The organism is Sphingomonas ginsenosidimutans (genome assembly GCF_002374835.1).
In the GTDB taxonomy this organism is placed as follows: domain Bacteria; phylum Pseudomonadota; class Alphaproteobacteria; order Sphingomonadales; family Sphingomonadaceae; genus Sphingomonas; species Sphingomonas ginsenosidimutans.
Genome location: NZ_NWVD01000007.1, coordinates 55276 through 111557, shown reverse-complemented (window position 1 = coordinate 111557; position 56282 = coordinate 55276). Strand labels below are relative to the sequence as shown.

At 69.0% G+C, this 56282-nt stretch carries 56 protein-coding genes (2 of these 56 only partly in view); 33 read left to right on the top strand and 23 right to left on the bottom strand.

Translation table 11 applies throughout. From position 1 onward, the window contains the following. From COA17_RS14360 to COA17_RS14345, 4 genes are all read left to right on the top strand, one after another. Positions 1 to 367, top strand: the end of a protein-coding gene (locus COA17_RS14360) for an AAA family ATPase (RefSeq protein WP_066488276.1). Its footprint begins 488 nt before the window's first position; only the last 367 of its 855 coding nucleotides appear in the window; its start codon lies beyond the left edge, outside the window; its stop codon occupies positions 365 to 367. 88 nt (positions 368 to 455) lie between these two features. Further along, on the top strand, positions 456 to 1433 hold the full coding sequence (locus COA17_RS14355; protein ID WP_096613373.1) for an AraC family transcriptional regulator: 978 nt from the start codon (positions 456 to 458) through the stop codon (positions 1431 to 1433). A 38-nt stretch (positions 1434 to 1471) separates the two neighbouring features. Next, positions 1472 to 2035, top strand: a complete 564-nt coding sequence (locus COA17_RS14350; protein WP_066488280.1) for a CHAP domain-containing protein — start codon at positions 1472 to 1474, stop codon at positions 2033 to 2035. Positions 2036 to 2097: 62 nt separating this feature from the next. Beyond that, complete coding sequence (locus COA17_RS14345; protein ID WP_096613371.1) at positions 2098 to 3276, top strand: vWA domain-containing protein; 1179 nt, start codon at positions 2098 to 2100, stop codon at positions 3274 to 3276. 980 nt (positions 3277 to 4256) lie between these two features. Here COA17_RS14345 and COA17_RS14340 read toward each other — a convergent pair. The 4 genes from COA17_RS14340 to COA17_RS14325 form a co-directional block, all read right to left on the bottom strand. Continuing rightward, positions 4257 to 4967: a ribonuclease T2 family protein gene (locus tag COA17_RS14340; RefSeq protein ID WP_096613369.1), complete on the bottom strand. Its 711-nt coding sequence runs from the start codon at positions 4965 to 4967 to the stop codon at positions 4257 to 4259. Beyond that, positions 4964 to 5389 (bottom strand): hypothetical protein, encoded by a 426-nt coding sequence (locus COA17_RS14335; RefSeq protein ID WP_096613367.1) that lies wholly within the window; start codon positions 5387 to 5389, stop codon positions 4964 to 4966. Before COA17_RS14335 ends, COA17_RS14340 begins: the two co-directional genes overlap by 4 nt. Before the next feature lie 72 nt (positions 5390 to 5461). After that, the gene (gene nadC, locus COA17_RS14330; RefSeq protein ID WP_096613365.1) at positions 5462 to 6307 is read right to left on the bottom strand and encodes a carboxylating nicotinate-nucleotide diphosphorylase; all 846 of its coding nucleotides are present in this window, start codon (positions 6305 to 6307) and stop codon (positions 5462 to 5464) included. Continuing rightward, positions 6304 to 6783, bottom strand: coding sequence for an SH3 domain-containing protein (locus COA17_RS14325; RefSeq protein ID WP_096613363.1), 480 nt, complete (start codon positions 6781 to 6783; stop codon positions 6304 to 6306). The genes nadC and COA17_RS14325 overlap by 4 nt, the downstream gene beginning before the upstream one ends. Before the next feature lie 94 nt (positions 6784 to 6877). Here COA17_RS14325 and COA17_RS14320 point away from each other — a divergent pair, with 94 nt between their 5' ends. The 3 genes from COA17_RS14320 to COA17_RS14310 all read left to right on the top strand — a co-directional run bounded on the left by COA17_RS14320 (position 6878) and on the right by COA17_RS14310 (position 8566). After that, positions 6878 to 7876: a 2-hydroxyacid dehydrogenase gene (locus COA17_RS14320; RefSeq protein ID WP_096613361.1), complete on the top strand. Its 999-nt coding sequence runs from the start codon at positions 6878 to 6880 to the stop codon at positions 7874 to 7876. A 104-nt stretch (positions 7877 to 7980) separates the two neighbouring features. Continuing rightward, positions 7981 to 8172 (top strand): hypothetical protein, encoded by a 192-nt coding sequence (locus COA17_RS14315; RefSeq protein WP_066488375.1) that lies wholly within the window; start codon positions 7981 to 7983, stop codon positions 8170 to 8172. Between the two features lie 76 nt (positions 8173 to 8248). Next, on the top strand, positions 8249 to 8566 hold the full coding sequence (locus COA17_RS14310; protein ID WP_096613359.1) for an STY0301 family protein: 318 nt from the start codon (positions 8249 to 8251) through the stop codon (positions 8564 to 8566). A gap of 181 nt (positions 8567 to 8747) precedes the next feature. On the opposite strand, the gene COA17_RS14305 is transcribed toward COA17_RS14310, so the two are convergent. The 5 genes from COA17_RS14305 to COA17_RS14285 form a co-directional block, all read right to left on the bottom strand. After that, positions 8748 to 9179 carry a hypothetical protein gene (locus tag COA17_RS14305; protein ID WP_096613357.1) on the bottom strand — a complete coding sequence of 144 codons (432 nt, stop codon included), beginning with the start codon at positions 9177 to 9179 and terminating at the stop codon, positions 8748 to 8750. Then, the gene (locus COA17_RS14300; RefSeq protein WP_096613456.1) at positions 9179 to 10582 is read right to left on the bottom strand and encodes an NAD(P)H-dependent flavin oxidoreductase; all 1404 of its coding nucleotides are present in this window, start codon (positions 10580 to 10582) and stop codon (positions 9179 to 9181) included. Before COA17_RS14300 ends, COA17_RS14305 begins: the two co-directional genes overlap by 1 nt. A 76-nt stretch (positions 10583 to 10658) precedes the next feature. Beyond that, positions 10659 to 11795: a glycosyltransferase gene (locus tag COA17_RS14295; protein WP_096613454.1), complete on the bottom strand. Its 1137-nt coding sequence runs from the start codon at positions 11793 to 11795 to the stop codon at positions 10659 to 10661. Positions 11796 to 11842: 47 nt separating this feature from the next. Beyond that, entirely contained in the window at positions 11843 to 12979 is a 1137-nt protein-coding gene (locus COA17_RS14290; RefSeq protein WP_096613355.1) for a glycoside hydrolase family 130 protein, read from the bottom strand. 39 nt (positions 12980 to 13018) lie between these two features. Continuing rightward, positions 13019 to 13897, bottom strand: coding sequence for an alpha/beta fold hydrolase (locus COA17_RS14285; RefSeq protein WP_066490493.1), 879 nt, complete (start codon positions 13895 to 13897; stop codon positions 13019 to 13021). A gap of 71 nt (positions 13898 to 13968) precedes the next feature. Here COA17_RS14285 and COA17_RS14280 point away from each other — a divergent pair, with 71 nt between their 5' ends. From COA17_RS14280 to COA17_RS14265, 4 genes are all read left to right on the top strand, one after another. Continuing rightward, positions 13969 to 15360 (top strand): protein adenylyltransferase SelO family protein, encoded by a 1392-nt coding sequence (locus COA17_RS14280; RefSeq protein ID WP_096613353.1) that lies wholly within the window; start codon positions 13969 to 13971, stop codon positions 15358 to 15360. Between the two features lie 9 nt (positions 15361 to 15369). Beyond that, positions 15370 to 16779, top strand: coding sequence for a succinylglutamate-semialdehyde dehydrogenase (astD, locus tag COA17_RS14275; RefSeq protein WP_096613351.1), 1410 nt, complete (start codon positions 15370 to 15372; stop codon positions 16777 to 16779). A 36-nt stretch (positions 16780 to 16815) separates the two neighbouring features. Then, positions 16816 to 17751, top strand: coding sequence for a DUF808 domain-containing protein (locus tag COA17_RS14270; RefSeq protein WP_096613349.1), 936 nt, complete (start codon positions 16816 to 16818; stop codon positions 17749 to 17751). Between the two features lie 84 nt (positions 17752 to 17835). Next, complete coding sequence (locus COA17_RS14265) at positions 17836 to 19287, top strand: DUF4403 family protein (protein ID WP_245857820.1); 1452 nt, start codon at positions 17836 to 17838, stop codon at positions 19285 to 19287. A 62-nt stretch (positions 19288 to 19349) separates the two neighbouring features. Here the strand turns inward: COA17_RS14265 and COA17_RS14260 are convergent, their stop codons facing one another. Further along, the gene (locus tag COA17_RS14260) at positions 19350 to 20837 is read right to left on the bottom strand and encodes a replicative DNA helicase (RefSeq protein WP_066490475.1); all 1488 of its coding nucleotides are present in this window, start codon (positions 20835 to 20837) and stop codon (positions 19350 to 19352) included. 107 nt (positions 20838 to 20944) lie between these two features. Here COA17_RS14260 and COA17_RS14255 point away from each other — a divergent pair, with 107 nt between their 5' ends. From COA17_RS14255 to COA17_RS14245, 3 genes are read left to right on the top strand one after another with little or no spacing between them, the layout of a single operon-like run. Further along, a complete protein-coding gene (locus COA17_RS14255) occupies positions 20945 to 21427 on the top strand; it encodes a UPF0262 family protein (protein WP_096613345.1) in 483 nt (160 codons plus the stop codon). A gap of 15 nt (positions 21428 to 21442) precedes the next feature. Next, entirely contained in the window at positions 21443 to 22120 is a 678-nt protein-coding gene (locus COA17_RS14250) for a glycoside hydrolase family 25 protein (protein ID WP_096613343.1), read from the top strand. Continuing rightward, the gene (locus COA17_RS14245) at positions 22117 to 22572 is read left to right on the top strand and encodes a cytidine deaminase (RefSeq protein ID WP_096613341.1); all 456 of its coding nucleotides are present in this window, start codon (positions 22117 to 22119) and stop codon (positions 22570 to 22572) included. Before COA17_RS14250 ends, COA17_RS14245 begins: the two co-directional genes overlap by 4 nt. An 85-nt stretch (positions 22573 to 22657) precedes the next feature. Here the strand turns inward: COA17_RS14245 and COA17_RS14240 are convergent, their stop codons facing one another. Further along, on the bottom strand, positions 22658 to 23653 hold the full coding sequence (locus tag COA17_RS14240; RefSeq protein WP_096613339.1) for an NAD(P)H-dependent flavin oxidoreductase: 996 nt from the start codon (positions 23651 to 23653) through the stop codon (positions 22658 to 22660). 66 nt (positions 23654 to 23719) lie between these two features. After that, a complete protein-coding gene (locus tag COA17_RS14235; RefSeq protein ID WP_096613337.1) occupies positions 23720 to 25081 on the bottom strand; it encodes an acyl-CoA dehydrogenase family protein in 1362 nt (453 codons plus the stop codon). A 68-nt stretch (positions 25082 to 25149) separates the two neighbouring features. Here COA17_RS14235 and COA17_RS14230 point away from each other — a divergent pair, with 68 nt between their 5' ends. The 4 genes from COA17_RS14230 (at position 25150) to COA17_RS14215 (ending at position 28155) form a co-directional block, all read left to right on the top strand. Continuing rightward, on the top strand, positions 25150 to 26160 hold the full coding sequence (locus tag COA17_RS14230; protein ID WP_096613335.1) for a phosphotransferase family protein: 1011 nt from the start codon (positions 25150 to 25152) through the stop codon (positions 26158 to 26160). Next, positions 26154 to 26519 carry a DUF6285 domain-containing protein gene (locus tag COA17_RS14225; RefSeq protein WP_096613333.1) on the top strand — a complete coding sequence of 122 codons (366 nt, stop codon included), beginning with the start codon at positions 26154 to 26156 and terminating at the stop codon, positions 26517 to 26519. The genes COA17_RS14230 and COA17_RS14225 overlap by 7 nt, the downstream gene beginning before the upstream one ends. A gap of 25 nt (positions 26520 to 26544) precedes the next feature. Beyond that, positions 26545 to 26958, top strand: a complete 414-nt coding sequence (locus COA17_RS14220; protein WP_096613331.1) for a PilZ domain-containing protein — start codon at positions 26545 to 26547, stop codon at positions 26956 to 26958. Between the two features lie 75 nt (positions 26959 to 27033). Further along, on the top strand, positions 27034 to 28155 hold the full coding sequence (locus COA17_RS14215) for a CaiB/BaiF CoA transferase family protein (RefSeq protein WP_096613329.1): 1122 nt from the start codon (positions 27034 to 27036) through the stop codon (positions 28153 to 28155). Between the two features lie 33 nt (positions 28156 to 28188). Here the strand turns inward: COA17_RS14215 and COA17_RS14210 are convergent, their stop codons facing one another. Next, positions 28189 to 29478: a sugar MFS transporter gene (locus COA17_RS14210; protein ID WP_176484928.1), complete on the bottom strand. Its 1290-nt coding sequence runs from the start codon at positions 29476 to 29478 to the stop codon at positions 28189 to 28191. Positions 29479 to 29585: 107 nt separating this feature from the next. On the opposite strand from COA17_RS14210, the gene COA17_RS14205 reads away from it, so the two are divergent. Further along, positions 29586 to 30131 (top strand): (2Fe-2S)-binding protein, encoded by a 546-nt coding sequence (locus COA17_RS14205; protein WP_066491863.1) that lies wholly within the window; start codon positions 29586 to 29588, stop codon positions 30129 to 30131. Positions 30132 to 30179: 48 nt separating this feature from the next. Here COA17_RS14205 and putA read toward each other — a convergent pair whose 3' ends face one another. Then, on the bottom strand, positions 30180 to 33803 hold the full coding sequence (gene putA / locus COA17_RS14200; protein WP_096613325.1) for a trifunctional transcriptional regulator/proline dehydrogenase/L-glutamate gamma-semialdehyde dehydrogenase: 3624 nt from the start codon (positions 33801 to 33803) through the stop codon (positions 30180 to 30182). A 94-nt stretch (positions 33804 to 33897) separates the two neighbouring features. On the opposite strand from putA, the gene COA17_RS14195 reads away from it, so the two are divergent. Both COA17_RS14195 and COA17_RS14190 read left to right on the top strand, forming a co-directional pair. Then, positions 33898 to 34362, top strand: coding sequence for an Lrp/AsnC family transcriptional regulator (locus tag COA17_RS14195; RefSeq protein WP_066490938.1), 465 nt, complete (start codon positions 33898 to 33900; stop codon positions 34360 to 34362). 239 nt (positions 34363 to 34601) lie between these two features. Next, positions 34602 to 37076: a TonB-dependent receptor gene (locus COA17_RS14190; RefSeq protein WP_096613323.1), complete on the top strand. Its 2475-nt coding sequence runs from the start codon at positions 34602 to 34604 to the stop codon at positions 37074 to 37076. 50 nt (positions 37077 to 37126) lie between these two features. Here COA17_RS14190 and COA17_RS14185 read toward each other — a convergent pair whose 3' ends face one another. Genes COA17_RS14185 through glmU form a run of 4 tightly spaced genes read right to left on the bottom strand, consistent with a single transcriptional unit; the run spans position 37127 to position 42348 of the window. Next, positions 37127 to 38458, bottom strand: coding sequence for a HAMP domain-containing sensor histidine kinase (locus COA17_RS14185; protein ID WP_096613321.1), 1332 nt, complete (start codon positions 38456 to 38458; stop codon positions 37127 to 37129). Positions 38459 to 38468: 10 nt separating this feature from the next. Beyond that, on the bottom strand, positions 38469 to 39143 hold the full coding sequence (locus COA17_RS14180) for a response regulator transcription factor (protein ID WP_066487234.1): 675 nt from the start codon (positions 39141 to 39143) through the stop codon (positions 38469 to 38471). 6 nt (positions 39144 to 39149) lie between these two features. Continuing rightward, positions 39150 to 40973: a glutamine--fructose-6-phosphate transaminase (isomerizing) gene (gene glmS / locus COA17_RS14175; RefSeq protein WP_096613319.1), complete on the bottom strand. Its 1824-nt coding sequence runs from the start codon at positions 40971 to 40973 to the stop codon at positions 39150 to 39152. Position 40974: 1 nt separating this feature from the next. Continuing rightward, positions 40975 to 42348, bottom strand: coding sequence for a bifunctional UDP-N-acetylglucosamine diphosphorylase/glucosamine-1-phosphate N-acetyltransferase GlmU (gene glmU, locus COA17_RS14170; protein WP_096613452.1), 1374 nt, complete (start codon positions 42346 to 42348; stop codon positions 40975 to 40977). 63 nt (positions 42349 to 42411) lie between these two features. On the opposite strand from glmU, the gene COA17_RS14165 reads away from it, so the two are divergent. Further along, positions 42412 to 43080: an HAD-IA family hydrolase gene (locus tag COA17_RS14165; protein WP_096613317.1), complete on the top strand. Its 669-nt coding sequence runs from the start codon at positions 42412 to 42414 to the stop codon at positions 43078 to 43080. Further along, a complete protein-coding gene (locus COA17_RS14160; RefSeq protein WP_096613315.1) occupies positions 43077 to 43433 on the top strand; it encodes a VanZ family protein in 357 nt (118 codons plus the stop codon). Before COA17_RS14165 ends, COA17_RS14160 begins: the two co-directional genes overlap by 4 nt. Here COA17_RS14160 and COA17_RS14155 read toward each other — a convergent pair. From COA17_RS14155 to COA17_RS14140, 4 genes are read right to left on the bottom strand one after another with little or no spacing between them, the layout of a single operon-like run. Beyond that, positions 43396 to 44427, bottom strand: a complete 1032-nt coding sequence (locus COA17_RS14155; RefSeq protein ID WP_096613313.1) for a nucleotidyltransferase domain-containing protein — start codon at positions 44425 to 44427, stop codon at positions 43396 to 43398. The genes COA17_RS14160 and COA17_RS14155 overlap by 38 nt on opposite strands. Next, positions 44412 to 45266: an HprK-related kinase A gene (locus COA17_RS14150; RefSeq protein ID WP_096613311.1), complete on the bottom strand. Its 855-nt coding sequence runs from the start codon at positions 45264 to 45266 to the stop codon at positions 44412 to 44414. The genes COA17_RS14155 and COA17_RS14150 overlap by 16 nt, the downstream gene beginning before the upstream one ends. Then, positions 45263 to 45544 carry an HPr-rel-A system PqqD family peptide chaperone gene (locus tag COA17_RS14145; protein ID WP_096613309.1) on the bottom strand — a complete coding sequence of 94 codons (282 nt, stop codon included), beginning with the start codon at positions 45542 to 45544 and terminating at the stop codon, positions 45263 to 45265. The genes COA17_RS14150 and COA17_RS14145 overlap by 4 nt, the downstream gene beginning before the upstream one ends. 4 nt (positions 45545 to 45548) lie before the next feature. Next, a complete protein-coding gene (locus COA17_RS14140) occupies positions 45549 to 45962 on the bottom strand; it encodes a hypothetical protein (protein WP_096613307.1) in 414 nt (137 codons plus the stop codon). A 123-nt stretch (positions 45963 to 46085) separates the two neighbouring features. Here COA17_RS14140 and COA17_RS14135 point away from each other — a divergent pair, with 123 nt between their 5' ends. From COA17_RS14135 to COA17_RS14090, 10 genes are all read left to right on the top strand, one after another. Then, on the top strand, positions 46086 to 47315 hold the full coding sequence (locus COA17_RS14135; protein ID WP_245857818.1) for a sensor histidine kinase: 1230 nt from the start codon (positions 46086 to 46088) through the stop codon (positions 47313 to 47315). A 73-nt stretch (positions 47316 to 47388) separates the two neighbouring features. Next, the gene (locus COA17_RS14130; RefSeq protein WP_096613305.1) at positions 47389 to 48441 is read left to right on the top strand and encodes a substrate-binding domain-containing protein; all 1053 of its coding nucleotides are present in this window, start codon (positions 47389 to 47391) and stop codon (positions 48439 to 48441) included. After that, complete coding sequence (pstC, locus tag COA17_RS14125; RefSeq protein ID WP_096613303.1) at positions 48441 to 49817, top strand: phosphate ABC transporter permease subunit PstC; 1377 nt, start codon at positions 48441 to 48443, stop codon at positions 49815 to 49817. The genes COA17_RS14130 and pstC overlap by 1 nt, the downstream gene beginning before the upstream one ends. Then, positions 49810 to 51087 carry a phosphate ABC transporter permease PstA gene (gene pstA / locus COA17_RS14120; protein ID WP_066489388.1) on the top strand — a complete coding sequence of 426 codons (1278 nt, stop codon included), beginning with the start codon at positions 49810 to 49812 and terminating at the stop codon, positions 51085 to 51087. Before pstC ends, pstA begins: the two co-directional genes overlap by 8 nt. A gap of 20 nt (positions 51088 to 51107) precedes the next feature. Beyond that, a complete protein-coding gene (pstB, locus tag COA17_RS14115) occupies positions 51108 to 51854 on the top strand; it encodes a phosphate ABC transporter ATP-binding protein PstB (protein WP_070321903.1) in 747 nt (248 codons plus the stop codon). A 22-nt stretch (positions 51855 to 51876) separates the two neighbouring features. Then, positions 51877 to 52563 (top strand): phosphate signaling complex protein PhoU, encoded by a 687-nt coding sequence (gene phoU, locus COA17_RS14110; RefSeq protein WP_066489383.1) that lies wholly within the window; start codon positions 51877 to 51879, stop codon positions 52561 to 52563. Continuing rightward, positions 52563 to 53255, top strand: a complete 693-nt coding sequence (gene phoB, locus COA17_RS14105) for a phosphate regulon transcriptional regulator PhoB (RefSeq protein WP_066489380.1) — start codon at positions 52563 to 52565, stop codon at positions 53253 to 53255. Before phoU ends, phoB begins: the two co-directional genes overlap by 1 nt. A 137-nt stretch (positions 53256 to 53392) precedes the next feature. Then, complete coding sequence (locus COA17_RS14100; protein ID WP_096613301.1) at positions 53393 to 53827, top strand: hypothetical protein; 435 nt, start codon at positions 53393 to 53395, stop codon at positions 53825 to 53827. 87 nt (positions 53828 to 53914) lie between these two features. Beyond that, positions 53915 to 54814, top strand: coding sequence for an SDR family NAD(P)-dependent oxidoreductase (locus tag COA17_RS14095; protein ID WP_096613299.1), 900 nt, complete (start codon positions 53915 to 53917; stop codon positions 54812 to 54814). Continuing rightward, complete coding sequence (locus COA17_RS14090; protein WP_096613297.1) at positions 54814 to 56034, top strand: serine hydrolase domain-containing protein; 1221 nt, start codon at positions 54814 to 54816, stop codon at positions 56032 to 56034. The genes COA17_RS14095 and COA17_RS14090 overlap by 1 nt, the downstream gene beginning before the upstream one ends. On the opposite strand, the gene COA17_RS14085 is transcribed toward COA17_RS14090, so the two are convergent. Continuing rightward, positions 56035 to 56282, bottom strand: the 3' portion of a protein-coding gene (locus tag COA17_RS14085) for a DUF2794 domain-containing protein (protein ID WP_096613295.1). 97 nt of this gene lie beyond the right edge of the window; 248 of the gene's 345 nt are visible here — the last part of the coding sequence; its start codon lies beyond the right edge, outside the window; its stop codon occupies positions 56035 to 56037. It abuts the gene before it with no gap.

The following is a 56282-nucleotide window of genomic DNA, read 5'->3' as shown; positions in this document are numbered from 1 at the left end:
GGAGTTGCCGGACGCCTTCCTGCGCCGCTGCTTCTTCCACTATATCAAGTTCCCCGACCGCGACACGATGCAGGCGATCGTCGACGTCCACTTCCCCGGCATCCAGAAGATGCTGGTCAGCCGCGCGATGGACATCTTCTACGACGTGCGCGACGTGCCGGGGCTGAAGAAGAAGCCGTCGACCAGCGAGTTGCTCGACTGGCTGAAACTGCTGCTCCACGAAGACATGCCGCTCGACGTCCTGCAGAACCGCGATCCGACGAAGGCGATCCCGCCGCTGCACGGCGCGCTGCTGAAGAACGAACAGGATGTGATGTTGTTCGAACGGCTGGCGTTCATGGCCAAGCGTCAGGCGAACAAGGGCTGACGCTGCCGCCTACCCCGCCTTCACTATTGTTTCCCGCATCTTCACCGCGCTACATCCGATCATTGGGGTGGCGTAGGCGGTGTCGGGAATGATCGAAAGCGGGTCGCTGGTCCCAGGAGTTCGGGTGGAGCGGTTCGGCCTGCCCGATCACACCGCCGCCCGGTTCGAAATGCCCGCCCCCGCGCTGCGCGGTTTGGTCGGCAGCTATCACGTCTTCGATTCGAAAAAGGAGTGGCGCGACGGGGTGAAGCCCTGGCTGCTGCCATCCTGGCCGGCGATCCGCTTCATCCTGGCGCCGGATGCGATCGCGCTGACGATCGGGTCGCGCCGTTACGATCCAATGCCGGTCGCCGCGCTGTACGGCAACGCCAGCCGCGCGATGCAGATGACGACGCATGGCGGCGTGACGATCGGCGTCGATCTGACCCCGCTCGGTTGGTCGCGGCTGTTCGATGCGCGCGCGAACGACTATCGCGACCGCGTGGTGCCGCTCGACACGCTGCTCCCCGCCGGCTGGGTCGCCTGCGCGCTCGACCGGCTGCGCGCGTCGGACCGCTCGACGCAGGTGAAGGCGATCCTCGACGATCTGCTGCTCGCGATCGTACGTCCGCCAGGCCGCGACGACGATCAGATCGTCGCGCTCCAGCGGCTGATCGCCAGTGAAGAGACGCGCGACCTGACCAGCGCCGCCGCGTCGCTCGGCATGTCGCCGGCGGCGCTGCGGCGGCTGTCGACGCGCTATTTCGGGTTCCCGCCCAAGACGCTGCTGATCCGTACCCGCTTCGTCCGCTCGCTGGTGCGGATGATGCTGGCGGGCGGCGGCGCGAACTATGCCGCGATGGCGCCGACCTATTTCGATGCCTCGCACTTCCTGCGCGATGCCGATCGCTTCCTGGGGATGACCCCGCGACGGTTCCTGCAACAGGATCATCGCTATCTCATCGCCTGCCTCAACGGCTTGGCCGAGGTGCGCCGCGCCGCCGCGGAACAGCGTGACGCCGCGATCGCCCGACCACGGCTGGTCGCATCGCAAAGCCGCTCCGTCGAAAAGCTGGTGCGCCCTTAACCCCTTGGGATCGCGCCACGACGTAGCGTGGCCGCGTCGTGATCCTCGTCCGATTCTCGCTTGCGTTGGCCGCCTCGCTCCTCGCCCTGCCCGGTACGGCGGCGGCGGGTCCGTCGTTGCTCGACTATGTCGGCCAATGCGTGCCGTTTGCGCGGTCGGCGTCGGGAATCCAGATCTACGGCGATGCCTGGACATGGTGGGACCAGGCGGACGGCCGCTATCGCCGCGGGCACCGGCCGCGCGTCGGCGCGGTGATCGTCTTCAAGCAGAGCGGACAGTTGCGGCTCGGCCATGTCGCGGTGGTCAGCCGCGTCGTCGAACGCCGCGTCGTCATGCTCACCCACGCTAACTGGTCGCGCCGCGACGGCCGGCGCGGCCATGCGGAACGCGACGTAACACTCTACGACGTGTCACCGGCGAACGACTGGAGTCAGGTGAAGGTCTGGTATCGCGATTCGAATGGACTCGGCAGCAGCATCTACCCCGTCGCCGGCTTCATCTATGGCGATGCGCCGCCGTCCGCCGAACTCAGCGGCGAGCATCCCGACGATGTCGGCGCGCTGATCGACGCCTATGTCCCCGGAGCGATCGCATCGCGCTGACCGCCGAACCGCGTCTTCGATAGCAACTCGACACGGGCGCACGCCGCGGGCATCATGCGCGCATGTTCCTGGCCTTTCTCGACGAGCTGCGCTCCGCCGGCATCCCCGCCAGTCTCAAGGAGCATCTGATCCTGCTGGAGGCGTTGCAGGCGGACGTCATCGATCGCTCGCCCGAGCAATTCTATTACCTCAGCCGCTCGGTCTACGTGAAGGACGAAGGGTTGCTGGACCGCTTCGACCAAGTCTTTGCCAAGGTGTTCAAGGGGCTGGAGACCAGCTTCGCGCAGGAAGGCGCCGAGGTTCCCGAGGACTGGCTGAAGGCGATCGCCGAAAAATATCTGACGCCCGAGGAAATGGCCGCGATCAAGTCGCTGGGGTCCTGGGACGAGATCATGGAGACGCTCAAGAAGCGTCTTGAGGAACAGCAGAAGCGCCATCAGGGCGGCAACAAATGGGTCGGCACCGGCGGCACCAGTCCCTATGGCAATTCGGGCTACAACCCCGAAGGCGTGCGGATCGGCGGGGAATCGCGGCATAAGCGCGCGATCAAGGTGTGGGATCAGCGCGAGTTCAAGAACCTAGACAGCACGCGCGAGCTGGGCACGCGCAACATCAAGATCGCGCTGCGCCGGCTGCGCAAGTTCGCGCGTGAGGGCGCGGCGGACGAACTGGACGTCGATGCCACGATTGACGGCACCGCGCGGCAGGGCTGGCTCGACGTCCACATGCGCCCGGAACGTCGCAATGCGGTGAAGCTGCTGCTGTTCCTCGACGTCGGCGGATCGATGGATCCGTTCATCAAGCTGTGCGAGGAACTGTTCTCCGCCGCAACCAGCGAGTTCAAGAACCTCGAATTTTTCTACTTCCACAATTGCCCGTATGAGGGCGTGTGGAAGGATAACAAGCGCCGGTTCCAGGAACGCACTCCGACCTGGGACGTACTTCACAAATACGGCCATGATTACAAGCTGGTGTTCGTCGGCGATGCGGCGATGAGCCCCTATGAGATCACCCACCCCGGCGGCTCGGTCGAACATTTCAACGAGGAAGCCGGCGCAGTGTGGATGCAGCGGCTGACCAACACCTATCCCGCCGCGGTGTGGCTGAACCCCGTAGCGGAATCGCAATGGGGCTATTCGCAATCGGCGAAGATCATCCGCGAGTTGATGACCGACCGCATGTATCCGCTGACGCTGGCGGGGCTGGATGCGGGGATGCGGGAGCTGACGCGCAAGCGCTAGCGTCGGATCCGCCCGTCATATCGGACCCGTTGCGGCATCCCCCCCCCGCCGCGCGTACGCACGTTGTTGATGTAGCAGCCGGCGCGCCATCAGCCGGCGTTGCAGAACCTGCGCGTTCACCGAAAACGATGGTAAAACGGGAATAGGGGGCTGCAGCGATGGCATCCTTGCGGCCACTCGCAGGGTGGCTATACCATGCATATGCTCGACGTCCCGTCCGATTGGCCATTATGGTTGGCCGGATATACTGGCATTTTCTTAAGCGGAGGCACAGCGCGCGTGCTAATACGCCGCATGAGCAGGCTGGGTAGCAGAACGGTAAACTATCTAAGCTGGCTTGCACTTCCCTCTGTTATTTTACTTGGCATCCTCGCATCTATCGCCTTAGATACATCTAATCTAAATTATGATATCACTCTAGGACTTGCCATCTTCATTCTGCCAATTTTCTTTGCGCCTGCGTTCGTTGTAAGTTGGGCTGGAAGTGCATTGGCAGGGCAATGGTGGCCTGCCTCTCGTTTTATCGATACAAGCAACGTCGGCCAGTAACGAAAGTGGCCGCTGTGCTTATTCCCGGAAACGAACGAGTGACGAGGATTCCGCTCGCCCGATCGCGCTGACGTCCGCCTGCGCGGACCGCGGTCCCAAAACCTGTTCCCGAATGCACTTTCCGGAAACCTCCCACGGGTACGGAGAAACGGCAACGATCGCGCCTGACAACCGACCGTTATCGGAAACCGGATTGTCAGCCCCAACGTCTAGGGCAGATCGACAATCAGGAGTATTTTCCGTTCGTGCTGAGGAGAGGCGGAGCGAAGTCGAAGCCTCGTCTCGAAGCACCTGCCCTTCGAGACGCCGTTTCGACGTTGCTCAACGGCTCCTCAGGGCGAACGGAGGCGATTGTCGATCCGCCCTAGACGTCCACGGGAGGCGCACCGCGGATTGCCCCCTTACGCCCCCCGCCCGCAAACCCGCCGGCCCTACCGCCGCCCGCGCCAGATCTTCACCGCCGCATCCGGTGACAGCCCGCCCTGGTGCGCCGGGCAGCGCGCGTAGCGGAAGCGGCGGTCGGTGCACAGCCACACCTCGTCCAGCCACCCCTGCCGCGTCGCAGTGATCCGCATCATGTCGGGGGTCATCCCGGGATTGGCGCGCGCGATCGCCTCCGCCAGCGCGCCGGCGGTCAGCGTCTGGCGCGACAGCGCGTCCATGTCGGGGAAGCGCAGCCGGCCATACATTGCGGTCGATCGCGCGAAATAGCGGTCGGGTGTGTATCCGGCCATGCACGTCCCGTGCTTGGCCCATTCGTGCTGCATCAGCTGCGCGGAGGGGGTGGAGCACAGGTGCCGACGGATCACCTGTCGCGACAGGATCGGCGTCGCGCGGCAATATTGCGGCCAGTCCCTTCCGATGCCGTCGGGCCACAGACCGTGCAGCGTAAAGCCGAAGCGGTTGGTGCCGCCGCACTGGAAACGGTTGGCCGCGTCATCGCCGCGGTTGCGGCAGAATTCCGGGTTCCAGGTGATCGCCAGCGTATAGCTGCCGATCGGCAGCCGGCGCGCCGGCTGGCTTTCGGTTGGCAGATCCGGATGCGGGCGCGGGATGGTGCCGGGGATCGCGCACGACAGCGTCTGCGCCTCCGCCACACCCGGCAACATCAGGGCCATCGCGGCGAGCGAGCGGGCGATCATGCGGCGTCTCCTTCGAAATCTTCCCCGAACCAGCTGCGCGCGTCGGGACGGTACAGGGCCATCACCGCCATCACGCCCAGCGCGACCGTGGCGATGGACAGGATCGCGGCCAGCGGCGGCATCGCCCCGTTCAGCATCGCGGGCAGGTTCAACAGCAGCCGCAGCACCGACAGCGCGGTCAGCACGACCGCGATCGTGCGGGCGATGCGACTGGCGCGGCGCGCGACGAAGAACCACAACGCCAGCGAGATCGCGACCGACAGCGCCAGCCCGGCGGGCAGCAGCCAGCCGAACCCGGCGGTCCGCGGATCGGCCGCCATCCGTGCCGACAGCACCGGCCAGCTGATCGCCCAGCCGATCACCGACAGCCCCAGCGAGGCGAGGTACAGACGCTCGAAAGACAGGATGGCAGGGGGACGCACGCGCGGTTCACTTCCCGTTGACGTTACGGAACGCCAGTGCGCCCGGATCGCGCGCGGCGCAAGCGGGGGCGATCATGCCGCGGCGAAATCCAGCCCGATGTCCGCCGCCGGCGCCGACTGAGTGATCCGCCCGACGCTGACATAGGTGACGCCGGTTTCGGCGATCGCGCGGATCGTCTCCAGCGTGACGCCGCCCGACGCCTCGGTCGGCACGCGCCCGGCGACGATCCCCACCGCCTCGCGCAGCATCGCCGGCGGCATGTTGTCGAGCAACAGGTGAGTTGCCCCGGCGTCCAGCGCGGGCGCGATCTGGTCGATACGGTCGACCTCCACGATGATGTCGGCGATCCCCGCCGCCTTGGCCAGTGCCGCCGCGGGGCCGACCCCGCCGGCGACCGCGACGTGATTGTCCTTGATCATCGCCGCATCCCACAGGCCCATGCGGTGGTTCTTCGCGCCGCCGGTGCGGGTGGCGTATTTCTCCAGCCGGCGCAGGCCGGGGATGGTCTTGCGCGTGTCGAGCAGCGTCGCGCCGGTGCCCGCGATGCGATCGACATAGGCACGGGTCAGCGTCGCGATCCCCGACAGATGCTGCACGGTGTTGAGCGCCGATCGCTCCGCGGTCAGCAGCGCGCGCGCGCCGCCGGTGATGCGCATCAGCGCGGTTCCCGGCGGCACCTGCGCGCCGTCGGCGACGAGCAATTCGATCGCCGCATCCGGGTCCATCCGGCGGAAGAAGGCGGCGGCGATCTCCAGTCCGCACACGATGATCGCGTCGCGGCTGTCCATCACGGCGGTGAAGCGCGCACCGGCGGGAATCACCGCGGCGGAGGTGACGTCGCCGCCCTCCCCCATATCCTCCGCCAGCGTCGCGGTGACGAACGCGTCGGTGTCGAACCCGTCGAGAACGAAGGTCATGGCAACACCTCTTCCGGTTCGACGCCCCACAGGCGGTCGACCTGGATGAACCCGGCCTGCCCCTTCACGTCGAAGCGGCACCAGCCGTTGCCGCACTGGCTGACGCGCCCGACGACGCCGGGCTGCGCGCGGAACAGGATGTGCGGGCCGCCGGGCCTGTCGCGCATTTCCGCCGGGTCCCCGCCCTGGACGATCGCGGCGCGGTTGTTGCTGATCATCGTGCCCAGCATCCACCCCTGGGTGCCGCCGGGATCCTCGATCTTGCGCCATTCCTTGAACGTGTCGACCACCCGCACGGGCAGGCCTGCGCGCACGTACAGCCAACTGGAGGGGAAGGTGCGGCCAGGCCCCGTGCGCATCCGCGCGCGCGCCGGGGCGATCGACGCGTAATAAGGCGGCTTGCGGTCGGCCGGCGCGGCCTCGACCGGTGTCGTCGCCGCCACGGCCGCCGCGACCATCCACATGCCCGCACGCATTACCCGATACCCCTGGTCATCCCCCGCCTGTAGCGCCCGGACCGCGCCCGCATCAACCGTTGACGCGCCCCGCCGGCTGGGCCAATCCGCTGGCATGGCCGACACGCGACGCTCCGCCCATCCCACGGTGATCGTCACGCGCGAACTGCCCGACGTCGTCATGCGGCGGCTGGAGGAATTGTTCGACACCACCAACAACCGCGGCGATCGCCCGATGACGCGCGACGAACTGGCGCGCGCGATGGCGACCTGCGACGTGCTGGTCCCCGCGGTCACCGACACGATCGACGCTGCGCTGATCGCGGGTGCGGGCGAACGGCTGCGGCTGATTGCCAATTTCGGCGCGGGCGTGAACCATATTGATCTGAACGCGGCGCGCGCGCGCGGGATCATCGTCACCAACACCCCCGGCGTCCTGACCGAGGATACCGCCGACCTGACGATGGCGCTGATCGTGTCCGTCCCGCGCCGGCTGGCGGAGGGGGAAAAGCTGGTCCGCTCCGGCCAGTGGAGCGGGTGGAGCCCTGGCGGGATGCTGGGCTATCGCATCGGCGGCAAGGCGCTGGGGATCGTCGGCATGGGCCGCATCGGTCAGGCGGTGGCGCGCCGCGCGCGCGCCTTCGGCCTGTCGATCCACTATCACAACCGCCACCGCCTGCCCAAGGTGGTGGAGGCCGAGCTGGGGGCGCAATGGCACCCCAACCTGGACGAGATGCTGGGCGCGATCGACGTATTGACGCTGCACACCCCGCTCAACGCCGACAGTCGCGACCTGATCGACGCGCGCCGCATCGCGCTGCTGCGCCCGCACGTCTTCGTCATCAACGCCAGCCGCGGCGGCATTCTGGACGAGGATGCGCTGGTCGCGGCGCTGGAGGGCGGGCGGCTGGCGGGTGCGGGGCTGGACGTGTGGCATCACGAACCGCGCATCGACCCACGACTGCTGGCGCTGCCCAACGTGGTGATGACCCCGCACATGGGATCGGCCACCTACGAAGGCCGCGTCGCCAGCGGCGAGCGCGTCGTCGCCAACATCCGCATGTGGGCCGATGGCCACCGCCCGCCCGACCAGGTGCTGGAAGGCTGGGTCTAGGGCGAGGCCCTAACACGCGGACATGTGACGAAAAGTTTCCCGCCGGAACCCATCGCCGCGCCGTCCTTTTGACCGGGGTCACCCACGCCGAAAGGAACCCCGCCATGAAGAAGATTGCCATCTCCGCTTTGCTGGTCGCGTCGGCCGCGTCGATGTCGGCCTGTTCGACGCTGCGCGGCGCCGCGATCGGCGGCGCCGGCGGTGCGGGTGTCGCGGCAGCGACCGGCGGCAGCGTGGAGAAGGGCGCGGCCGTCGGCGGCGCTGCGGGTGCCGTAGCCGGCACCGTCATCGACTGACCACCGCTACCCCGCTAACGTGACGGCGCGTCGCCCGCGATGGCGGCGCGCCGTTTGCATTTGTTGGGAAAGAGCCATGATCGCCATGCTGTTGATGGCCTCCGCCGCAGCCGCCGCCTGCCCTTCCGCTCACGCCGGCACCTCGCTGAGCGGCTTTGCCCTCTTCGACGGCCCGGTCACCGACAATGCGGTTCTCGCCCCCGACACGTCACGACGCAGGAACGGGAAGCTGGTGCAGACGTGGCGGGTCGATGGCGTCTATCGCGCCGGTCGGTCGCTCACCCTGCGCTGCGATTATCGGCGCCGCCCCCCGCTGTTCGTCCCGGTCACGCGCCGGATGACCACGTGCCGGGCAACATGGCACGCCGCCCGCCCGTCGCTGTCCTGTCGCTAGCGTGCACGCGACGCCGCCAAGACGCAAAGAGCGATCACTCCTGGCCGCCGAAGCGGTCAAAACTACCCATGCGTGAAAGCGAGCGGACGCTCCGGGGCGCAACCCGACACCTCCCCGTCTCCGGGCCTCCGCGCCTCCGCGCCTCCGCGTGAACCCACTTCTTCGCGTCTTCGCGTCAACCCTAACGGACCAACGCCGCCGCGCGCCGCAGGTCCTTTTCACGCCCGAACATCTGCAGGATATCCACCATCTCCGCACGCCCCGGCACGAACACCTCGCCCCGCGCCGCGCGCGTCACCGGGCGGACCGCCTGCCACATACCGTCGACGCACACCTCCAACCCGGCCATGATCTCCACCGGCAACGGCGCACCGTCGAGCCGTGCATAAGGGTGGGACCGGAACCGCTCGCTCGCCGTACCGGTCGCCACCGCGCCCGGCCACACCGCCAGCAACCGTTCGGCATCGGCCGGCGACAGCAGCAGGTCGACATCCGCCACCGACGTATCGACGCCATGCAGCACGACCGCCGCGCTGCCGATGATCCACCAATGGTCGCGCGCACCAGCCTGCGCCATCGCTGCCGCGACGCGCGCCAGCGTGGCGTCCAGCATCAGTCGCCGGTCAGGATACGATCGACCAGCTGCTTCACCGTCGGCACGAAGCCGTTGGAATAGAAGGGATCGCGCTTGAAGTTATACGCCGCATGGCCCGCGAACATCAGGTTCTGGTCGGTATCGGCGCCGTGCGCGATCTCCTGCAACGTCTTCTGGATGCAGAAGCTGCGCGGATCGGCCAGCCGCCCGGTCGAATTGGTCTCGGTATCCGCCCAGCTGGAGAACAGGCACTGGCTGAGGCAGCCCATGCAATCGGCCTGATCCTTGCGGATTTCCGCCTTCTCGCCCGGCGACACGAACACCAGCGTATTGTCGGGGGTCTTCAGCGCGTCGGTGAAGCCCTCGCCGAACCACTGGCGCGCGCGCAGCAGGTCGTTGCGCGTCACCCAGAAATTCTTACCCTTCACGCCCACGTCCAGCTGGAAGACATGATCCCCCGCCTCCTGCGTGGAAAAGGCGATCTGCCGCTCCGACCGCGCCTCCAGCGCGCGCAGGAACGGGTTGCGCACCGCCGACGAATAGAAACCGGTCGGGGAGAAACGATGGAGCGACACCTCGCCCTCCTCGATGTCCATCAGCTTGGCCTTCCACCCCTCGGGGATCGGGCTTTCCTGCGTCAGCAGCGGGCGCGTGCCGTACTGGAAGGCGATCTGGCCCAGTTCCGGGTTGTCGATCCACTCGTTCCAGTCGCGCAGGTACCAGACGCCGCCCGCCATCACGATCGGCACGCTGTCGGGGAGGCCGCCTTCGCGCATCGTGTCGCGCAGCGCCTTGACGCGGGGATAGGGATCCTCCGGCTTCAGCGGGTCTTCGGCATTGGACAGGCCGTTGTGCCCGCCCGCCAGCCACGGATCCTCGTACACCACCGCGCCCAGCAGGTCCGAAACCTTGGAATAGGCGCGCTTCCACAGCGCGCGGAACGCGCGGCCGGAACTGACGATCGGCAGATAGTTGACGTTGTACGACGCGGCGATCTCGCTCAGCTTGTACGGCATTCCCGCGCCGCAGGTGACGCCCGATACCAGCCCGCGGGTGCGTTCCAGCACGCCCTGCAACACGCGCTGCGCGCCGCCCATTTCCCACAGGACGTTGATGTTGATCGCGCCCTTTCCGCCGGCGATCTCCCAGGCGCGCTGCACCTGCTGCACCGCGCCCTCGATCGCATAGGCGATCAGTTCCTCATGCCGTTCGCGGCGGGTCAGCGCGTGATAGACCTGCGGGATGATCTTGCCGTCGGGATCGTAGCTGTCGGCATTGACCGCCGATACCGTCCCGATCCCGCCCGCCGCGGCCCATGCGCCGGCGGAAGCGTGGTTGGTGGCGGCAACGCCCTTTCCACCTTCCACCAGCGGCCACACCTCGCGGCCGGCATAGACGATCGGCTTCAGCCCCTTGAACACGCGATTTCCCATATCAGCAGAATGACGACGCGCGCCCGTATAAACCAATCGGGCCGCAACGCGACAAAATTGCGACTCATCCCAGGCACCCCGGTCGCCCCGCGGCCCCCGCGTACAGCGCGGCATAGCGGGCGATCATCACGCCCTCGTCGAACTCGGCCACCGCCTTTGCGCGGTTGGCCGAGCCGACACGCTCGCGCAGCGCCTTGTCGCCCGCCAGCGCCTGCATCGCGTCGCGCAGCCGCACCTCGCCGCGATGTTCGGTGATGAACGGGCGGTTTTCCGCCGACACCATCTGCGCCACGTCGCCGACCGGCGGGCTGACCACCGGCAGGCCCGCGGCCATCGCCTCGATCACGCTGATCGGCGCCTGTTCGGATCGCGACGACAGCGCCAGCATGTCGAACAATCCCATGAAGCGATACGGGCGGTCGAGGAAACCGGGCAAGACGACGCGGTCGTCGATCCCCATCGCCAGCGCCGCCTGCTCGATCGCGGCGCGTTCCGGCCCCTCGCCGACGATCACCAGCCGGAACCGCGCCGACAGGCCGCCGGCCGCGCGCACCAGCGCGGGCAGGTCCTTCACCGCGCGCAGCCCGGCGACGCTGCCGATCACCGTTTCGCGCTCGTTGCGGACGAAGCCGGGGATCGCCTTCGGATCGGGACGCTGCGCGTAGAGCGCCGTGGCGATGCCGTTGCCGATGCGATGGACACGCGCGCGCGGCTGCTTCCACGTGTCCAGCGCGATCCGCTCCAGCACGTCGCTCGGCACCACCAGCGCGCTGGCGGCGCTCAGCGCGAAGCGGCGGTACAGGTTGCGCTCGCGCTTCAGCCCGCCGGCCTCGTCCTCGTTGAAGCCATCTTCGTGGTGGATCACCGGCGGCATGCCGCGCCCGAACACGCGCCGCGCCATCACCCCGTCGATCGCCCCCCAATTGTACGTCAGCACCAGGTCGAACCCGCGCATGAACCGCGCGATCGCCTCGTATCGCGCTACCGACGGCCGCCCGGTCAGCGGCGGCGGGTCCTGTGCGATTTCATAGCGGATGCCTTTGGCGATCCGCTCGCGCGCGCCGTAATGCCCCGGCATCCCCGATACGATGACATGGCGGGCACGATCGCCGAAGGCGTTCATCAGCCGGACGGCCCGCGCCTCCTTGCCGCCCAGGTCGAACGTGGAATGAAGGTGCAGGATCGACAGCGGTTGCGACATGCCCGCGCCATAGCCGCGGAGGTGCACGCCCCGCAACGCGGGCTCTGTCACGCGCCGGCAGTCAGCGCATCCTTTGGCACGTGCGTGATCCGGCACGCCAGGTCCGCCTCGCCGCTCGCCACGATCCAGTGCGCGCCGCCGTCCACCACGCCGGTCGTGAAGACGACGTCGGTGATGTACATCAGGTCGTCCAGCGGTGCGGTCAGCGCCGCCGCCGGCTCCAGCAACGGCGCATGGCTGGTCGCGATCGTGCGCGACGGGTCGCGTTCGTCCAGCAGCGACCAATAGGTCCGGTAGATGCCCACGATGCCGGACGGCTCGACGCCGTGCCATAGCGTCAGCCACCCGCGCTGCCCGTCCACCTCGGCCAGCACCGGCGGCGCCCCCCCGCCCATCCGCGCGGTGGCGGTGGTGGCGGCGTGCGGGCGGATGCCGGGGCGGTCGTGCGGTTTCCAGTGAAGCGCATCGGGCGATGTCGCCAGGTTGATCGACGGCCCCGCGCGCCACGGGCTGTCCGGGGGATAGGCGAAATACAGGTCGCCCAGCGGCCGCGTCTGCGCCCAGAATGCCCCGCCCACCTTCCCCTCGAACAGCAGCATGTCCTTGTTCTGATGGTCCAGCACGATGCCCCGCAGCGTCCAGTCGAGCGCATCGTCGCTGGTGTAGAGCGTCGTGGAGTGCCGCTCCGGGCTGACCGAGCAGGTGGTCATGTAATAGTGCCCGTCGACGCGGCTGATCCGCGCATCCTCGACGCCATAGCATTGATAGGGTGCGCGCGGCGCGATCGCACGGTCGTAGTGCACCGCCACCACGCGGCGCCCGTCGGCGTCCAGCTCGACCGGCAGCAGCCACGACAGCGACGTCAGCGCCATCACCCGCCACCCGCCGCCGCGCATCATGAACTTGCGCGGGTCCGACGTGTCGACCAGCGCAAGCGGCCAGGCGTCGAGCACGTAGCGCCCGTCGTCCCAGCGGATCGCATGGATATGCGAATCGCGGATCGGGTGGCGCAGCGCCTCGGCGACGCGCACCATCAGCAGGAGGTTGCCGTTGGGCAGGCGCGTCACGCCGGGGTTGAACGCGCCCAGCACATAGGTATCGGCATCGACCTTCCCGGCCAGCGGCGATCGCGACAGGTCGACGTCGCGCGGGTCGAACACGATCGCGTCATGGGGATAGGCCATTGTCACTCCACCGTCCGCCGAACCGCGGAGACGAACGAGCTAGACGCGCGGTTCCGACGCGCGCGCCAGCCAACGGCCGATCGCGTCATCGACGCCCGGCTCGTCCAGCGTCGGGGCGTGGCCGACATCGGGCAGCGTAAGCAGTTCCGCATCCGGCAGCGCGGCGACCATCCGCCCGGCGGTCGCGGCGGACAGGATGTCGGACCGCCCGCCGCGCACCACCAGCACCGGCACCTCGCCCAGCGCCGCCAGCGCGCGCCACATGTCCGGCCCCGCCTCCCCGCCCGGCAGGCGGAACGGTTCGGCGATCTTCATGTCATAGTCGAGGACGATGCGACCCGCGGAATTGAGCCGGTACAGCCGCTTGGCCATCCCCAGCCATTGTTCGATCGTCCAGCCGGGATAGACGTCCTCGTTCGCCTCCTGCACCCCGCGCGCGGCATGCATCCACGTCGGATAGGTGCTCGACCGGCCGACATAGCCGCGGATCCGCGACAGGCCGCCCGGCTCGATCTCCGGCCCGATATCGTTGAGCAGCGCACCCGCGATCCGCCCCGGCAGCATCCCCGCCAGCAACATCGTCACGATCCCGCCCAGCGATGTGCCGATCGCCGCGAACCGGTCGATCTTCTCCTGGTCCAGCAGGGCTGCGACATCCTGCGCATAGATCAGCGGCACATAGGTCATCGGATCCTTGGCATAGCCGCTGTCGCCGCGCCCGCGGAATTCGACCGCGATCACCCGCCGCCGCGCCGCCAGCCGCCGCGCCAGCGCATCGTAGTCGCGGGCGTTGCGGGTCAGGCCGGGCATGCAGACGACCGGCGCGACGCCGTCGGCATCTGCCGGCCCCGGATAGTCGCGCGCGTGCAGCCGGATGCCGTCGGCGGACCACCAGAAAAGATCGCGATAGTCGGCCATGGTGTCGCTGCGTCCCGCCCGTTGTCGCGCGGCCCATTGCACCCATGGCCGCTCGCCCCCCATATCGCCGCATGGTGTTCCCCCCGCAAGCATATCGGCCGGAACGCGCGATCGTGTCGCTGGGCGACACATTCTGGGATCGCGTGGCCCCGGCGGACTTCCCCGAAACGCGGCTGCGGTTCCGCAACGATCGTGCCGCGCGGCAGGTCGGACTGGACACGCTCGACGACGGCGAATGGGTGCGCAATTTTGGCCGGTTCGCGCCGTTGCCCGGCTCGCTCGATACGCCGCTGGCGCTGCGCTATCACGGACACCAGTTCCGCACCTACAACCCGGATCTGGGCGACGGCCGCGGCTTCACCTTCGCGCAGTTGCGCGATGCGGACAGCCGGCTGATGGACCTGGGCACCAAGGGGTCGGGCCAGACGCCGTGGAGCCGCTTCGGCGACGGGCGGCTGACGTTGAAGGGCGGCGTGCGCGAGGTTCTGGCCAGTGAGATGCTGGAGGCGCTGGGCGTCCCCACCTCGCGCAGCTTCTCGCTGATCGAGACCGGCGAGGCGCTGGACCGCGGCGACGAACCCTCCCCCACCCGCTCGGCGGTGCTGGTGCGGCTCAGCCACGGGCATATCCGCATCGGCACGTTCCAGCGGCTGGCCTATCATCGCGATGAGGACGGACTGCGGCGCCTCACCGCCTATGTCCTGCGCGAGCTGTATGGGGAGGACGGCGACGACCCGCTGCGGCTGCTGTCGCTGGTGGTGGAGCGCACCGCGCGGCTGGCCGCCGCCTATATGGCGGCCGGCTTCGTCCATGGCGTGCTCAACTCGGACAATATCAACGTCACCGGCGAAAGCTTCGATTACGGCCCATGGCGGTTTGCGCCGACCTGCGACCCGGCGTTCGTCGCCGCCTATTTCGACCATGCCGGCCTTTACGCCTTCGGTCGTCAGCCGGAGGCGATCCACTGGGATGCGATGCAGCTGGCGGTGTCGCTGCGCCCGCTGGCCGATGCCGAGCCGCTGATCGCGATCCTCGATACGTTCGGCGACCTCTACCAGCCCGCGGTCGCGCACGCGATCCTGTGGCGGCTGGGCCGTGCGCCGCTGGATGCCGCGCGCGATCGCGCGCTGGTACAGGCGGTGGAGCGCGCGCTGCGCGGCACCGGGACCGCGATCGACCGCTTCTTCTTCGATGCCTATGCGCGCGACCTGCCGGCGGACTACGGCGCTGGATGGGAGGAGGCGCGCAGCGCGCTCGCCGCTTTCCCGGTGATCGGCGATCGTGCCCATCCCTTCTGGTCCGGCGCGCCCTGTTCGATGCTGATCGACGAGGTCGAGGCGATCTGGTCCGCGATCGACGCGCGCGACGACTGGGCGCCGTTCCATGCAAAAGTGGCGCGGATCAATGAAATGCGTGAGGCGCTGGCGCGCTGCCCCTTCCGCAGCGCGGATAGTCGCGTCTAAGACGGCGCCATGGCAGACGTGATCTCGTACGAACCGGCCACCGGCGCCGAACTGTGGCGCGGGGAGAAGGGCGATGTCGACCTGGAGGTCGCGACCGCACGCGACGGGTTCATGCCCTGGGCGGCGCGATCGCTGGCGTTCCGTATCGAAACGCTGCGCCGCTTCGCCAATGTCGTGCGCCAGCGCGCCGACGCCTTCACCGATCTGATCGCACGCGAAACCGGCAAGCCCCTGTGGGAGGCGCGTACCGAGGTCGACAGCGTCATCGCCAAGGTCGATATCTCGATCACCGCTTACGCCGAACGCACCGCACAGCGGCGGATGGACGCGCCGATGAACAGCCGCATGGCGCTGCGTCACAAGCCGCATGGCGTGCTGGCGGTGCTCGGCCCGTACAATTTCCCCGCCCACCTGCCCAACGGCCACATCGTCCCGGCGCTGATCGCGGGCAATGCGGTGGTGTTCAAACCGTCGGAAAAGACCCCGGCCACCGGCGTGTTCCTGGTGGAATGCTACCACGCCGCCGGCGTGCCCGAGGAGGCCGTGCGCGTGCTGGTCGGGGGCCCGGCGGAGGGCAAGGCGCTGGCCGCGCATCCCGATATCGACGGGCTGCTGTTCACCGGATCGGCGCGCACCGGCATCGCGCTCAACCGCCAGTTCGCGGAAATGCCGGAAAAGATCCTGGCGCTCGAAATGGGCGGCAACAACCCGATCGTGGTGTGGGACACCCCCGATCTGCACACCGCCGCGGTGCTGGTGGCACAATCGGCCTTCACCACCGCGGGCCAGCGGTGCACCGCCGCGCGGCGGCTGATCGTGCAGGAACAGCTGGCCGACGGTCTGATCGCGGAACTGTCGCGGCTGACCGGGCGGCTGATCGTCGGCGCGCCGCACGACGATCCCCAGCCGTTCATGGGCCCCGTGATCGACAACGAAACCGCCGACGGCCTCACCGAAAGCTTCCTGGCGCTGTTGATGAAGGGCGGACGCCCGATCCGCCACATGGCGCGCCCCGATCCGGCGCGCCCGTTCGTCACCCCCGGCATCATCGACGTCACCGACATGCCCGGCCGCCCCGATGTTGAGCTGTTCGGCCCACTGCTGCAGGTGATCCGCATCGACGATTTCGACGCCGCCATCGCGGAGGCGAACAACACCCGCTACGGCCTGTCGGCGTCGCTGGTCAGCCAGACGCCCGCGCTGTTCGACCGTTTCTGGGCCGGCGCGCGCGCCGGGATCGTCAACTGGAACAAGCCGACCAACGGTGCGTCTTCCTCGGCGCCGTTCGGCGGCGTCGGCTGGTCCGGCAATCACCGGCCCAGCGCCTATTACGCCGCCGATTATTGCGCCTATCCGGTCGTTTCGAACGAAGCGGATGCGGCGCGTGCGGCGATCGGCATCGGGCTGGCCGACGGCTGACGCGCCCGGCACGGGCATCACGGGGGAAAGACGGGCATGGCAAGCGGACTGGTCGCACTGCTGGACGATATCGCGGGGCTGACCCGGCTGGCGGCGGCCTCGCTCGACGATGTCGGCGCCGCCGCGGGCAAGGCGGGGGTGAAGGCCGCGGGCGTGGTGGTGGACGATACTGCGGTCACCCCGCGCTACGTCGTCGGCCTCTCGCCGCAGCGCGAGCTGCCGATCATCGGCAAGATCGCGCTCGGTTCGATCCGCAACAAATTGCTGTTCCTGCTGCCCGCCGCGCTGATCCTCAGCGCGCTCGCCCCATGGGCGATCACCCCGCTGCTGATGGCCGGCGGCGCGTATCTGTGTTTCGAGGGCGCCGAAAAGGTGATCGAGGCGCTGTCCGGCGGGCATGAGGAAGAAGCGGCAGACGCTGGCCTCGACCCGGTCGCGCTGGAAAACCAGAAGGTCGCCGGCGCGATCCGCACCGATTTCATCCTCTCGGCGGAAATCATGGCAATCGCCCTGTCGGAGGTCGCCGATTCGCCGCTGGTGACGCAGGCGCTGGTGCTGGCGCTGGTCGCGGTGGCGATCACCGCGGGCGTCTACGGCGTCGTCGCGCTGATCGTGAAGGCGGACGACGTCGGCCTGTACCTGGCACGCACCGGGTCGGGCGCGCTGCGCGCGATCGGGCGCGGACTGGTGAAGGGCGTGCCGGTGCTGATGCGCTGGCTGGCGGTGATCGGCACCGCCGCGATGATCTGGGTCGGCGGCGGCATCCTGCTCCACGGCGCGGAGGAACTGGGCCTCGCCGCGCCGGCGCATCTCGTCCACGACGCATCGGAAGCCGCCGCGCATCTGGTGCCGGCGATCGGCGGCGCGTTGGCGTGGATCGTCACCGCGCTGGCGTCCGGCATCATCGGCCTTTTGATCGGCGGCGCGATCGCGTTGGCGCTGCACCGCCTCCACGCCGCCCGCGCACATTAAGAGCCCGCCAACGGCGTTCAGGGATCGAAATTGGTCGTTACGGATTGAGAACCATCACCGTGGATGAGGATGGGGGACGATCGGGTGCGCCGTTTGCTGTTGCTGACCCTGATCCTGCCCGTCGCGGCGTGCCACCGGCCGCAGGATCATCCCGCGCCCCCGCGCGTCGACACCGAAAACGCGAAGCTGCCGGACCAGTCCTCGACGATCACCGTCCCGGTCGTCGCCGATATGGGGCAGCTGGAACGCGGGCTGGAAAAGGAATTGCCGCGCACGCTGTGGACCATCGACGAGCAGCGCGACCGTTGCGTCGCGGGGCGGCGGATCGGCAAGCTCAAGGTGACGCCCGACCTCGGCTGCCGGCTGGTCGGGCGCGTCACCCGCGGCGCGATTGCGTTGTCGGGCAGCGGGGAGCGGCTGCGCATCGTCATGCCGGTGCGCGCGTCGATCTCCGCGCGGAAAGTGGGCGGCGTCGTCAGCGAAACCGCCACCGGCAGTGCGACCGTGCGCGCGACCGCGCGGCTGCGCATCGTCGGCAACTGGCAACCGACCGCGACCGTCGACCTCGACTATGACTGGCGCGAGGAACCCGGCATCGACATCGCCGGCCAGCGCATCACCTTCACCTCCAAGGCGGACGAGAAGCTGAAGCGCGTTGTCGCCGACCTGGAACGCGACCTGCCGCGCCACCTGGCGAAGCTGGGATTGCGCGCGCAGCTGGCGGATATCTGGGCGAAGGCGTTCACCTCGATCGAACTGAGCAAGCGCAATCCGCCCGCCTGGCTGCGCATCGCGCCGCGCACGCTCGGCTTCGGCGGCTATCGGATCGATGGGCGACGGCTGACGCTGCTACTGTCGGCAGAGGCGCTGACGCAAACCTTCGTCGGGCAACGCCCGGCCGATCCGCCCGTCACTCCCCTTCCCCCGCCGGGGCGCGTCTCGGGCCAGCCGGGGCTGCGCTTCTTCGTCCCGGTGCTCGCCGACTACGCGCAGCTCGAACCGGTGGTGCAGCGGACGCTGGCCAAGCTGGCGGCGCGCGGCATCACGCTCGCCGGGATCGGCCGCGTCGATGCCGAATTCGGAAAGGTCACCGTCTACGCCACCACCGGCGGGCGGCTGGCGATCGGCGTCACTGCGAAGGTGCGCACCCACGACGGGTCGATCGGGCCGACCAGCGGCGAGGTATGGCTGTCGGCGCTCCCTTATAACGAGCCCGGGTCGCAGCTGGTGCGCGCCCGCGACGTCTCGCTCGTGACCCGCACCGATTCGACCGCGGTCGACCTGCTCGTCCACCTGTTCGACGATGCGCAGGTCCATGACGCGATCGCACTGGCGCTCCAGCACGATTTCGCGCCCGATTATCAGAAGGTGATCGGCAAGGCACAACGCGCGATCGGCCACCGGCAGGAAGGCGATTTCCTGCTTTCCACCGACGTCACGCGCGTCACCAACGGGCAGTTGCAGGTGACCGGCGCGGGCCTGTTCATGCCCGTCCGGGCGGAAGGAAGCGCGCGGATCGAATACCGTCCGCGCTGAATAGCCCCATTTTGCCGCCGCGACTCGCGTCGCGCCACGTGTTTTACCCCGTCTGGAACGCGTCAGAAGCCCGCGTAATCGCTGAATCGCGTGATCGTGGGGTCAAATTTGAGCACCACCTTGCCGGTCGCGCCGTGACGCTGCTTGGCGACGATCAGCTCCGCCAGCCCGTACACACGCTCCATTTCCGCCGCCCAGCGGGCATGTTCCTCGAACACCTTGGCATCGTCGCCCTCCATCGGGCGCTTCGGTTCGCGCTGCGCTATATAATAATCCTCGCGGAACACGAACCACACCATGTCCGCGTCCTGCTCGATCGACCCGGATTCGCGCAGATCCGACAGCATCGGGCGCTTGTCCTCGCGGCTTTCCACCGCGCGGCTCAGCTGCGACAGCGCCAGCACGGGGACGTTCATGTCCTTGGCCAGCGTCTTCAACCCGCGCGAGATTTCGGAGATTTCCTGCACGCGGTTGCCGTCGCCCTTGCCCGATCCGGTCAGCAGCTGGAGGTAATCAACCACCACCAGCCCGATCTCGTTATTGTGGCGCCGCTGCAACCGCCGCACGCGCGTGTGCAGCGACCCGATCGTCAGCCCGCCGGTATCGTCGATGAAGAACGGCAGATTCTCCAGCTCCGCCGCCGCCGCCGCCAGCTGTTCGAACTCCTGCTTGCTGATCTTGCCCATGCGCAGCGCCTCGGAACTGATCCGCGACTGTTCCGCCAGGATACGGGTGGCCAGCTGGTCGGCGCTCATTTCCAGGCTGAAGAACGCCACCTTCGCGCCCACCGACTTGCTGGGCGGGATGCCGTCGCGCATGTCGCGCATCCACCGCTGCGCCGCGTTGAACGCGATGTTCGTCGCCAGCGAGGTCTTGCCCATGCCCGGTCGCCCGGCCAGGATCATGAGGTCGGAATGGTGCATGCCGCCGATCTTGGCGTTGACGCTGTCCAGACCGGTGGTGACGCCGGACAGGTTGCCGCCCCAGTTGAGCGCCTTCTCCGCCATCTTCACGGCCATCGTGCTGGCCTGGGCGAAGCTCTTGACGCTGCTTTCCGTCGCGCCTTCGGCGGAGACGCGGAACAGCTCTTCCTCCGCCGCCTCGATCTGCGCGCGCGGATTCACCTCCTGGCTGGTGTCCATCGCACGGTCGACCATCTGGTGCCCCACCGACACCAAGGCGCGCAGCATGGCGAGGTCGTAGATCTGCGTCGCGAACTGCCGCGCACCGATCAGCCCCGCACCCGATCCGGTCAGGCTGGCGAGATAGCCGACCCCGCCCAGCTCGCGCATCCCCTCGTCCGCCTCGAACATCGGGCGCAGCGTCACCGGGGTCGCCAGCATGTCCTGCGCGCGCAACGACTTGATCGCGGCGAAAACGCGCCCGTGCACCGGTTCGAAGAAGTGCACCGGCTCCAGCCGGTCGACGATATCGTCGGCCAGCCGGTTGTCGATCATCATCGCCCCCAGCATCGCGGCCTCCGCCTCGACGTTGCGGGGCAGCTGAACGGGTTCGGCCGGAGCCGGTTGCGGGAACGCCAGAGTCGCCATTGACCGGCATATAGCGCGCGCCGCGACGGGTAGGACAGCCCCGCCGGCGCGAAAGCTGTGGATAGCCTGCATTGTCGGGCGGACCGTTCGCCTCTATCGGCAGGCGCATGGCCGATCCGCGGATCATCGACATCGAACTGGACGAACGCACCATCCTGTGGCGGTCGGCGGATATCGAGCAGGAACGCCGGATCGCGATCTTTGACCTGATCGAGGGCAATCACTTCGCGCCGCAGCGCCAGCACCCGGACGGCTATGCCGGTCCGTACCGCGTGCGCCTGTCGGTGGAGGAAGGGCGGCTGGCGATCGAGATCAAGCGCGAGGACGGCACTCCGCTGGAGGTGCTGGTGCTGGGCCTCGGCCGCTTCCGCCGCCCGATCCGCGACTATTTCGCGATCTGCGACAGCTACTTCCAGGCGATCCGCCAGTCGACGCCGCAACAGATCGAAACGGTCGACATGGCACGGCGCGGCATCCACAACGATGCCGCGACGCTGCTGATGGAGCGGCTGGACGGCAAGATCGAGATCGACTTCGACACCGCGCGGCGGCTGTTCACGCTGATCTGCGTGCTGCACATCAAGGCTTAGACGGGTACATCATTCATGTGGGGTCTGGGACGGTTCGTGCTGATCGTCGCTGCGCTGGCGCTCTCCGGCGTCGCGGCATGGCGGGTGGCGATGCGCTGGCATCCCTCGACCGAAACCTATCCGGTGCAGGGCGTCGACGTGTCCGAACGCACCGGCGCGATCGACTGGCCGGTGCTGAAGGGCGCCGGCGCCGATTTCGGCTATGCGGTGGCGACGACAGGCGCGGGCCAGCGCGACCATGCGTTCCTGACCCATTGGGATGCGATGGCGGCGGCCGGCGTGCGGCGCGGCGCGATCCACGTCTTCTCCTTCTGCCAGCCCGCGCGGGCGCAGGCGGATGCGTTCAACACGCTGGTCCCGCGCGATCCCACCGCGCTGCCCGCCGCGATCGACTTTTCCTATGATGACGGCTGCGCCGACCGCCCCGAGCGCGCCGCGTTGATCGCCGACGTGGCGGAAATGATCCGCCGCATCGAATCGCACACCGGCAAGCCTGTGCTGCTTAAGGTAACGCGCGCGGTGGAGGGCGATTATCGCCTGACCGAGGCGTTCCGCCGCAGCCTGTGGGCGGAGGGCAATTTCCTGAAGCCCGGCTATGGCGCGCGCGGCTGGCGGATGTGGCGCGCCAGCGACGTGCGGCGTATCGACGGGGCCGAAGGACCGGTGAACTGGGACGTGGCGGTGGCGCAATGACCGATGACAACGAAGCGACGCGGCTGATCGCGATGGCCCGTACGGCCGCGGCGAATGCCCACGCGCCCTATTCGCGCTTCGCGGTGGGGGCCGCGGTGCTGCTGACCGATGGCAGCGTGGTGACCGGCGCCAATGTCGAAAACGCCAGCTACGGCCTGTCGCTATGCGCCGAAACCGTCGCGATCGCCACCGTGGCGGCGCAAGGGCGGCTGCGCGAGGTGGTGGCGGTGGGCGTCATCGGCGGCGCGATGGACGCGGACGGCCGTGCCACCGGCAGCGATCCGGTGCGCCCGTGCGGCCGCTGCCGGCAAGTGCTGAACGAGGCGGCACAACTGAGCGGCAACGACCTGCGCGTCCATTGCGCGGGTGCGCAGGGCGATCGAATCGCCAGCTATCGCCTGTCCGACCTGTTGCCCGATGCCTTCGGGCCGGCGGACCTGGGCATCGCCTGAGCGGTACGAACGCGGGGAGCGGCGAACGATCGCGGTTCGGCGGACGGTGCGCCGTGGCCCTCCACGACGCGCCGAACCGCTCCCCTCACGCCGCGGCGTGTGCCAGCCGGTCGACCATCCCCGCCAGCCGGCGGTCGATGATCTCCTCGGCCTCCGCGACGATGCGGTCGACCAGTTCCTTGACCGTCGGCACGTCGTGGATCAGTCCCTGCACCATGCCCGCGGACCAGATGCCGTCGTCGGTGTCGCCCCGCTCCATCGCGGCCACGCCGCGCTTGCCCGCGACCAGATGCTGGACGTCCTCGAACTTCGCGCCGCCGGCGCGTTCGATCGCGACGACTTCCTCCGACACCTTGTTCTTCATCACACGGGCGGTGTTGTGCAGCGTGCGGAAGATCAAATCGGTCTGGCGTTCGTCGTTGGCGACCATCCGCTGCTTGAAGCTATCGGGGATCTGCGCTTCCTGCGTCACGCAGAAGCGCGTGCCCATGTTCACACCGTCGGCGCCCAGCGCCAGAGCGGCGACCAGCCCGCGCCCGTCGGCAAACCCGCCCGACGCCAGCATCGGCACCGTCACCTTGTCGGCGGCGGCGGGGATCAGGATCAGGCCGGGGATGTCATCCTCGCCCGGATGGCCGGCACATTCGAAGCCGTCGATGCTGATCGCATCCGCGCCCATCCGCTCCGCCGACAGCGCGTGGCGCACCGCGGTGCATTTGTGGATCACCTTGATCCCGTGCGCCTTGAAATCGTCGATATGCTCCTGCGGCTTGTAGCCTGCGGTCTCGACGATCTTGACGCCGCCCTCGATGATCGCGCGGCGATATTCGGCATAGGGCGGCGGGTTGATCGTCGGCAGGATCGTCAGGTTCACGCCGAACGGCTTGTCGGTCAGGTCGCGGGTGCGGCGGATCTCGTTCGCCAGCTCCTCCGGAGTCGGCTGGGTCAGCGCGGTGATGAAACCCAGCGCACCGGCATTGGCAACCGCGGCCACCAGCTGCGCCTTGCCGACCCACTGCATACCGCCCTGTGCGATCGGATATTCCACACCAAACGCCTCGGTGAACCGCGTCTTCAGCATCGTCCCTCTCCCGCAAATCGTACGTAACATCTGTTATGCTGGCATCGCCCGCGACCGCAAGTCCCTTTACGACAGCGCCTGCCAGCCGGTGCGCGGGCGAATCTGCGGTTCGACGCGATAGTCGACGTCGTTCCAGTCCAGCGAGTCGAACTCGGCCCGACGCGGTCCCATGTAGCCGAACAGGAACGCGGCCACCTTGCGCATCTGGATCTCCTCCGCGCCCTCAGTGATGCGATAGCGGCGGTGGTGGCGATAGATGTGTTCGAACGGCTTGTGCCGGGAATAACCGATCCCGCCGTGCACCTGCATCGCGCGATCGGCCGCCTCGCACGCCAGCCGGTTCGCCCAGTAATTGCACATGCTGACCTTGTCGGACAGGTGCCGTTCCACCTCCTTGTGCTGCATCTGGTCCATCTGCCACGCGGTCTTGCGGATCAGCAGCCGCAGCATCTCCGCCTGCGTCGCCAGTTCCACCAGCGGGAACTGGATCGCCTGGTTGCGCGACAGGTCCTCGCCGAACGGCTGGCGCTGGCGGGCGTAGCGGACCGCTTCCTCGATGCAGTAAACGGCCGCGCCCAGGCTGCCGGCGGCCTGGCGGATGCGGTTTTCGTGGACGAAGCTCTGCGCCAGCGGCAGGCCGTTGTCCGGTTCACCGAAGATCGCGCTGTCGGGCACCCATACGTCGGTGAAGCTGACGCGCGGGTGATCGGTGGGCATGTTGAACGTCCACAGATATTCCTCCACCTGCACCCCCGGCGCATCGGCGGGCACCAGGAAACAGGTGATCCCGCGCGCCGCGCCGTCCTCCCCGCTGGTACGGGCGAACAGCGCGCAATGCGTGGCGACATGCATCCCGGTCGTCCACATCTTCTCGCCGTTGAGCAGCCATCCGCTGCGCCCGTCACGCTCGGCGCGGACGCCGCGCGTCTCCATGTGCGTCGCGTCCGAGCCGTGGCGCGGTTCGGTCAGGCCGAAGGTGATTCGCTTCGTGCCGTCCAGCATGCCCGACAGAAATTCCTCCTTCTGTTCCGGCGTGCCGAAGTCGTCGAACATCTTGGCGAACGGGTTGTTGGCGACGATCGAATGTTCGTTCTGCAGATCGTTGTGCAGCCCCAGCCCCTTGGCAGCCAGATATTCGCGGATCACGCACATCCAAAGGTTGGACCCGCCCTTGCCGCCGAACTTGGGATCCATCGCGAAGCGCAGATGCCCCGCCCGGTCCGCGCGCGTCCGCGCCTCGCGCAGCAGCGCTTCCCAGTCGTGGTTCGGCAGCCCGCCGCGCTCGAAATCGGTGCGCGCATATTCGCGGCGGTGATCGAAGAAGCGGACATTGTCGTCGGCTTCCTCCAGCGGGCGGATCTCGGCCTCGATGAACCGGTCAAGCTCGGCCAGATAGTCCTTCAGCTCCGGCGGCAACGCGAAATCCATGGCCCTCTCCGATTTAAGTCGATTCTTTTAACTTGCGTAGCGCGTGCCGCGCCGTTTTACATCCCCCGATGACGGAGAGGCTCGACGAAGCGACGGTCGCGGCGCGGCTGGCGGCACTGGCACCGCGGCTGGTGGCCGACGCGACCGGAGTCCAATCGCTGCGACGGCTGACCGGCGGCGCCAGCATGGCGACCTTCGCATTCGACGTGGCGGTTCGTGGCGGCGCGCCGGTGCCGCTGATCCTGCGCACGCGCGCGGTCGCCCCGGATGACGATTCGCCCCCGCTGGCGCGCGAGGCGCAGGTCATCGCCGCCGCGGTGGCCGGCGGCGTTCCGGCGCCCGAAGTGCTGCACGTCTGCTGCCCCGACGACGGGCTGGGCGAAGGCTATGTGATGCGCCGCCTCACCGGGGAGACGCTGGGCAAGCGGATCGCGACCGACCCTGCCTTCGCCCCCGCCCGCGCGATCCTGGCGGGGCAGTGCGGCGCGGCCTTGGCGCGGATCCACGCCACGCCGCCGCCGCCCGGCCTCGACACGATCGACGCCGCCGAGACGCTCGCCCGCTACGAACGAATCTGGCGGCAGAGCGGCGCGGTGCGCCCCGCGATCGAGGCGGCGTTCCGCTGGCTGGAGGCGCGGCTGCCGCACACGCAGGTGGCGCCGCGCCTGGTCCATGGTGATTTCCGCAACGGTAACCTGATGGTCGATCCCGATCGCGGGCTGGTCGCGGTGCTCGACTGGGAACTGGCGCATGTCGGCGATCCGGCGGAGGATATCGGCTGGATCTGCTGCAACAGCTGGCGTTTCGCGCAAGCCGGGGCGCGCGTCGGCGGGTTCGGCGACCTGGACGATCTGCTCGCCGGCTATGTCGCGGCGGGCGGCGATCCGATCGACCCGGCACGCATCGACCTGTGGCAGATGATGGCCAGCCTGAAATGGGGGGTGATGACGATGCAGATGCACCGCAGCTTCGCCGAGGATCCCGCCGCGGGGCCGGAACGCGGCGTGATCGGCCGCCGCCTGTCGGAGGCGGAGGCGGATATCGTCGCGCTGCTGCACCGCGGGTCGCCGCGATGCTGACGCATCCGACCGCACAGGCGCTGGTGGAGGGGGTGGCCGCATGGCTGCCACTCGACGGCAGCGCCAGCCCGTTCGCGCTGCGTGTCGCGCGCAACGCCCTCGACATCGCTGCGCGCGACATGGCGCTGGGTCCGGCAGCGGACGAACGCGCGGCCCGCCGCATCGCCGCAATCCTGGGACGGGACGACGGCCCGCGCGACGAGCTGGACCGCGCGCTGGTCACCGCGATCCGCGCGGGCACGATCGCGCCCGACGATCCGCAGTTGGTCGCGCATCTCGCCGCCAGCGCGCTCGACCATCTGGCGATCGACCAGCCGCGATATCTGCACGAACTCGACCCGAACTTAACGAAACGATAACGTCGTCGGCGGATAAGATCGGGGCATGGCGACGCCCCCCGACCGTGCCCCGCGAAGCAGCGTGTTCCTCTACGCCCGGATCGAGGCGGAACCGGAGCCGCTCGACTGCCGCGTGCGCAACATCTCCGAACAAGGGGCGTGCATCGACAATGCCGCCGACCTGTCGGACGGCGAGCATCTGCGCCTGTCGATCGGCGCGGTCCGCCATATCGAGGCCGATGTTGCCTGGTCAAAGGAGGAGCGTGCGGGGCTGCACTTCACCCGGTCGATCGACGTAGCGGCGGCGCGCCTGCCGCGCGCCAAGGCGACGACCGCCCCGGCCGCAACCCGCCTCACCCCGCCCGCGCAGCGCCAGCCGGAACCACCCCCCGCCGGCACCGCGCAGGAAATCCATGCCGGCTGGATGGAGCATATCCGCAATCCCTATCGCCGGAGGTGACGACATAACTTTTGTTGTGCCGCCCGCCGCTTCGTTCTATTCCACGGGCAAGAACGACACAGCGGAGAGACAGGCGTGGCCAACGGACCCTTGCACGGCATTCGGATCGTTGAATTTGCGGGCATCGGCCCGGGGCCGTTCGCGGGCATGATGCTGGCCGATCATGGCGCCGAGGTGATCCGCATCGACCGGGGCAAGCCGGGGCTGAGCTTTTCGACCGATGCGAAGGATCCGTTGCTGCGCAACCGCCGCTCGATCGCGCTCGACCTGAAGGATCCGGCATCGGTCGCGGCGGTGCGCCGCATCGTGAAGGACGCCGATGCGATCATCGAAGGGTTCCGCCCCGGCGTGATGGAACGGTTGGGGCTGGGGCCGGACGTGCTGCTGGGCGACAATCCGCGGCTGGTATACGGCCGCATGACCGGCTGGGGCCAGACCGGGCCGATGGCGCCGCAGCCGGGCCACGACATCAACTATATCGCGATCTCGGGCGTGCTCCACGCGCTGGGCCGCGCGGGCGAGAAGCCGACGCCGCCGATCAACCTGGCGGGCGATTTCGGCGGCGGGGCGATGTTCCTGGCGTTCGGGATGCTTGCGGCGCTGCTCCACGCGCAGCGCACCGGCGAGGGGCAGGTAGTCGATGCCGCGATGACCGACGGCTCGGCGGTGCTGATGACGATGATGTGGGGGTTCCGAGCGATGGGGCGCTGGTCCGACCAGCGCGGCACCAACCTGCTCGATACCGCGGCGCATTTCTACGACACCTACGAAACCGCCGATGGCCGCCATGTCTCGCTGGGCGCGATCGAGCCGCAATTCTACGCCAGGTTGCGCACCGTCATGGGGCTGACCGATCCGCGCTGGGATGCGCAGATGGACCCGCGGCAATGGCCCGCGCTGAAGGAGGAACTGACCCGCCTGTTCCTGACGAAGACACGCCGCGAATGGGTCGCCGCCTTTGAGGGCCACGAGGTGTGCTTCGCCCCCGTCCTCGGCTTCGACGAGGCGCTGGCGGATCCGCACAATCGGGCGCGCGGCACGTTCGTTACCGTCGACGGGGTGGATCAGCCCGCGCCCGCGCCGCGCTACTCGGTCAGCGGCACCGCCGCGCCGCGGATGCCCGGCGCGCGGGACGATGCGGCTGTCCTCGCCGACCTGGGCTTCTCCGCGGAGGAGGTGGCGGCGCTGGGTCACTGACCCTGCGCGCGCCGCCCTACTCGGTGGCGCGGATCAGCCGACCGCCACCGCCGACTTGCGCGCGAACACGCCGTAGCCGGCGATCACCGCATAGCAGGCCGCCGGCAGCACCAGCGCCAGTTGCAGGCTGTGGGTCGCGTCGGCCAGCGCGCCGGTCATGTACGGCACCACTGCACCGCCGACGATCGCGGTGGCGATCACGCCCGAACCCTCGGCCGCGCGCTTGCCCAGCCCCTCGCTCGCCAGGCTGAAGATGGTGGGGAACATGATCGCGTTCATCAGCCCGATCGCCAGCAGCGACCAGCCCGATACGAAGCCGGCGGTATTGGCGGAAATAGCAATCAGCACGATCGCGCCGACCGCCACCGTCGCCAGCACCTTGCCCGGCGATACCTTGGTCAGCACCCACGCGCCGACGAACCGCCCGAGCAGCGCGCCGCCCCAGTAGAAGGGCACGTGATCGCCCGCCGCCTTGTCGGCCAGCCCCATCACGCTCGGCTGCATCAGATAGTTGACGATCAGCGAGCCGATCGAAACCTCGGCACCGACGTACAGGAAAATGCACAGCACGCCGACCGCGAAGCGCGGACGCGCCAGCAGCGTGAACGCACGCAGGATCGACCCTTCGTGGTCCTGTTCCTCCTGCAGGCGGTTGCGGCGCGTCCACACCACGGCGGCGATCACCAGCAGCGCGACGGCCAGGCCCAAATACGTGTGGACGATCGTGCGCGAGCTTTCGGCACGATAGGCGTCGAGCGCCGCACCCGTCAGCGTCGCGGCGCTGACATTGGCCAGCCCGCCCAAGATCAGCGCGGACCCGGCGAGCGGGAACAGCGTGGTGCCCAGCGAATTGAACGCCTGTGCGAAGGTCAGCCGGCTCGACGCGGTCTGCGGCTTGCCCAGCAGCGAGATCAGCGGGTTGGCCACCACCTGGACGATGGTGATGCCCGCGCCGAGCACGAACAGCGCGAACAGGAACATGCCGAACGCGGCATTGGCCGACGCCGGGATGAACAACAGGCACCCCGCGGTCATCGTCACCAGCCCGATCGAGGCGGTGCGCATATAGCCGAATCGGCGCACGATCGCGGCGGCCGGCAGCGAGAACAGCGCATAGGCGAGGAAGAAGGCGGTCTGCACCAGCATCGCCGTCGCATGGTCGAGCGTGAACAGCTCCTTCAGCTTCGGGATGATGATGTCGTTGAGCGAGGTGATCCCGCCGAAGATGAAGAACAGCGCGAAAACGAAGACGCGCAGGTCCGGCGCGTCATAGCCGTGCTGGGCGTCCCCCGCGGCCGCCGCATTGGTGGTGTTGACGTGCATCAGCCGCATCCTCCCTCTTTCTCGCGCTCAGGCGAACGCGGCGCCCTAGCGCGCCGCCGCGCATCGCGAAAGTGTGCAACGTTCACAAATCGTCTATGCCGGCCGCGATGACCCGGCTGACCGTCAATAATGAGGCGATCCAATACCGCCTGCCGCCCGACACCCCGCTGCTGTGGGCGCTGCGCGATGCGTCGAACCTGACCGGAACGAAATACGGCTGCGGCAGCGGTTCGTGCGGGGCCTGCACCGTCGATATCGACGGGCGCGCGGTGCGCTCCTGCCAGGTCACGCTCGGCGAAATCGAGGGGGCGTTCGTCACCACGATCGAGGGGCTGTCGCGTGAGCGCGCGCACCCGGTCCAGCTTGCGCTGATCGCGGAGGGGGTGCCGCAATGCGGCTATTGCATCCCCGGCATCGTGATGGCCGCCGCCGCACTGCTCAAGCGCGATCCGTCGCCATCGGAGGATGCGGTCGCCGCGGCGATCACCAACATCTGCCGCTGCGGCATCTACCCGCGGCTGACCGGAGCGATCCAGCGCGCCGGCCGCGCGATCCGCGGCGAGGAGACAATCCCCGCCCCGCCCCGCCCCGGCATCGAACCGGCAGAGGCGGCGCGGATCGTCCCCGCGCTGGACGGCCGATCGCGGCGCTGACCCGAGTCACCGGACCGGCACGCGCTCCGATCCGGTGTTCGAGGCACGCTACGCCATCGCCATCAGGCTGGCGTTGCCGCCTGCCGCGGTCGTATTGATCGAGGTCGATACCTCCTCCACCAGCCATTCGGCGCGATAGCCCGCCGACGCCGCCTGCGGCAGGACGATCGGCCCCGGCAGCTCGGCCAGCGCGCGCAGCGCCGCCCGGACCGCCGCGTCGTCGCCCTCGATCAGCGCACCCGCGAACGGCCCTTCACCGCGCCAGTCGTGCGCCCAGCGGATGCGATGCGCGACCGTGACGGGCAGATCGCCGAACCCGTCGCGCACCTGCGCGGCGGTCGCGACGACCGCGTCATTCCCCGCCGCCAGCGTCGCGGCCAGCTGGTCGATCAGCCCGTCCCGCGTCTGCGCCGACAACAGGATGCACCCGCGCGGGTGCAGCGCGTATAGGTTGCGCTCGCCCACCGGCCCGGCCAGTTCGGTCGTCCCGCCCAGCAGCGAATGGCGGATCGCCTCACGTACCCGCTCCGCACCCGCGGCATCGCCCGCCTCCTCCAGCCAGCGCGCCAGATCGCGCGCGGCAGGATCGGCCGCGTCCGACGCGAGCGCCGGCGGCAACGGCGCCCCCGTCACCAGCCGGCCGAGGTACAACGGCCCGCCCGCCTTCGGCCCGGTGCCCGACAGCCCGCGCCCGCCGAACGGCTGGACGCCCACTACCGCGCCGATGACGTTGCGGTTGATGTAGAGGTTGCCCGCCTTCACCCGGCTGGTCACCTGCGCGACCGTTTCGTCCAGCCGCGTATGCAGGCCGAAGGTCAGGCCGTAGCCGGTGGCATTGATCCGGTCGATCAACCGGTCCAGCCCCGCGCGGCGGAAGCGGACGACGTGCAGCACCGGGCCGAACACCTCGCGCTCCAGATCCGCGAGGTCCGCGATTTCGACGATCGTCGGCGCCACAAACGTGCCATGCGCAGTGTCGCCGGCGGGCACGATCCGCTCGACCGCACAGCCGCGCGCGCGCATCCGCTCGACATGCGCCTCGATCGTGTCGCGCGCCTCGGCGGTGATGACCGGGCCGATATCCACCGACAGGCGGTCGGTGCGCCCGATCGACAGTTCGCGCAGCGCGCCCTTCACCATCGCCAGCGTGCGGTCGGCGATATCCTCTTGCAGACACAGCACGCGCAGCGCCGAACACCGCTGCCCCGCACTGTCGAACGCGGAGGCGATGACGTCCGCCACCACCTGTTCGGCCAGCGCCGACGAATCGACGATCATCGCATTCTGCCCGCCGGTTTCCGCGATGAACGGGATCGGCGCGCCATCGGGCAGCAGGCGCCCGGCCAGTTCGCGCTGGATCAGCCGCGCGACTTCGGTCGATCCGGTGAACATCACCGCCATCGTCTCCGGCGCGGCGACCAGCGCGGCGCCGATCGCGCCGTCACCCGGCAGCAGCTGGAGCACGTCGGCGGGCACCCCCGCCTCGTGCAGGATAGCGACGCCCTGCGCAGCGATCAGCGGGGTCTCCTCGGCCGGCTTGGCCAGCACCGGATTGCCCGCGACCAGCGCGGCAGCGACCTGCCCGGTGAAGATCGCCAGCGGGAAGTTCCACGGGCTGATGCAGGTGACCGGCCCGATCGGCCGCTGCCCGGCGCCCAGCGTGCCCCGCCCCTGCGCCGCATAATAACGCAGGAAGTCGACCGCCTCGCGCACTTCCGCGATTGCATTGGGCAGCGATTTGCCCGCCTCGCGCACGATCAGGCCCAGCAGCTGCGGCATCCGCGCCTGCATGAAATCGGCCGCGCGATCGAGGCAGGTGGCACGCTCTGCCACCGGCACCTGTGCCCAGCGCGCCGCGGCCGCCGCCGCCCGCGCCGTCGCCTGCCGCACCTGCTCCGGCGTGACCTCATACACCGTACCCACCCGGTCGCGATGGTCCGCGGGGTTCAGCACCGGCCGCGCCGCGCCCGCCGCGCCCGCGCGCCAGTCGGCGTGCGCACCGTGCCGCATCGCCTCGCCCAACGTGGCCAGCACGCTTTCGTCGCTGAGGTCGAGGCCATCGGAGTTGCGCCGCGCATCGTACAGTTCGCGCGGCAACGCGATCTGCGGATGCTTCTGCCCCGGCTGCGCCATCGCGCGCACCGTGGCGACGGGATCGGCGATCAGGTCGCCGATCGCCACCTCGGGATCGGCGATACGGTTCACGAACGACGAATTGGCGCCGTTTTCCAGCAGGCGACGGACCAGATAGGCCAGCAGCGTCTCATGCGTGCCGACCGGGGCGTAGATGCGGCACGGGCGGCCCAGCCGGTCGGGCCCGACGACCTCGTCGTAGAGCGGCTCGCCCATGCCGTGCAGACACTGGAATTCGTAGCGGGTGGTCGAAAACGGTTCGCCCGCCATGTGGTGGATCGTCGCCAGCGTCTGCGCATTGTGCGTCGCGAATTGCGGGAACACCGCATCCTCCGCCGCCAGCAGCCGCCGCGCGCAGGCGATGTACGCAACATCGGTATGCACCTTGCGGGTATAGACGGGAAAGTCGGGCAGCCCGTCGACCTGCGCGCGCTTGATCTCGGCATCCCAATAGGCGCCCTTGACCAGCCGCACCATGATCCGCCGCCCCGCCCGTCGCGCCAGATCGACGATCCAATCGATGACGAACGGGCACCTCTTTCCATAGGCCTGCACCACGAAGCCCAGCCCCGCCCAGCCCTTCAGCTCGGGGTCGAGCGCCAGGCTTTCGAGCAGGTCGAGCGACAGTTCCAGCCGGTCAGCCTCCTCCGCATCGATGTTCAAGCCGATGTCGTACTGCCGCGCCAGCAGCGCCAGCGCCTTCACCCGCGGCAGCAGCTCCGCCATCACCCGCTCCGCCTGCGCGCGGGAATAGCGCGGGTGCAGCGCCGACAGCTTGATCGAAATCCCCGGCCCTTCGTAGACGCCGCGCCCCGCCGATGCCGCGCCGATCGCATGGACCGCCGCCTCGTAATCGCGGTAATAGCGATCGGCATCCGCGGCGGTGGTCGCCGCCTCCCCCAACATGTCGTAGCTGTAGCGGAAACCACGCGCCTCCAGCGGGCGGGCGCGGCGCAGCGCCTCGGCGATCGTCTCGCCGGTGACGAACTGTTCGCCCATCATCCGCATCGCCATGTCCACCCCGCGGCGGATCACCGGCTCGCCCGCGCGCGCGATCAGGCGCGTCAGCGCCGCCGACAGCCCGCTATCATTGACGCTGCCGGTCAGCTTGCCGGTCACCACCAGCCCCCAACTGGCCGCATTGACGAACAGCGACCGCCCGTCGCCGACGTGCGATCGCCAGTCCCCGCCCGCGATCTTGTCGCGGATCAGCGCATCGCGCGTCGCGGTGTCGGGAATGCGCAGCAGCGCCTCGGCCAGGCACATCAGCGCAACGCCCTCCTGGCTGGACAGCGCATATTCCTGCACCAGCCCCTCGACGCCATTGCCCTTGTGCTTGTTGCGCAGTGCGGTGACCAAAGCGGTGGCGGTGCGCGCCGCCGCCTCGCGCACCGCATCGGGCAGCGTCGCCTCATCCAGCAGCGGCGCCATCGCCTCCGCCTCAGGACGGCGGTATGCGGCGGTGATCGCGACGCGCAAGCCGGTCGGCTGGCGGACGGGCGGCGCGAAGGCGGCGAACAGGGGCGTGGCGTCGGTCATGCCGATCCCCTATCAGAAAGCGGCACGGCGATCAGACCATAACACGCCCGTCGTCGCGCTGATCAACCTTCAATCACGCGGGATTGCAGTACATATGGCCGCCAGGACCGATCCTCTCGACCCGTTCGACCTGCGCATCGTCGCGGCGTTGCGCGCCGACGGTCGCCTCTCCGTTGCCGATCTCGCGCGGCAGGTGGGGCTGTCGAAGACGCCGTGTCAGGTTCGGCTCAAGCGGTTGATCGCGGATGGTTATATCCTGGGGTTCCGCGCAGTGATCGACCCTGCACGGCTGGGACTGGACCATGTCGCCTTCGCCGAAGTGAAGCTGTCCGACACGCGCGAGGCCGCGCTCGAGGATTTCCGCCGCGCGGTGCTGAAGATACCCGAAGTGGAGGAATGCCACATGATCGCCAGCAGCTTCGATTATCTGCTGAAGGTTCGCACCGCCGACATCCGCCGCTATCGCGAGGTGTTGGGCGAACGCATTTCCGCCTTGCCCCATGTCGCACACACGTCCACCTTCGTGGCAATGGAGGCGATCCGCGAAGCCGTGGTGTGAAGCATCGTGAAAGATGTCACCGCGTCATGGTATCCACACAAAAACAGATCACCCAATACGTCGATCACTTCTCCTCGGCATCCTTTTATCCAAGCACGTCACATCACTTTCGCGTCATCAAAATGAAAAACAGATGATGTTCGCGGGTCTTCGCCTGTCATCGAACCGTCATCACGCTGCCCCCGAATCGACCTAGCGCGCCCTTGTCGGCCCGATGGCCGTAAGGGGAATGAATCAACATGCTGTTTTCCGCACGCACCCGCTGGTGTCTGCTTTCGGGTATCGCCGCGCTGACCATCCCGGCCATGGCACAGGCCGCGCCCGCCGCCGCCGCCGCTGCCGCTGCCGAACCGGCCCCGACCGCCGAGGCGCCCGCCGCCGATCCGGCGCAGGGGCTTGGCGATATCGTCGTCACCGCGACGCGCCGCGAAACCAATCTGCAGCGCACGCCGATCGCCATCTCGGTGGTCGATCCGACCGTCATCAAGGACCGCCACGTCCAGAGCCTGATCGACCTGGCCGACGGCACCGTCCCGTCGCTGCGCGTCGCCACGTTCGAGGCGCGCCAGTCGGCGCTGACCATCGGCATTCGCGGCATCGTGCCGTTCGACCAGAACCAGACCGCGCGCGACACCGGCGTCGGTGTTTATATCGACGGCGTGTACCTCGGCCGCTCGCAGGGGCTGAACGCCGCGCTGTTCGACGTCGCCCGGCTCGAGGTGCTGCGCGGGCCGCAGGGGACGCTGTTCGGCCGCAACACCGAAGGCGGCGCGCTCAGCATCGTCACCAAGGGACCGTCGGGCGAATTCGGCGGTCGCGCGGTCGCCGGCGTGGGCAATTACGGCAGCTATAACGGCGAACTGCACCTAGACCTGCCGGAGGTCCACAACGTCGCGGTCAAGCTGGACGGCGTTGTCCAGCATCAGGATCCGACCACCCGCAACCCGCTGAGCGGGCAGGCCGGCTGGAACCAGTATCAGCGCGTCGGCGGCCGAATCACCGCCTTGTGGAAACCGGTCGACGGCGTCTCCGCCGAAATCTCCTACGATCAGGCGAAGGACGAGAACACGCCCTTCTACAGCCAACTCGTCACCTACAATCCCAACGGCTACAACGTCGGTGCGTACAATGCCGCCAACGTGCTCACCTTCAACGGCGCGGCCTGCAACGTGAAGGTCAGCGGCGTCACCACCAACCCGTGCATCGCGCCGCTGTCGCCGCTGGTGACGGTCAGCGGCGGCAACCGCATGTCCGACGCCGACATCGGCGTGCCGCAGCAGGTCAGCGTCGACCGGACGCACGGCACCGCCGCGACGCTGAAGTACGATGTCGCCCCGCACCTCCAGCTGCGCTCGATCACCGCATGGCGCGGCGTGACCACCGACCAGTGGGACAATTCGGGCGGCGCGCACCGCTCGATCTTCGCGCCGAACACCAATTTCAGCCGCTACAGCCTGTCGTATCTGCGCCAGACACAGTTCAGCCAGGAATTCCAGGCGGTCGGCAGCGCGGCACAGCTCGATTACGCGGTCGGTCTCTATTATTTCACCGAGCGTGCACGTGAATTCGCGGCGACGCCCACCACCAACAAGTGGAACGCGACCGGCACCGGCTTCACGATCAACGATGCGCAGACGTGGAACATGGCCAACTGGCTGCGCCAGCGTGACAGCAACGCCGTCGCGCACAGCTATGCCGCGTTCGGGCAGGCGACGTATTCGCCGCTCGACGTCGTCCACATCACGCTTGGCGGCCGCTATACCAAGGACAAGCGCCGCGGCGCGCTGACGATGATTTCCGGCGTCGCGACGCCGTACACCTTCACCTATGACAACAGCCGCTTCGATCCGATGGCGACGGTGGCGTTCGATGCCGCGCCGAACGTCAATCTCTACGCCAAATACGCCACCGGCTACCGCGCCGGCGGCGCCAATGCGCGGTCGAGCGACTTCGGCGCCTTCGGTCCGGAAGCGGTGAAGTCGTACGAAGTCGGCGCCAAGATGGACCTGCTCGACCGGCACGTCCGCCTGAACCTGGCGGGCTATATCATGGACCGCACGGGGACGCAGATCGACTTCGACTTCGTCGATACCAATCCGTTCCTGGCGGACGGGCGTACCGCGAACCCGAACTATACCAAGCATACCGAGAACACGCGCAACGCCCCGGGCACCTCGAAAATCCGCGGGCTGGAGGCCGACCTGACCGTCAAGGCGGCCGAGGGGCTGACGCTGGGCGCGTCCTACGCCTACACCTATACCAAGGTGCCAGCGACGCCGAACACGCTGCTGCCGGGCAGCCCGCTGACGCAGGTGTTCGTCGTGTTCACGCCGCGCAACGCCGGCTCCGCCTTCGCCGATTACGAAGTGCCGGTCGGCAGCGGCGACATGCGGCTGCGCTTCCACCTGGACGGCAATTACGCCGACCCGGTCTACAGCTTCCAGAACGAGACGACGCGCACCGACAAGAGCTTCGTCATGAACGGCCGCATCGCGCTGGCGGACATTCCGATGAACGACAACGGCCAGCGGCTGACCGTGTCGCTGTGGAGCCGCAACCTGCTGAACGAAAGCTACATCTACCGTCGTTCGGCCGCCAATTCGGTGCCGACCGTCAACAACGACGGGTCGCTGAACTACGGCGGGGTGCTCGGCGACTACGCCAATTTCAACCCGCCGCGCACCTTCGGCGTCGAAGGCACGCTGAACTTCTAGGCGATCACGAAGGGGCCCGGTCCGGCGGCGGACCGGGCCCCTTTTGCACGTCAGGACGCCGGCAGGTCCAGCGTCGCGATCAGCCCCGGCGCACCATCCGCGAGCGTGAGCGTGCCGCGATGCAGCCGCGCGACCGCATCGATCAGCGGCAGGCCCAGGCCATGGCCCGGCTGGTGCCGGCTGGCATCGAGCCGCCCGAACCGCCGCAGCGCCGCCGCGCGATCGGCCGGTGCGATCCCCGGACCGTCATCGCGTACCGACAGGATCGCGCGCGTGCCGGCTCGCGCGGCGCCGATCCACACCGTCGTTCCCGGCGGGGTATGGTTCAGCGCATTCTCCACCAGATTGAACGCCGCCTGGCTCAACAGCTGCCCGTCGCCGCGCAGGGGCACCTCGCCCCCGCCCTCCACGATTAGCCGCCGGTCGCCCTCGGTCGCGATCGGCACCATCGCCTCCGCGACCTCAGTGACGATCGCGGACAGGTCGACGGCGGCGAAGGCGGCGCGGCGGCGCTCGCCTTCCACCTCGGCGATGCGCAGGATCGCGGCGAACATCGCCATCAACTCATCGCATTGCGCCAATGCCTCATCCAGCTCGTCGGCGATCTCTGCCGAACTCGCCTGCCCGGCCAGCCGGGTCAACCGCGCGTGCAGCCGCGCCAGCGGGGTGCGCAGGTCGTGCGCGATATCGCTGCTGACATTGCGCACGCTTTCCAGCAGCGCCGCGATCCGGTCCAGCATCCGGTTGAACGCCACCGCCTGCGCCGCGAACACGCCGCCGCGCGGGTCGACGGGGACGCGGCGCGCCATGTCGCCATCGATGATCGCCTCGGCGGTGGCGCGCACCTCCGCGATGCGGCGGCGGACCAGCAGCCCGAACGCCCCCGTTCCGACCATCACGATCAACACCATCGCGCCGAAGCCAATCAGGTAGATGCGCAGCCGCGCCGCATCCAGCCCGTCGATCGGCTCGGTCTCCGCGATCGTCACCAGCCGCAACCCACCGCCTGCGTCGCGCACCAGCGCGCGCCCCGCGGTCAGCCCGGCGATCCCGTCGCCTTCGCGCAGGTCGAAGGTGCCGATCGGCAGCGCGCGCCCGACGATCACGTTCCCGCCCAGCCGTCGCCCGCGCGCGTCGCGCAGCTCGAAACCAATGTCGCCGCTGTCGCGCCGCCGGGCGAAGGCGTCGATCCCCTGAAGGATCGTCGCCGCATCGCCCGGCCGCGCCTCGCTCAGCAGGACGCGGCTGACGGCCTCGACCCGCTCGTCGACCAGCCGGACGATCGCACCGCTTGTCGCGGTATAGGTGGTATAGCCGGTCGCGACCGTCGCCGCGCCGAACGCGCCCAGGAACACGGCGGTCAGCGCGCGCAGCGACGCCATCGCGCGCGCCTCAGCCGCGCAGCATGTAACCGATGCCGCGCTTCGTCACGATCGGGTCGTCGGCGCCGTCCGCGGTCAGCTTGCGGCGCAGCATCCGCACCTGCGCATCGACGATGTTGGTGGCCGGTTCGAAATCATAGCCCCACACCCGCTCGAGCAGCATCGCGCGCGTCAGGAAACTGCCGGCGTGCCGCGCCAGCTCGGTCAGCAGCTTGAACTCCAGCTTGGCCAGGTCCAGCGGACGACCGTCGCGCCACGCGCGGAACTGGCCGGGGCTGATCGTGATATCGCCCGCGCGCAGCGTCTCGGCACCGTCGTCGGTCCATGCGCGCGCGCGCACCAGCGCCTTGATCCGCGCGTCCAGCTCCGCCGCCGGCGTGGGCTTCACCACGTAATCGTCCGCGCCGGATTCCAGCCCGTCGATCTTCTGGTCCGACTGGCCCAGCGCGGACAGCATCAGCACCGGCAGGCGATGGCCGTTGTCGCGCAGCCGCCGCACCACCGATGCACCGTCCAGATGCGGCAGCATACGGTCCAGGATCACCGCGTCGAACCGGTCGCGCTCCACCTCCACCAGCGCGGCGGGGCCGGTCGGCGCCACCACGACGCGATGGTCGAGCGCGGTCAGCTCCGACCGTAGCGTATCGGCGTAATCGGCATCATCCTCGACAAGCAACAGGTCCATCGCGCATCACTCCACCGTGACACTTTTCGCCAGGTTGCGCGGCTGATCGACGTCGGTGCCCTTGGCGACCGCGACGTGATAAGCCAGCAGCTGCACCGGCACCGCATAGACGATCGGCGCGATCAGCGGGTGCACCTTGGGCATGGTGATCGTCGCGATACAGCCGTCACCGGCCGCGACCACGCCGTCATAATCGCTGATCAGGACGACCTTGCCGCCGCGCGCCTGCACTTCCTGCATGTTGCTGACGGTCTTGTCGAACAGCGGGCCGGACGGGGCGATCACCACGACGGGCACGCTTTCGTCGATCAGCGCGATCGGGCCGTGCTTCATCTCGCCGGCGGCATAGCCTTCGGCATGGATATAGCTGATTTCCTTCAGCTTCAGCGCGCCTTCCAGCGCCAGCGGATAATCGGTGCCGCGCCCCAGGTACAATACATCGCGCGCACCGGCGATCGTGCCCGCCATCGCCTCGATCGATTCGTCATAGGCCAGCGCGCCGTTGATCGCGGCGGGCGCCTCGGCCAGGTGGCGGACGATCTGGCGCTCCTCCGCTTCGCTCAGCCGCCCCTTGGCCTTGGCAAGATTGGCGGCCAGCGCCGCCAGCACCGCCAGCTGGCAGGTGAACGCCTTGGTGGAAGCGACGCCGATCTCCGGCCCGGCGTGGGTCGGCAGCAGCAGGTCGGCCTCGCGCGCCATCGTGCTGGTCGGCACGTTGACGACGACCGCAATCGTCTGCTTTTCGGACTTGGCATGGCGCAGCGCGGCCAGCGTGTCGGCGGTCTCGCCCGACTGGCTGATGAACAGCGCCAGGCCGCCCTCCTCCATCACCGGCGCGCGATACCGGAACTCGCTGGCGACATCCAGGTCGACGGGGACGCGTGCGAACTGCTCGAACCAGTATTTGGCGACCATCCCGGCGTAGAAGCTGGTGCCGCACGCGACGATCGTCACGCGGCGGATGCCCGACAGGTCGAAATCCGGGATCGGCAGCGCCACCTGCCCGTCGAAGCGATGGAGATAGCCGCGCAGCGTCTGGGCGACCACGATCGGCTGTTCGTAGATCTCCTTCTGCATGAAGTGGCGGTGGTTGCCCTTGTCGATCAGCGCGCCGGTCACGCCGGAGATGGTTACGGGCCGCTCGACCGGCTGGTTGTCGCGATCGTACACCTGCGCGCCGTCGCGGGTGCACACCACCCAGTCGCCCTCTTCCAGATAGGCGATCCGCTGCGTCAGCGGCGCCAGCGCGAGCGCGTCGGAGCCGAGATATGTTTCGTCATCGCCGTACCCGACCACCAGCGGCGAGCCGAGCCGCGCGCCGATCAAAAGGTCGGGGTGGCTGCGGAACAGGATCGCCAGCGCGAACGCACCGTGCAACCGCGGCAGCACCTCGCGCACCGCATCTTCGGGCGACAGGCCGGCCTCGACCTTCTCGCTCACCAGATGCGCGACCACCTCGGTATCGGTTTCGCTCGTGAAGGTGCGGCCGCGCGCCTGCAATTCCTCGCGCAGCGCCTTGAAATTCTCGATGATGCCGTTGTGCACTACCGCCACCTCGCCGGTGGCATGGGGGTGGGCATTGTTGGTGGTCGGGCCGCCATGCGTCGCCCAGCGCGTGTGCGCGATCCCGGTCGTGCCGGGCAGCGGATGTGCGGTCAGTTCCTTGGCCAGGTTGACCAGCTTGCCCGATGCGCGCCGCCGCTCGATCGCGCCGTCCACCACGGTGGCGATGCCGGCGGAATCGTATCCGCGATATTCCAGCCGCTTCAGCCCGTCGAGCAAGCGGTCGGCCACGTCGTCCGTGCCCAGGATGCCTACGATGCCGCACATCTTACTTGCCGTCCTTCTTGGCTTTCATCGCCGCACGGAACCGTGCCGCCCAACCACCGCGCTCTTCCTGCCGGCCGCGCGCCACGGCAAGTGAATCATCGGTAACATCCCGGACAACCACCGAACCGGCCCCGACGATCGCGCCCTTGCCGATCGATACCGGCGCGACCAGCGCGGAATTGGAACCGACGAACGCGCCCTCCCCGATGACGGTGCGATACTTGAAGAAACCGTCGTAGTTGCAGGTGATCGTACCCGCCCCGATGTTCGCCTTCGCCCCCACATCGGCGTCGCCGATATACGACAGGTGGTTGGCTTTCGCGCCCGCGCCCAGCGTCGCTTTCTTGATCTCCACGAAATTGCCGACCTTGGCGTTGGCGCCGATCACCGCGCCGGGGCGCAGCCGCGCATAGGGGCCAAGCTCCGCGCCTCGCTCGACGCGCGCGCCCTCCAGATGGCTGAACGCATGGATGGTCACGCCGTCGGCCACGGTCACGCCGGGGCCGAAGACGACGTTCGGCTCGATCACGACGTCGCGGCCCAGCTGCGTATCGTGCGCGAACCACACCGTCTCCGGCGCGATCAGCGTCGCGCCCTCCGCCATCGCGCGCGCGCGCCGCGCCTGCTGCCACGCGGCCTCCACACCCGCGAGTTCGGCACGGCTGTTGACGCCGGCCACCTCATCGGCCGACACCTCGATCGCGGCGGCGCCGCCGGCCAGCGCGACGATGTCGGTCAGATAATATTCGCCCGCCGCATTATCATTGCCCAGCCGCCCCAGCAGCGCGAACAGGTCCGCCGAACGCGCCGCCATCAGCCCCGAATTGCACAGCGTCTCCGCCCGCTCGGCCGGGCCGGCATCCTTGAACTCGACGATCCGCTCGACCCGGTCGGTGCCCGGCGTGACGATCACCCGACCATAAGCGCCCGGATCGGCGGGGCGGAAGCCCAGCACGACCACCGCGGGCGCGTCGGCGGCGTTCAGCCGGTCCAGCATCGCGCGCATCGTCGCGGTGCCGACCAGCGGGACGTCGCCGTACAGGATCAGCACGTCGCCGTCGAACCCCGCCAACGCCGCCTCCGCCTGCATTACCGCATGGCCGGTGCCCAGCTGTTCGGCCTGATGCGCGATCGCGGCGCTCAGCGGCGCGACCGCCGCCTCAACCTGCTCGCGCCCCGCGCCCACCACCGCCACAACCCGTTCGGGCGCAAGCGCCGCGGCGCTGTCCAGCAGGTGGAGCAGCATCGGGCGCCCGGCGATCGGGTGCAGGACCTTGTGCAGGTCGGATTTCATCCGGGTGCCCTTGCCCGCGGCAAGGACCACGATGGCCACGGGGCGGGGCGCGACGGCGGAAGCGACAGAGGTGGTCGTCATGATCGCACGCCCTGCCACCGTCCGCTTGCCAATTCCAGTGCGCGCGGGCAACGCGGGCGCCACATGGCCCATCTTCGCTTCGACATCATCGGACTGGACCTCGACGGCACGCTGCTCGATACGTCGGGCGATCTGGCCGCCGCGGTCAATCACGCGCTCGCGTCCGCCGGCCGGCCGCTGCTGACCGTGGAACAGGTGAAGCCGATGATCGGCGGCGGCGCGCGCCACATGCTGGCACAGGGGATGGCCGCGACCGGGGGGTGCGACGATGCCGAACTGGACGTGCTCCACCGCCGCCTGCTGGACTATTACGAGGCGAACATCTCCCGCCTGACGCAGCCTTATCCCCATGCGCTCGACACGCTCGACCGGCTTGCCGCGATGGGCGTCAAGCTGGCGATCGTCACCAACAAGCTGGAACGCTTCGCGCGCGCCGTGCTGGGCGATCTGCGGCTGACCGACCGCTTCGGCTGCATCATCGGCGGCGACACGATGGGGCCGGGCAACGGCAAGCCCAGCCGGATGCCGATCGACGCGATGATCGAACGCTGCGGCGGCGGGACCGCCGCGTTCGTCGGCGACTCGATCTTCGATGTCGCCGCCGCACATGCCGCCGGCATCCCCGCCGTCGCCTGCCGCTTCGGATTCCTGATGCAGCCGGTCGAGGAACTGGGGGCCGATGCGATCATCGACGGCTTCGACCAGCTGATCCCGACATTGGAACGCCTTTGACCCGTTACACCTCGCTGTTCCGTCTCGCACTGCTCGCCGCGGCGATCTTCGCCGTCGTGATGGCGCTACTGCCGCATCCGCCGCCCGTGCTGGGCCACACGAACGACAAATTCCAGCACATGACCGCGTTCGGCACCCTGACGATCCTCTACTGCCTGGCCTTCCCGCGCGAGTCGCTGCTGCGCATCGGAGAGCGGTTGTCGTTCCTGGGCGCGTTGATCGAGGTGCTGCAGTCGATCCCGTCGCTGCATCGCGACTGCGACATCATGGACTGGATCGCCGATACCGCGGTGATCGTCGGCGTGCTGGTGGTGGTCAGGATCGTGCGGGCGCGACGCGCTTCCATGCCTTGATCGCCAGATGCCGCGCCAGCAACGGCGGGGGCATCCGCATCCAGTGCGATCGGATATAGAACGCCGCGCGCGTCGCGGCGCGGGTTTCGCGTCCCCATTCGTCGCGCGCCAGCAGGCGGCGGCGAAACCACGCATCGCCCGGGCGCAGGCCACCCCACTCCTCGGGCACAGCGGTGCCGAACAGGGCATGCGACAATCGCACCGCGCGCGCCACCACCCCGCCCGCCTGGTGCAGCGCGGCGCGCGCGCGCAGCCGTGACCAGAAGGCGTTGTCCTCCTCGCCGAATTCGAACAGCAGCCGGTCGATATCCCACAGGTTGCGCAGTCCGCCCGCCAGGTCGCCGTCCGCCAGCAGGTGGATCGCGGCGTGGACCACCATGTCCTCCGGCGCCGGGATCGACAGGCCGTTGCCCAGCCGATGCGCGCCCGCCAGCAGCGCGTCGGCGTCGGGGGTGATCCGCGCGGTGGGCGGCAGGATCGTGTGGTGGACGTCGATCAAGCGGTCGCGGTCGCGGTGCAGCAGCGGCGGCAGCTCGTGCATCCAGCGCCGGTAATAGCCGTCGTCATAGGCATTGGGCTTGGCCCATTCCCACCCCGCCGCCAGCAACGCGCGCTCGACATCGGCCAGCGCGGCACGCGGCACCAGCAGGTCCAGGTCGCCGATCATCCGCCCCTGCCCCGCCGCCAGCCCCCCCGCGACGAACGCGGTCCCCTTCAACAGCACCACCGGCACGCCCAGCGGTGCCAGCACGCGGCGCGCCATCTCCGCCTCCCACAGCGCGGCGCGGCGCGATTCGGCCGCCATGTCGCGCGCGTCGTGCAGGATCGCGCCGGCCCGTTCGGGCACCGCGATCCCCGACAATCGGCACGCCAGCGCGCCCAGCAACTGCTCGGCACGCGCCGCCGCGATCACGCCGGCCCAGTCGCCCGGCGACAGCGCCCCCGCCTCGGCCGGAACGGCCAGCAGCGCCGCCAGCGTCACAGCGCCGCCCACAATGCCTCCACCTGCGCGATCGCCGCCTCGCCGTCGGGATAGTCCACCGCTACCTTCGGCACGTCACGCGCGAAGCGGGTCAGCGTGTCGAACCCGCGCTCGCCGAGCGCGACATAATTGGTCGACGCCTGCGTCAGCCGCACGAACGCCTCCCCCGCCGCCACCGCGCGCACCGCCGCCGCTTCACCGAAACGCGGGAACAGCAGCAGCGCGGGCATCGCCGGATCGTCCATCGCCGCCACCGCGCGCGCGTCGGGCACCAGATGGCGGATATCCCCCTTCGGCGTGCCGGTCAGCAACGGGCCGAACCGCGCATCGGGCAACGCCGCCGCCACCGCCGCGATCGCCCGATTCTTCAGGCTGACCAGCCGGGGAAAGGCGTGGATCATCCCCGTCGCCGGGTCCAGCAGGACGAATTCGTCCCCCATGAAGCGCCACCCCCGCGCGCCCAGCAGGGTCGCGAGCGTCGATTTGCCGGCGCCCGATTCGCCCGTCATCACGATCGCGCGTCCACCCCGCTCGACCGCCGCGGCATGGAGCAGCAGGTGCCGGCGATGCCCCAGCGCCACCTGCAGGTTCATCCCCATCTCGGCGGCGAGCAGCGCATGTGCCAGCGGCAGCGGCGCGGTGTCCGGCAACGTGAAGTCGCCCGCCAGCGCCACCGCCGGGCGCAGCCAGCGGCGCAACGGCGACGGCGGCCCCAGCCGCACGGTGAAATCAGGCACATCCGCGCCGGGATAGCCGGCATAGAGCGCCGCCAGCTGCTCGACCGGCGCGCGCCACGCGCTGCCGATGCGAAAGCCGACCGGGCCGACGCGCATCGCGAACTGATGCTTCATGGCGTCGCCACCACCAGCCCCGCCGCGACCAGCTCGTCCAGCCGCGCCGCCAGCGCCGCCGGATCGGCATCGGCCAGGTCGTAGCGGATCGTCATCACCATCAGCAGCGCCTCGGCGCTCATCGCCGGGCCGGACAGCGCATCGAGGATCTCGGGCGCCGGGGACGCGACGACATGGGTGATCCCCGACGCGCGGTGGTACACCGCCGACAGTTCATCCAGCGCGACGATGCGATAGCCCTCGGGCGGCGCGCTGAACCGCGTCGCGCCGTCGCTCACGCCGTCACTTCCGCAGCATCTGCACCGATGCGAAACAGGTGAAACCCGCGGTCCCGCGCTGCAACCGCGACACGTATTTCAGATAGGCGCGGCTGCGATCGTAATCGTAACCGGGCAGGTTGCCGCCACTCGCCATCGCGCGGCGCACGTCCTCGCCCTTCAGCGGGCTGAACGGCGGGGCGAAGGCGTTGGCGGTGCCCGCGGGCACCACGTCGCCCTGGCTGGTGATGAAACTGCCGCTGCGCCGCGGATCGGGCACCGGGATTTCGCACAGCATCACCGATCCGGTCGCCTGCGCCAGCGCGGGGCGAATCGACACCACCGATGCCGCACCGACCGCCCCCAGCAGCAACGCGCGTCGCCGCGTCGGCGAATCGCCCCGCCCGGCGGGTCCGTCGTCCGGATTGTGGTCGTCCATGCCGCTCCGTCTCGCACATGGCGCCTTCCATATCACTAACGCGCCGCACCGCGACTGTTTCGCAACGGGACGCCGCATCGAAGCCACTGCCCATCGCGCCCGCGATTGGCTATCGCGTGCGGCGTGATCGACGAGATTCCGCTTCGCACCTGGCTTGCCTTCGCCATCGCGGTCGCGACGGGCGTGGTCGTCTTCATCCTCTCCGGCCACGACTGGCAGACCGCGCTGGCGGCGATGGCGGGCGCGACCGCGCTGGTCGTCATCATCGCCACCATCCCGGAGGAGACGCCGGACCATCGGGCCGACGAACCGGTCGCGAACGGCGACCTGCCCGTCGATGCCGCGCTGGAGGCGATCGGCGAGCCGATCCTGGTCGTGCACCACGGCCGCGTCACCGTCGCCAACGCCGCCGCGCGCCAGCTGCTGGGCAGCCATGTCGTGGGCGAGGATGCGCGCGTCGCGATCCGCCACCCCGGCGCGGCGGAACATGTCGCCGACGGATCGTCCTTTCCGGTCGATCTGGTCGGGCTCGGCACGCTCGACCAGCGGTGGCAGATGCGCGTGTCGCAGCTCGGCCCGCACAGCCGGCTGGTCCATCTGTCGAACCAGACCGGCCAATATGCCGCCGATCGGATGCGCGTCGATTTCGTCGCCAACGCCAGCCACGAACTGCGCACGCCACTCGCCTCGATCCTGGGCTATGTCGAGACGCTGACCGACGAGGCCGGGGACGACCCCGACCTGCGCAAGCGGTTCCTGGGCGTCGTGTTCGACGAGGCGCGGCGGATGGAGCGGCTGGTCGAGGATCTGATGAGCCTGTCGCGGATCGAGGCGGAGAAGTTCCGCCCGCCCCGCACCGAGGTCGATCTGGCCGCCGTCGCGCGCGAGGTGCGCGATTCGCTGCTGACCACGCACGGCAATCGCGGCGCGGACATCGCGATGAACATCGCCGATGACCTGCCGCGCGTGCCCGGCGATCAGGGGCAATTGTCGCAACTGCTCTACAATCTGATCGGCAATGCGATGAAATACGGCCGGCATGGCACGCCGGTCACGGTGACACTGGCGCCACGTGCCGACCAGCTGTCGGTCGTCGTCGCGGACGAAGGCGACGGGATCGCGCCGGAGCACCTGCCGCGGCTGACCGAACGATTCTATCGGGTCGATGCGGGCCGCAGCCGGTCGCTGGGCGGCACCGGGCTGGGACTGGCGATCGTGAAGCATGTCGTGGAGCGGCATCGCGGCCGGCTTGATATCGCCAGCACGGTCGGCGTGGGGACGCGGGTGACGGTGACGCTCCCGGCCGTCCGCGACCGGGACGCGGCATCGGCAGCGCCGGAGCCGCTGTCATGAAGCCGTAACGCCCATGTCACATGCGCCCCTGCAGCACGATCGCCATTCCGGCCGTCGGCCGCTCGGGGGTTTCATGTCGCGTTGGGTCCTGGCGCTTGCAGCCATGCTGCCGCTCGGCGCGGCCGGCTGCGTCGATCAGGCCGCCGGCGGCGGTGCGGGGTCGCGCGAACAGATCCGCGCGGTGGGTTCGTCGACCGTCTATCCCTTCACCACGATCGTCGCCGAACAATATCTCGCCAACAACCCGCAGGCACGCCCGCCGGTAATCGAATCGACCGGCACCGGCGCGGGGATGAAATTGTTCTGCACCGGTATCGGCGCCGCCCATCCCGATATCGAGGATGCGTCGCGGCGCATGAAGCGCGGCGAGTACGACACGTGCGTGCGCAACGGCGTTGACGGCGTGCTGGAGGTGCAGATCGGCATCGACGGCATTGCCTTCGCGGAGGCGCGCAACGGGCCGAAGATGGCGCTGACCCCCGCCGACATCTATCGCGCGCTCGCCGCCGCGCCTGGCGGGCGCCGCAACGCCGCGCGGACGTGGCGCGACGTCAATCCGGCGCTACCCGCGGTGCCGATCCAGGTCTATGGCCCGCCATCGACCAGCGGGACGCGCGATGCGCTGGCCGAACTGATCCTGGCGACGGGGTGCGAGGCGGTGGACCCGGCGATGAAGGCGGTACGCGACCACACGCCCGACGCCTTCAACGCGCGCTGCCTGCGCGTGCGCGAGGATGGCGCCTATATCGACGCGGGCGAGAACGACAATCTGATCGTCCAGAAGCTGCAATCCAATCCCAACGCGCTCGGCATCTTCGGCTACGGCTATCTGGAGGAGAATGCCCGTGCGGTGGACGGCGTGCCGATCAGCGGGGTCGCCCCCACCTATGACACGATCGCATCGGGCGCCTATCCCGGCGCGCGCCCGCTCTACATCTACGTCAAGAAGGCGCATCTGCGCGCCATCCCGGGCCTGCGCGCCTTCCTGCGCCAATATGCGCAGGCATGGGATCGCGGCGGGCCGCTGGTGAAGCGCGGGCTGATCGCCGCGCCGGCGGCGATCCAGCGGCGGTCGGCCGCGATCGTCGCAGGCGAGATCGCGCTCGACCCGGCGGAGCTGAAATAATGTCGCCGCTCGCGCTCGTCTTCCTGATCGCCGCGCTGGCGCTGATCGGCTGGGTCACCGCCCGCGCCCGCGCGCTGCGTTTCCGTGCCGGCACGACGCAGCGGTTCAGTTCGCTGCCCCAGCATCACGGCTGGTTCGTCGTGCTGTGCACGCTGCTGCCGCCGCTGCTGTTCCTGGCGGTGTGGCATTTCACTTCGCCCGCGCTGGTCACCGACGCGGTGCTCGCCACCCCCGGCGCTGCGCAGCTGCCGCCGCCCGGCTTCGATCGCGCCGCCGTCCTGTCGGAGGCACGGCGGCTGGCGGAGGGGAGCGGGTACGGTGCCTTCCACCCGCTGTCCGAGGTGCTGGCCCCCGCCTATGCCGCGGCGCAGGCGCGCTTCGACTGGATCGCCACCGCCGCCGCACTGCTGCTCGCCTTCGCCGGCGGGGCGTTCGCCTTTCTCCAGGTGCGCCCCGCCTTCTCGGCGCGCACGCAGGTCGAGCGCGTCATCATGGGGCTGCTGCTGGGCGCCTCGCTGATCGCGATCCTGACGACGATCGGCATCGTCGCCAGCCTGTTGCTCGAAAGCGCGCGCTTCTTCCGTATCGTGCCGATCGGCGATTTCCTGCTCGGCACGCACTGGAGCCCGCAGGTCATCGACGCGCGCGATCCGGGCGCCAGCCTGGGTGCGGTGCCGCTGTTCTGGGGGACGTTCTTCATCGGCGCGATCATCGCGATGGCGGTGGCGATCCCCCTGGGGCTGCTCAGCGCCATCTACCTCACCCAATATGCGCGCCATACCACACGCCGCTGGATGAAGCCGCTGCTGGAGATCCTGGCGGGCGTGCCGACCGTCGTCTACGGCTATTTCGCGGCGCTGACGGTCGCGCCGGCGGTGCGCGATCTGGGCGTGGCGATCGGCGTTCGCTGGGCCAGTTCGGAAAGCGCGCTGGCGGCCGGCGTGGTGATGGGGGTGATGATCATCCCGTTCGTCTCTTCGATGGCCGACGATTCGCTGTCCGCCGTCCCCGATGCGATGCGCGACGGCAGCCTGGCGATGGGCGCCACCCCGTCGGAAACGATCAAGAAGGTGCTGGTCCCCGCCGCGCTGCCCGGCGTCGTCGGCGGCGTGCTGCTGGCGGTCAGCCGCGCGATCGGGGAAACGATGATCGTCGTGATGGCCGCCTCCGGCGTCGCCACGCTGACGCTCAACCCCTTCGCCAGCACCACCACCGTCACCAAGCAGATCGTCGACCTGCTGACCGGCGAGGCAGAGTTCGATTCGGCCAAGACGCTCGCCGCCTTCGCGCTGGGGCTGACGCTGTTCGTCATCACGCTGCTGCTCAACGTCGTCGCGCTGATCGTGGTGCGCCGCTACCGGGAATCCTATGAATAGCGCGCCTCCACCACCGGCGGCGCCGGCGCGCACGCCGACCGACTGGCGCAGCCCGGCGATGCAGCGGCGCATCCGCCACCGCTATGCCGCGGAACGGCGCTTCCGCTGGCTGGGGCTGGGCGCGGTGTCGCTGTCCGCGGCGTTCCTCGTCTTCCTGCTGGCGACGATGATCGCGCAAGGGGCCAACGGCTTCCTGGAAACCCGCATCGCGCTGCCCATCGACCTGCGCGCGGCGAAGGTCGACGTCCCGCCCGCGCGGCTCGCCGGGCCGGGCGCCGACCTCGCGCTCGCCGGTGCCGGGCTGGAGGGCGCGGTCGACGCCGCCGCCAACGCCGCCTTCCCGCGGGCGGGCGGCGCGGCGCTCCTGTCGGACGGCGCGTGGCTGCGCGTGCGCGACGCGGTCAAGCGCGATCCTTCGCTGCTTTCCCGCGCGACGACGATCGACGTCCCCGTCGCGACCGACATCGACGTCGCGATGAAGGGCGACGGCACGCCCGAGGCGGAAGGCGTCGTCACCGCGCTGCGCGCGCGCTTGTCGAGGGGGCTGAACCTCAGCTTCTTCTCCGGCGCGGACGCCACCGATCCGACGCGCGCGGGCATCTGGGGCGCGTTGAAGGGCTCGCTGTTCACGATGCTGGTGACGCTTGCGCTCGCCTTCCCGGTCGGCGTGCTCTCGGCATTGTATCTGGAGGAATATGCGCCGCGGAACCGCTGGACCGACCTGATCGAGGTGTCGATCAACAATCTGGCGGCAGTGCCCTCGATCATCTTCGGCCTGCTGGGGCTGGCGGTCTTCCTCAACACCTTCCACATGCCGCGCTCGGCGGCGGTGGTCGGCGGGCTGACGCTGGCGCTGATGACGATGCCGGTGATCGTCATCGCCGGGCGCAACGCGATCAAGGGCGTGCCGCCGTCGATCCGCGATGCCGCGCGCGGGCTGGGCGCCTCCCCGATCCAGGTCGTCTTCCACCACGTATTGCCGCTGGCGCTGCCCGGCATCCTGACCGGCACGATCATCGGCATGGCGCGCGCGCTGGGCGAAACCGCACCGCTGCTGATGATCGGGATGCGCGCCTTCATCGCCGCCCCGCCGGACAAGCTGACCGATCCCGCCACCGCGCTACCGGTGCAGATCTTCCTGTGGTCCGACGAAGTGGCCAAGGGCTTTGTCGAGAAGACGTCCGCCGCGATCATCGTGCTGCTGGCGTTCCTGCTCGCGATGAACGGGATCGCCATCTACCTCCGCAACCGTTTCGAGACCCGCTGGTGACAAGCAACTCCGCCCCCAAGATGACCGCGAGCCGGGTTAACGTCTTCTACGGCGACAAACAGGCGATCCGCGACGTGTCGATCGACGTCCGGCAGGAGGACGTGACTGCCTTCATCGGCCCGTCCGGCTGCGGCAAGTCGACGTTCCTGCGCACGCTCAACCGCATGAACGACACCATCGCGGGCGCGCGTGTCGAGGGCGACATCCGGCTGGATGGCGAGGATATCTACGCCCGCGCGATGGACGTGGTGCAGCTGCGCGCGCGCGTCGGCATGGTGTTCCAGAAGCCGAACCCCTTCCCCAAGTCGATCTTCGAGAATGTCGCCTACGGCCCGCGCATCCACGGCCTCGCCCGGTCGAAGGCCGATCTCGGCCAGATCGTCGAACGATCGCTGGTGCGCGCCGGCCTGTGGGGCGAGGTGAAGGACCGGCTGCACGATTCGGGCACCGCGCTGTCGGGCGGCCAGCAGCAGCGACTGTGCATCGCCCGCGCGATCGCCGTCGATCCCGAGGTGATCCTGATGGACGAACCGTGCAGCGCGCTCGATCCGATCGCCACCGCGCGGATCGAGGAGTTGATCCACGAACTGCGCGGCCGCTACGCGATCGTGATCGTCACGCACAACATGCAGCAGGCCGCCCGCGTCAGCCAGCGCACCGCCTTCTTCCATCTGGGCCAGCTGGTGGAATATGGCGACACATCCGACATCTTCACCAACCCGCGTGAGGAACGGACCAAAGACTATATCACCGGACGCTATGGCTGAGCCGGAACAAGAGGATCGCGCCATGGCAGGCGGCCAGGAACATACCGTCAAGGCGTTCGACCAGGACATCGGGCAGCTGCGCGGGCTGATCTCGCAAATGGGCGGGCTCGCCGAAAGCGCGATCGCGCAGTCGATCGTCGCGTTGCAGCGCGGCGACGCGGACCTTGCCGATCAGATCCGCAAGGGCGACCGGCGGATCGACGCGATCGAGGCGGAGGTGGAGCGGACCGCGGTGCGCATCATCGCGCTGCGCGCGCCGATGGCCGACGACCTGCGCGAGGTGGTGGCCGCGCTGAAGATCGCCGGCGTCGTCGAACGTATCGCCGACTACGCCAAGAACATCGCCAAGCGCGTGCCGCTGCTGGAAAGCGACCATCGCATCGAACCGGTGTCGATGCTGCCCGCGATGGCGCGCATGGCCGCCGACATGGTCACCGACGTGCTCAACGCCTTTGCCGCGCGCGATCCCGCCGCCGCGCTGGCGGTGTGCGAACGCGACCATGCGCTGGACGATTTCTACGACAGCATCTTTCGGACGCTGGTGACCTATATGGTCGAAAATCCCAAGACGATCAGCCAGTGCGCGCACTTGCTGTTCATCGCCAAGAATCTGGAACGGATCGGCGATCACGCGACCAACGTCGCGGAGATGGTCTATTTCGCCGCGACGGGGACGCGGATGGCAGAACGCGAGAAGGGAAGCGAGTGATGGCCAAGGCCCGTATGCTGCTGGTGGAGGACGATGCGAGCCTCGCCGAGCTGCTCGTATGGCATTTCACGCGGGAACATTTCGATGTCCAGCACACCATCGACGGCGAAGAGGCGCTGCTGATGGCCAAGGAAACGCCCCCCGACATCGTCCTGCTCGACTGGATGGTCGAGGGGATTTCCGGGATCGAGGTGTGCCGCCGCCTGCGCCGCGCGACCGAAACGCAGAACGTGCCGATCATCATGCTGACCGCGCGCGGTGAGGAGGAGGATCGCGTCCGCGGGCTGGAAACCGGCGCCGACGATTATGTCACCAAGCCGTTTTCGCCGCGCGAGCTGGTGGCGCGCGTCGGTGCGGTCCTGCGCCGCGTCCGGCCTGCGCTGGCCGGGGAGCAGCTGACCTATGCCGATCTGGAGATGGATACCGTCGGCCACAAGGTGCGCCGCGGCGGCGAGGTGATCGCGCTGGGGCCGACCGAGTTCCGCCTGCTCAAGCATTTTCTGGAGCATCCCGGGCACGTCTTCTCGCGCGAGCGGCTGCTCGACAGCGTGTGGGGCCACGACAGCGACATCGAAAGCCGCACCGTCGACGTCCACATCCGCCGCCTGCGCAAGGCGATCAACGAGGGTGGCCGCCCCGACATCATCCGCACGGTCCGCTCCGCCGGCTACGCGCTCGACACCGGGCACTGATCGGTCGGCCCCGCCGCTTTTCCTGCCGCCCGGTTCGATTCGTCGTCGCAACGAGGGAGCCTTTCGCCATCATGGCGCGTTGGCCGCCCCGCGTAACGATAACGCAGTCTGACCGACCATAATGGCAGGAGACAGATATGAAGACGATGCTTCTGGCGGCCGCGGCCGCGCTTGCCCTTCCGTCCATCGCGATCGCGCAGGACACCATGCAGACCCCGCCGCCGGCGGGCACGACCGCACCGGCGACCGATCCGGCAGCACCGCCGCCGGCCGACCCTGCCGCCGCTCCGGCCACCGACCCGGCGATGCAGCAGCAGCCGATGCAGGCGCCGGCGCAGACCACCAGCGGGGCGATGGGCACCGAAACCGCAGGCGGCTATCAGCCCTCCGGCCCGGCGCTACAGGGGACGCCCGCACCGGGTGCCACCGTCCGCTTCCAGCCCGCCCCGCCGCCGTCGCAGGCATTCCCGGCCCCCGCGCCGAAGGAGAGCTATCCGATCTGCAAGAAGGGCCAGTATGACGGCTGCATGCAGGCCAGCGACGCGCGCGGCAAGCGCAAGGCGCGCCGCTGATCGCGGTCACGGGCGAACGGGCATTGCGCCCGTTCGAACTGTGAGTATGGAAGGGCGCTCTATCCATCGGGAGGGAGCGCCTTTTCCATGTCCATTCGTTTCGACGACAAGGTAGCCATCGTCACCGGCGCCGGCGGCGGTCTGGGCCGTCAATATGCCCTGGAACTCGCGCGTCGCGGCGCAAAAGTCGTCGTCAACGACCTGGGCGGCGACCGCACGGGCCAGGGCGCATCCGACGCCGCGCTGAAGGTGGTGGAGGAGATCGAGGCTGCCGGCGGTCAGGCGATGGCCAATGGCGCCAGCGTCACCGAATACGACCAGATGGTCGAAATGGTCGCCAGGGCCAAGGAGGAGTGGGGCGGCGTCCACGTCCTCATCAACAATGCCGGCGTGCTGCGCGACAAGACGTTCGCGAAGATGGAGCCGGCGGACTTCGCTTTCGTCGTCAACGTCCACCTGCTCGGCTCGGCCAATGCGACCAAGGCGTGCTGGGAAACCTTCCGCGAGCAGAATTACGGCCGCATCCTGATGACCGCGTCGTCGACCGGCCTGTTCGGCAATTTCGGCCAGGCCAATTACGGCGCGGCCAAGCTCGGCCTCGCCGGCCTCACCAAGACGCTGTACCTCGAAGGCGCGAAGAACAACATCAAGGTCAACACCATCGCCCCGGTCGCGGGCACGCGCATGACCGAGGATCTGTTCCCGGAACAGGCGTTCCAGGCGTTCGCGCCGGAAAAGGTCGTCCCCGCCGCGCTGTTCCTCGTCAGCGAGGAGGCACCGACCAACCAGATCGTCGGCGCGGGCGCGGGCGTGTTCCAGGCCAGCTACGTCACGCTGACGCAGGGCAAGCTGCTGACCGGCGACGACCTGTCGCCCGAGGGCGTGGCACGCCACTGGGCCGAGATCACCGACCGCACCGGGGAAATCGTCCCCGATTCGGGTGCCGGCCAGTCGATGCTGATCGGCGCGAAGTTGCAGGGCCAGTGATGCACCGGGCAGGCGCGCGGCGGCTGCGCACGCTCGCCTGCCTGCTGCCCGCGGCGGGGCTGGCCGCCTGTGCGACCGTACCGCCGCCGCCCGTCACGCCGCCGCCGGCCAGCGTGCGCGTCGCGTTCGATCGCGACCGGATCGGCGCGGTCGAGGCACGCGGACTGGCCGATCGCGCGACCGGGCGGCGCGTCACCGCGCACGATCCGGTCCGCATCGCCTCGATATCCAAACTGGTGACCGCGATCGGCGTGATGCGCCTCGTGGAGGCGGGCACGCTCGATCTCGATGCGGACGTGTTCGGGTTGCTCGGCTATCGCCTGCGTCACCCGCTCTACCCCGACGTGCCGGTGACGTTGCGGCTGCTGCTGTCGCACCGCTCCGGGCTGCGCGACGATGCGGGCTATATCGTCCCGCTGGGCACGCGGCTGGCCGACCGGCTGGCGGACCCGCGCGCCTGGGACGCCGATCACCCGCCGGGCAGCTTCTACCGCTACACCAACCTCAATTTCCCCGTCGTTGCGTCGGTGATGGAGCGCGCCACCGGTGAGCGGTTCGACTGGCTGATGCAGCGGCTGGTGCTCGCACCGCTGAAGCTGGACGCCTGTTTCAACTGGGCGAGCTGTTCGGATGCCGCGGTGTCGAGTGCGGTCGTCCTCTACGGCGCGGACGGCGCGGCGCAGACCGACGATCTCCGCGGCCGCCGCCCCGCCTGCCCGGTCGTCGCCGGCCCGGGCGGCGCGTGCGACCTGACGACGTGGCGCCCCGGCGACAATGGCGCGCTCTTCTCTCCGCAAGGCGGGCTGCGCATCTCGATGCATGATTTGGCGACGATCGGCCGGCTGCTCGCGCGCGGCGGCGAGGTCGATGGCCTTCGCCTGCTCACCCCCGCGTCGGTCGCGATCCTGCGCGGGCCGGAATGGCGCTATGACGGCGCGAACGGCGATACCGGCGACGGGTTCGATTGCCGCTACGGCCTCGCGATGCAGACGCTGGCGACGCCGCGGGCCGGATGCCGCGACGATCCGTTCGGTGACGGCGTCGCGCGCTTCGGCCATGCCGGCGACGCCTACGGCCTTCGCTCGGGGCTGTGGATCGATCCGGCGACCGGGCGCGGCGTCGCCTTTTTCGCCACGGCGGTTCCCGAAGGCGCACGGTCGCCCCGCTCGGCCTTTTCGATACAGGAGGAGGAGCTGGCACGCGGACGGCACCGCCGCTGACTATTCCTCCACCAGCTTCATCAGCCGGCGCTCGATCGGGGCCAGCACCGGTCCCAGTTCATGCCCGCGCTTGATGACCTGCCCGCCCTCGCCCACCAGCGCCCACATCCCCTGCCGCTGGCGCAGCGCGGGATGCTTTTCGATCCGGTATTCCGGCCGCTCGGCGGCGCGGCGAAAGGCGGCGAAGACCGCCGCGTCGCGCCCCAGGTCGATCGCATAGTCGCGCCAATGCCCCGCCGCCACCATCC

Excerpts from the sequence above, each read along its gene's own strand:
- COA17_RS14355 (WP_096613373.1), top strand. The coding sequence starts at position 456 with ATGATCGAAAGCGGGTCGCTGGTCCCAGGAGTTCGGGTGGAGCGGTTC.
- COA17_RS14345 (WP_096613371.1), top strand. The coding sequence starts at position 2,098 with ATGTTCCTGGCCTTTCTCGACGAGCTGCGCTCCGCCGGCATCCCCGCC.
- COA17_RS14340 (WP_096613369.1), bottom strand. The coding sequence starts at position 4,967 with ATGATCGCCCGCTCGCTCGCCGCGATGGCCCTGATGTTGCCGGGTGTG.
- nadC (WP_096613365.1), bottom strand. The coding sequence starts at position 6,307 with ATGACCTTCGTTCTCGACGGGTTCGACACCGACGCGTTCGTCACCGCG.
- COA17_RS14325 (WP_096613363.1), bottom strand. The coding sequence starts at position 6,783 with ATGCGTGCGGGCATGTGGATGGTCGCGGCGGCCGTGGCGGCGACGACA.
- COA17_RS14320 (WP_096613361.1), top strand. The coding sequence starts at position 6,878 with ATGGCCGACACGCGACGCTCCGCCCATCCCACGGTGATCGTCACGCGC.
- COA17_RS14315 (WP_066488375.1), top strand. The coding sequence starts at position 7,981 with ATGAAGAAGATTGCCATCTCCGCTTTGCTGGTCGCGTCGGCCGCGTCG.
- COA17_RS14310 (WP_096613359.1), top strand. The coding sequence starts at position 8,249 with ATGATCGCCATGCTGTTGATGGCCTCCGCCGCAGCCGCCGCCTGCCCT.
- COA17_RS14305 (WP_096613357.1), bottom strand. The coding sequence starts at position 9,179 with ATGCTGGACGCCACGCTGGCGCGCGTCGCGGCAGCGATGGCGCAGGCT.
- COA17_RS14295 (WP_096613454.1), bottom strand. The coding sequence starts at position 11,795 with ATGTCGCAACCGCTGTCGATCCTGCACCTTCATTCCACGTTCGACCTG.
- COA17_RS14290 (WP_096613355.1), bottom strand. The coding sequence starts at position 12,979 with ATGGCCTATCCCCATGACGCGATCGTGTTCGACCCGCGCGACGTCGAC.
- COA17_RS14285 (WP_066490493.1), bottom strand. The coding sequence starts at position 13,897 with ATGGCCGACTATCGCGATCTTTTCTGGTGGTCCGCCGACGGCATCCGG.
- COA17_RS14280 (WP_096613353.1), top strand. The coding sequence starts at position 13,969 with ATGGTGTTCCCCCCGCAAGCATATCGGCCGGAACGCGCGATCGTGTCG.
- astD (WP_096613351.1), top strand. The coding sequence starts at position 15,370 with ATGGCAGACGTGATCTCGTACGAACCGGCCACCGGCGCCGAACTGTGG.
- COA17_RS14270 (WP_096613349.1), top strand. The coding sequence starts at position 16,816 with ATGGCAAGCGGACTGGTCGCACTGCTGGACGATATCGCGGGGCTGACC.
- COA17_RS14260 (WP_066490475.1), bottom strand. The coding sequence starts at position 20,837 with ATGGCGACTCTGGCGTTCCCGCAACCGGCTCCGGCCGAACCCGTTCAG.
- COA17_RS14255 (WP_096613345.1), top strand. The coding sequence starts at position 20,945 with ATGGCCGATCCGCGGATCATCGACATCGAACTGGACGAACGCACCATC.
- COA17_RS14250 (WP_096613343.1), top strand. The coding sequence starts at position 21,443 with ATGTGGGGTCTGGGACGGTTCGTGCTGATCGTCGCTGCGCTGGCGCTC.
- COA17_RS14245 (WP_096613341.1), top strand. The coding sequence starts at position 22,117 with ATGACCGATGACAACGAAGCGACGCGGCTGATCGCGATGGCCCGTACG.
- COA17_RS14240 (WP_096613339.1), bottom strand. The coding sequence starts at position 23,653 with ATGCTGAAGACGCGGTTCACCGAGGCGTTTGGTGTGGAATATCCGATC.
- COA17_RS14235 (WP_096613337.1), bottom strand. The coding sequence starts at position 25,081 with ATGGATTTCGCGTTGCCGCCGGAGCTGAAGGACTATCTGGCCGAGCTT.
- COA17_RS14230 (WP_096613335.1), top strand. The coding sequence starts at position 25,150 with ATGACGGAGAGGCTCGACGAAGCGACGGTCGCGGCGCGGCTGGCGGCA.
- COA17_RS14225 (WP_096613333.1), top strand. The coding sequence starts at position 26,154 with ATGCTGACGCATCCGACCGCACAGGCGCTGGTGGAGGGGGTGGCCGCA.
- COA17_RS14220 (WP_096613331.1), top strand. The coding sequence starts at position 26,545 with ATGGCGACGCCCCCCGACCGTGCCCCGCGAAGCAGCGTGTTCCTCTAC.
- COA17_RS14210 (WP_176484928.1), bottom strand. The coding sequence starts at position 29,478 with ATGCACGTCAACACCACCAATGCGGCGGCCGCGGGGGACGCCCAGCAC.
- COA17_RS14205 (WP_066491863.1), top strand. The coding sequence starts at position 29,586 with ATGACCCGGCTGACCGTCAATAATGAGGCGATCCAATACCGCCTGCCG.
- putA (WP_096613325.1), bottom strand. The coding sequence starts at position 33,803 with ATGACCGACGCCACGCCCCTGTTCGCCGCCTTCGCGCCGCCCGTCCGC.
- COA17_RS14195 (WP_066490938.1), top strand. The coding sequence starts at position 33,898 with ATGGCCGCCAGGACCGATCCTCTCGACCCGTTCGACCTGCGCATCGTC.
- COA17_RS14190 (WP_096613323.1), top strand. The coding sequence starts at position 34,602 with ATGCTGTTTTCCGCACGCACCCGCTGGTGTCTGCTTTCGGGTATCGCC.
- COA17_RS14185 (WP_096613321.1), bottom strand. The coding sequence starts at position 38,458 with ATGGCGTCGCTGCGCGCGCTGACCGCCGTGTTCCTGGGCGCGTTCGGC.
- COA17_RS14180 (WP_066487234.1), bottom strand. The coding sequence starts at position 39,143 with ATGGACCTGTTGCTTGTCGAGGATGATGCCGATTACGCCGATACGCTA.
- glmS (WP_096613319.1), bottom strand. The coding sequence starts at position 40,973 with ATGTGCGGCATCGTAGGCATCCTGGGCACGGACGACGTGGCCGACCGC.
- glmU (WP_096613452.1), bottom strand. The coding sequence starts at position 42,348 with ATGACGACCACCTCTGTCGCTTCCGCCGTCGCGCCCCGCCCCGTGGCC.
- COA17_RS14165 (WP_096613317.1), top strand. The coding sequence starts at position 42,412 with ATGGCCCATCTTCGCTTCGACATCATCGGACTGGACCTCGACGGCACG.
- COA17_RS14150 (WP_096613311.1), bottom strand. The coding sequence starts at position 45,266 with ATGAAGCATCAGTTCGCGATGCGCGTCGGCCCGGTCGGCTTTCGCATC.
- COA17_RS14140 (WP_096613307.1), bottom strand. The coding sequence starts at position 45,962 with ATGGACGACCACAATCCGGACGACGGACCCGCCGGGCGGGGCGATTCG.
- COA17_RS14130 (WP_096613305.1), top strand. The coding sequence starts at position 47,389 with ATGTCGCGTTGGGTCCTGGCGCTTGCAGCCATGCTGCCGCTCGGCGCG.
- pstC (WP_096613303.1), top strand. The coding sequence starts at position 48,441 with ATGTCGCCGCTCGCGCTCGTCTTCCTGATCGCCGCGCTGGCGCTGATC.
- pstA (WP_066489388.1), top strand. The coding sequence starts at position 49,810 with ATGAATAGCGCGCCTCCACCACCGGCGGCGCCGGCGCGCACGCCGACC.
- pstB (WP_070321903.1), top strand. The coding sequence starts at position 51,108 with ATGACCGCGAGCCGGGTTAACGTCTTCTACGGCGACAAACAGGCGATC.
- phoU (WP_066489383.1), top strand. The coding sequence starts at position 51,877 with ATGGCAGGCGGCCAGGAACATACCGTCAAGGCGTTCGACCAGGACATC.
- phoB (WP_066489380.1), top strand. The coding sequence starts at position 52,563 with ATGGCCAAGGCCCGTATGCTGCTGGTGGAGGACGATGCGAGCCTCGCC.
- COA17_RS14100 (WP_096613301.1), top strand. The coding sequence starts at position 53,393 with ATGAAGACGATGCTTCTGGCGGCCGCGGCCGCGCTTGCCCTTCCGTCC.
- COA17_RS14095 (WP_096613299.1), top strand. The coding sequence starts at position 53,915 with ATGTCCATTCGTTTCGACGACAAGGTAGCCATCGTCACCGGCGCCGGC.
- COA17_RS14090 (WP_096613297.1), top strand. The coding sequence starts at position 54,814 with ATGCACCGGGCAGGCGCGCGGCGGCTGCGCACGCTCGCCTGCCTGCTG.